61 protein-coding genes, 2 pseudogenes, 3 riboswitches and 2 other annotated features (2 of these 68 cut by a window edge) are annotated in these 57,671 nt (G+C 35.9%); of the genes and pseudogenes, 47 read left to right on the top strand and 16 right to left on the bottom strand.

From position 1 onward, the window contains the following. The 18 genes from ilvN to DN393_RS23245 all read left to right on the top strand — a co-directional run. Positions 1-486: the 3' portion of an acetolactate synthase small subunit gene (gene ilvN, locus DN393_RS23330; protein ID WP_000822948.1), read on the top strand. It extends 24 nt beyond the left edge of the window; 486 of the gene's 510 nt are visible here — the last part of the coding sequence; its start codon lies off the left edge, out of view; the stop codon is at positions 484-486. Positions 487-506: 20 nt separating this feature from the next. Next, on the top strand, positions 507-1,523 hold the full coding sequence (gene ilvC, locus DN393_RS23325; protein WP_098111194.1) for a ketol-acid reductoisomerase: 1,017 nt from the start codon (positions 507-509) through the stop codon (positions 1,521-1,523). A gap of 1 nt (position 1,524) precedes the next feature. Further along, positions 1,525-3,045, top strand: coding sequence for a 2-isopropylmalate synthase (leuA, locus tag DN393_RS23320; RefSeq protein ID WP_064476674.1), 1,521 nt, complete (start codon positions 1,525-1,527; stop codon positions 3,043-3,045). Positions 3,046-3,122: 77 nt separating this feature from the next. Further along, a complete protein-coding gene (gene leuB / locus DN393_RS23315) occupies positions 3,123-4,187 on the top strand; it encodes a 3-isopropylmalate dehydrogenase (protein ID WP_064476673.1) in 1,065 nt (354 codons plus the stop codon). Further along, positions 4,187-5,581: a 3-isopropylmalate dehydratase large subunit gene (gene leuC / locus DN393_RS23310; RefSeq protein WP_149173981.1), complete on the top strand. Its 1,395-nt coding sequence runs from the start codon at positions 4,187-4,189 to the stop codon at positions 5,579-5,581. Before leuB ends, leuC begins: the two co-directional genes overlap by 1 nt. Then, on the top strand, positions 5,559-6,140 hold the full coding sequence (gene leuD, locus DN393_RS23305; RefSeq protein ID WP_098111197.1) for a 3-isopropylmalate dehydratase small subunit: 582 nt from the start codon (positions 5,559-5,561) through the stop codon (positions 6,138-6,140). Before leuC ends, leuD begins: the two co-directional genes overlap by 23 nt. A gap of 308 nt (positions 6,141-6,448) precedes the next feature. Further along, positions 6,449-7,711: an ATP phosphoribosyltransferase regulatory subunit gene (gene hisZ / locus DN393_RS23300; RefSeq protein WP_149173980.1), complete on the top strand. Its 1,263-nt coding sequence runs from the start codon at positions 6,449-6,451 to the stop codon at positions 7,709-7,711. Continuing rightward, the gene (gene hisG / locus DN393_RS23295; RefSeq protein ID WP_098103354.1) at positions 7,687-8,322 is read left to right on the top strand and encodes an ATP phosphoribosyltransferase; all 636 of its coding nucleotides are present in this window, start codon (positions 7,687-7,689) and stop codon (positions 8,320-8,322) included. Before hisZ ends, hisG begins: the two co-directional genes overlap by 25 nt. An 11-nt stretch (positions 8,323-8,333) precedes the next feature. Beyond that, positions 8,334-9,623 (top strand): histidinol dehydrogenase, encoded by a 1,290-nt coding sequence (hisD, locus tag DN393_RS23290; protein ID WP_149173979.1) that lies wholly within the window; start codon positions 8,334-8,336, stop codon positions 9,621-9,623. Then, complete coding sequence (gene hisB, locus DN393_RS23285) at positions 9,623-10,207, top strand: imidazoleglycerol-phosphate dehydratase HisB (RefSeq protein ID WP_001206365.1); 585 nt, start codon at positions 9,623-9,625, stop codon at positions 10,205-10,207. The genes hisD and hisB overlap by 1 nt, the downstream gene beginning before the upstream one ends. Then, complete coding sequence (gene hisH, locus DN393_RS23280) at positions 10,208-10,837, top strand: imidazole glycerol phosphate synthase subunit HisH (protein WP_000560364.1); 630 nt, start codon at positions 10,208-10,210, stop codon at positions 10,835-10,837. It abuts the gene before it with no gap. Beyond that, positions 10,810-11,529 (top strand): 1-(5-phosphoribosyl)-5-[(5-phosphoribosylamino)methylideneamino]imidazole-4-carboxamide isomerase, encoded by a 720-nt coding sequence (hisA, locus tag DN393_RS23275; RefSeq protein WP_064476668.1) that lies wholly within the window; start codon positions 10,810-10,812, stop codon positions 11,527-11,529. Before hisH ends, hisA begins: the two co-directional genes overlap by 28 nt. Continuing rightward, entirely contained in the window at positions 11,523-12,281 is a 759-nt protein-coding gene (hisF, locus tag DN393_RS23270; RefSeq protein ID WP_064476667.1) for an imidazoleglycerol phosphate synthase cyclase subunit, read from the top strand. Before hisA ends, hisF begins: the two co-directional genes overlap by 7 nt. After that, entirely contained in the window at positions 12,278-12,583 is a 306-nt protein-coding gene (hisI, locus tag DN393_RS23265; RefSeq protein WP_016088718.1) for a phosphoribosyl-AMP cyclohydrolase, read from the top strand. The genes hisF and hisI (DN393_RS23265) overlap by 4 nt, the downstream gene beginning before the upstream one ends. A 10-nt stretch (positions 12,584-12,593) precedes the next feature. Next, on the top strand, positions 12,594-12,917 hold the full coding sequence (hisI, locus tag DN393_RS23260; RefSeq protein WP_064476666.1) for a phosphoribosyl-ATP pyrophosphatase: 324 nt from the start codon (positions 12,594-12,596) through the stop codon (positions 12,915-12,917). 13 nt (positions 12,918-12,930) lie between these two features. Continuing rightward, positions 12,931-13,950 (top strand): histidinol phosphate phosphatase domain-containing protein, encoded by a 1,020-nt coding sequence (locus DN393_RS23255; protein WP_149173978.1) that lies wholly within the window; start codon positions 12,931-12,933, stop codon positions 13,948-13,950. 67 nt (positions 13,951-14,017) lie between these two features. Continuing rightward, positions 14,018-14,194, top strand: a complete 177-nt coding sequence (locus DN393_RS23250) for a DUF4025 domain-containing protein (RefSeq protein ID WP_088048382.1) — start codon at positions 14,018-14,020, stop codon at positions 14,192-14,194. A 147-nt stretch (positions 14,195-14,341) separates the two neighbouring features. After that, on the top strand, positions 14,342-15,313 hold the full coding sequence (locus tag DN393_RS23245) for an NAD(P)-dependent oxidoreductase (RefSeq protein ID WP_255449830.1): 972 nt from the start codon (positions 14,342-14,344) through the stop codon (positions 15,311-15,313). A 29-nt stretch (positions 15,314-15,342) separates the two neighbouring features. On the opposite strand, the gene pssA is transcribed toward DN393_RS23245, so the two are convergent. Further along, positions 15,343-16,044: a CDP-diacylglycerol--serine O-phosphatidyltransferase gene (gene pssA, locus DN393_RS23240; RefSeq protein ID WP_000285422.1), complete on the bottom strand. Its 702-nt coding sequence runs from the start codon at positions 16,042-16,044 to the stop codon at positions 15,343-15,345. 182 nt (positions 16,045-16,226) lie between these two features. Further along, complete coding sequence (locus DN393_RS23235; RefSeq protein ID WP_064476663.1) at positions 16,227-18,113, bottom strand: LTA synthase family protein; 1,887 nt, start codon at positions 18,111-18,113, stop codon at positions 16,227-16,229. 253 nt (positions 18,114-18,366) lie between these two features. Here DN393_RS23235 and DN393_RS23230 point away from each other — a divergent pair, with 253 nt between their 5' ends. From DN393_RS23230 to DN393_RS23175, 12 genes are all read left to right on the top strand, one after another. Further along, positions 18,367-18,762 carry a DUF3888 domain-containing protein gene (locus tag DN393_RS23230; protein ID WP_001228833.1) on the top strand — a complete coding sequence of 132 codons (396 nt, stop codon included), beginning with the start codon at positions 18,367-18,369 and terminating at the stop codon, positions 18,760-18,762. A gap of 89 nt (positions 18,763-18,851) precedes the next feature. Beyond that, positions 18,852-19,033, top strand: a riboswitch (Lysine riboswitch). Positions 19,034-19,211: 178 nt separating this feature from the next. Beyond that, a complete protein-coding gene (gene lysA / locus DN393_RS23225) occupies positions 19,212-20,528 on the top strand; it encodes a diaminopimelate decarboxylase (RefSeq protein WP_064476662.1) in 1,317 nt (438 codons plus the stop codon). Positions 20,529-20,645: 117 nt separating this feature from the next. Further along, a riboswitch (SAM riboswitch) is annotated at positions 20,646-20,754 on the top strand. A gap of 72 nt (positions 20,755-20,826) precedes the next feature. After that, a complete protein-coding gene (locus DN393_RS23220) occupies positions 20,827-20,970 on the top strand; it encodes a YezD family protein (protein WP_000116163.1) in 144 nt (47 codons plus the stop codon). Positions 20,971-21,056: 86 nt separating this feature from the next. Next, positions 21,057-21,761, top strand: a complete 705-nt coding sequence (locus DN393_RS23215; protein ID WP_064476661.1) for a phosphoadenylyl-sulfate reductase — start codon at positions 21,057-21,059, stop codon at positions 21,759-21,761. Positions 21,762-21,799: 38 nt separating this feature from the next. After that, the gene (sat, locus tag DN393_RS23210; protein WP_064476660.1) at positions 21,800-22,936 is read left to right on the top strand and encodes a sulfate adenylyltransferase; all 1,137 of its coding nucleotides are present in this window, start codon (positions 21,800-21,802) and stop codon (positions 22,934-22,936) included. Positions 22,937-22,948: 12 nt separating this feature from the next. Continuing rightward, positions 22,949-23,542, top strand: a complete 594-nt coding sequence (gene cysC, locus DN393_RS23205; RefSeq protein ID WP_048561381.1) for an adenylyl-sulfate kinase — start codon at positions 22,949-22,951, stop codon at positions 23,540-23,542. A gap of 11 nt (positions 23,543-23,553) precedes the next feature. After that, positions 23,554-25,176, top strand: a complete 1,623-nt coding sequence (locus DN393_RS23200; RefSeq protein WP_088048384.1) for a nitrite/sulfite reductase — start codon at positions 23,554-23,556, stop codon at positions 25,174-25,176. 10 nt (positions 25,177-25,186) lie between these two features. Further along, positions 25,187-25,387, top strand: a complete 201-nt coding sequence (locus tag DN393_RS23195; protein WP_064476658.1) for a DUF3906 family protein — start codon at positions 25,187-25,189, stop codon at positions 25,385-25,387. An 85-nt stretch (positions 25,388-25,472) separates the two neighbouring features. Beyond that, positions 25,473-26,249, top strand: a complete 777-nt coding sequence (cobA, locus tag DN393_RS23190) for a uroporphyrinogen-III C-methyltransferase (RefSeq protein ID WP_000521275.1) — start codon at positions 25,473-25,475, stop codon at positions 26,247-26,249. 1 nt (position 26,250) lies between these two features. After that, the gene (locus tag DN393_RS23185; RefSeq protein WP_088048385.1) at positions 26,251-27,006 is read left to right on the top strand and encodes a sirohydrochlorin chelatase; all 756 of its coding nucleotides are present in this window, start codon (positions 26,251-26,253) and stop codon (positions 27,004-27,006) included. Then, positions 26,981-27,598, top strand: coding sequence for an NAD(P)-binding protein (locus tag DN393_RS23180; RefSeq protein WP_149173976.1), 618 nt, complete (start codon positions 26,981-26,983; stop codon positions 27,596-27,598). The genes DN393_RS23185 and DN393_RS23180 overlap by 26 nt, the downstream gene beginning before the upstream one ends. 61 nt (positions 27,599-27,659) lie before the next feature. Further along, positions 27,660-27,907: a binding site (T-box leader), on the top strand. Between the two features lie 111 nt (positions 27,908-28,018). After that, positions 28,019-29,374 (top strand): sodium-dependent transporter, encoded by a 1,356-nt coding sequence (locus DN393_RS23175; protein WP_064476656.1) that lies wholly within the window; start codon positions 28,019-28,021, stop codon positions 29,372-29,374. 30 nt (positions 29,375-29,404) lie between these two features. Here DN393_RS23175 and DN393_RS31695 read toward each other — a convergent pair whose 3' ends face one another. Together DN393_RS31695 and DN393_RS23170 are read right to left on the bottom strand one after the other, a co-directional pair. Further along, complete coding sequence (locus tag DN393_RS31695) at positions 29,405-29,566, bottom strand: hypothetical protein (RefSeq protein ID WP_001096003.1); 162 nt, start codon at positions 29,564-29,566, stop codon at positions 29,405-29,407. Between the two features lie 102 nt (positions 29,567-29,668). Next, positions 29,669-30,940, bottom strand: coding sequence for a murein hydrolase activator EnvC family protein (locus tag DN393_RS23170; RefSeq protein ID WP_064476655.1), 1,272 nt, complete (start codon positions 30,938-30,940; stop codon positions 29,669-29,671). A 493-nt stretch (positions 30,941-31,433) separates the two neighbouring features. Between DN393_RS23170 and gltP the strand changes: the two genes are divergently transcribed. From gltP to DN393_RS23125, 9 genes are all read left to right on the top strand, one after another. After that, positions 31,434-32,705, top strand: a complete 1,272-nt coding sequence (gene gltP / locus DN393_RS23165) for a glutamate/aspartate:proton symporter GltP (RefSeq protein ID WP_064476654.1) — start codon at positions 31,434-31,436, stop codon at positions 32,703-32,705. A gap of 66 nt (positions 32,706-32,771) precedes the next feature. Continuing rightward, entirely contained in the window at positions 32,772-33,290 is a 519-nt protein-coding gene (locus DN393_RS23160; protein ID WP_088048387.1) for a ribonuclease FAU-1 family protein, read from the top strand. A gap of 120 nt (positions 33,291-33,410) precedes the next feature. Continuing rightward, positions 33,411-33,516: riboswitch (SAM riboswitch) on the top strand. Between the two features lie 94 nt (positions 33,517-33,610). After that, the gene (locus DN393_RS23155; protein WP_064476694.1) at positions 33,611-34,927 is read left to right on the top strand and encodes a Na+/H+ antiporter NhaC family protein; all 1,317 of its coding nucleotides are present in this window, start codon (positions 33,611-33,613) and stop codon (positions 34,925-34,927) included. A gap of 229 nt (positions 34,928-35,156) precedes the next feature. Continuing rightward, positions 35,157-35,513 (top strand): lmo0954 family membrane protein, encoded by a 357-nt coding sequence (locus DN393_RS23150; protein WP_048370510.1) that lies wholly within the window; start codon positions 35,157-35,159, stop codon positions 35,511-35,513. A 56-nt stretch (positions 35,514-35,569) separates the two neighbouring features. Continuing rightward, positions 35,570-36,232, top strand: coding sequence for a PspA/IM30 family protein (locus DN393_RS23145; protein WP_075308722.1), 663 nt, complete (start codon positions 35,570-35,572; stop codon positions 36,230-36,232). A 106-nt stretch (positions 36,233-36,338) separates the two neighbouring features. Further along, positions 36,339-37,079 carry a cell wall-active antibiotics response protein LiaF gene (gene liaF / locus DN393_RS23140; RefSeq protein ID WP_064476650.1) on the top strand — a complete coding sequence of 247 codons (741 nt, stop codon included), beginning with the start codon at positions 36,339-36,341 and terminating at the stop codon, positions 37,077-37,079. Beyond that, a complete protein-coding gene (locus DN393_RS23135) occupies positions 37,079-38,134 on the top strand; it encodes a sensor histidine kinase (protein WP_064476649.1) in 1,056 nt (351 codons plus the stop codon). The genes liaF and DN393_RS23135 overlap by 1 nt, the downstream gene beginning before the upstream one ends. After that, positions 38,131-38,763 carry a response regulator gene (locus tag DN393_RS23130; RefSeq protein ID WP_000598709.1) on the top strand — a complete coding sequence of 211 codons (633 nt, stop codon included), beginning with the start codon at positions 38,131-38,133 and terminating at the stop codon, positions 38,761-38,763. Before DN393_RS23135 ends, DN393_RS23130 begins: the two co-directional genes overlap by 4 nt. Before the next feature lie 97 nt (positions 38,764-38,860). Further along, positions 38,861-39,157 carry a DUF3992 domain-containing protein gene (locus DN393_RS23125; RefSeq protein ID WP_142289442.1) on the top strand — a complete coding sequence of 99 codons (297 nt, stop codon included), beginning with the start codon at positions 38,861-38,863 and terminating at the stop codon, positions 39,155-39,157. Positions 39,158-39,180: 23 nt separating this feature from the next. Here DN393_RS23125 and brnQ3 read toward each other — a convergent pair whose 3' ends face one another. Beyond that, complete coding sequence (brnQ3, locus tag DN393_RS23120) at positions 39,181-40,536, bottom strand: branched-chain amino acid transport system II carrier protein BrnQ3 (protein WP_064476648.1); 1,356 nt, start codon at positions 40,534-40,536, stop codon at positions 39,181-39,183. Between the two features lie 56 nt (positions 40,537-40,592). Beyond that, positions 40,593-40,851, bottom strand: a binding site (T-box leader). A 271-nt stretch (positions 40,852-41,122) separates the two neighbouring features. On the opposite strand from brnQ3, the gene DN393_RS23115 reads away from it, so the two are divergent. After that, on the top strand, positions 41,123-41,332 hold the full coding sequence (locus DN393_RS23115; RefSeq protein ID WP_000880630.1) for a hypothetical protein: 210 nt from the start codon (positions 41,123-41,125) through the stop codon (positions 41,330-41,332). Between the two features lie 39 nt (positions 41,333-41,371). On the opposite strand, the gene DN393_RS23110 is transcribed toward DN393_RS23115, so the two are convergent. Beyond that, complete coding sequence (locus tag DN393_RS23110; protein ID WP_064476647.1) at positions 41,372-42,148, bottom strand: class I SAM-dependent methyltransferase; 777 nt, start codon at positions 42,146-42,148, stop codon at positions 41,372-41,374. A 108-nt stretch (positions 42,149-42,256) separates the two neighbouring features. Here DN393_RS23110 and DN393_RS23105 point away from each other — a divergent pair, with 108 nt between their 5' ends. Then, the gene (locus DN393_RS23105; RefSeq protein ID WP_149173975.1) at positions 42,257-43,108 is read left to right on the top strand and encodes a YhfM domain-containing protein; all 852 of its coding nucleotides are present in this window, start codon (positions 42,257-42,259) and stop codon (positions 43,106-43,108) included. 99 nt (positions 43,109-43,207) lie between these two features. Here the strand turns inward: DN393_RS23105 and DN393_RS23100 are convergent, their stop codons facing one another. Then, positions 43,208-43,405, bottom strand: a complete 198-nt coding sequence (locus DN393_RS23100) for a hypothetical protein (protein WP_001053356.1) — start codon at positions 43,403-43,405, stop codon at positions 43,208-43,210. 150 nt (positions 43,406-43,555) lie between these two features. Between DN393_RS23100 and DN393_RS23095 the strand changes: the two genes are divergently transcribed. From DN393_RS23095 to hmpA, 3 genes are all read left to right on the top strand, one after another. Next, the gene (locus DN393_RS23095; protein ID WP_088048389.1) at positions 43,556-44,653 is read left to right on the top strand and encodes a site-2 protease family protein; all 1,098 of its coding nucleotides are present in this window, start codon (positions 43,556-43,558) and stop codon (positions 44,651-44,653) included. Positions 44,654-44,767: 114 nt separating this feature from the next. After that, positions 44,768-45,286, top strand: coding sequence for a hypothetical protein (locus DN393_RS23090; RefSeq protein ID WP_064476644.1), 519 nt, complete (start codon positions 44,768-44,770; stop codon positions 45,284-45,286). 159 nt (positions 45,287-45,445) lie between these two features. Further along, entirely contained in the window at positions 45,446-46,654 is a 1,209-nt protein-coding gene (hmpA, locus tag DN393_RS23085; RefSeq protein ID WP_088048390.1) for an NO-inducible flavohemoprotein, read from the top strand. Between the two features lie 32 nt (positions 46,655-46,686). Here hmpA and DN393_RS23080 read toward each other — a convergent pair whose 3' ends face one another. Continuing rightward, positions 46,687-47,199 (bottom strand): Crp/Fnr family transcriptional regulator, encoded by a 513-nt coding sequence (locus DN393_RS23080; protein WP_000600574.1) that lies wholly within the window; start codon positions 47,197-47,199, stop codon positions 46,687-46,689. Between the two features lie 169 nt (positions 47,200-47,368). On the opposite strand from DN393_RS23080, the gene DN393_RS23075 reads away from it, so the two are divergent. Continuing rightward, complete coding sequence (locus DN393_RS23075; protein ID WP_000882907.1) at positions 47,369-47,596, top strand: hypothetical protein; 228 nt, start codon at positions 47,369-47,371, stop codon at positions 47,594-47,596. 293 nt (positions 47,597-47,889) lie between these two features. Here DN393_RS23075 and DN393_RS23070 read toward each other — a convergent pair whose 3' ends face one another. The 3 genes from DN393_RS23070 to DN393_RS23060 all read right to left on the bottom strand — a co-directional run bounded on the left by DN393_RS23070 (position 47,890) and on the right by DN393_RS23060 (position 50,438). Next, entirely contained in the window at positions 47,890-48,690 is an 801-nt protein-coding gene (locus DN393_RS23070) for a sulfite exporter TauE/SafE family protein (protein WP_000455764.1), read from the bottom strand. 117 nt (positions 48,691-48,807) lie between these two features. Continuing rightward, a complete protein-coding gene (locus DN393_RS23065) occupies positions 48,808-49,806 on the bottom strand; it encodes an inorganic phosphate transporter (RefSeq protein ID WP_000380274.1) in 999 nt (332 codons plus the stop codon). An 11-nt stretch (positions 49,807-49,817) separates the two neighbouring features. Next, complete coding sequence (locus tag DN393_RS23060) at positions 49,818-50,438, bottom strand: DUF47 domain-containing protein (protein WP_000231446.1); 621 nt, start codon at positions 50,436-50,438, stop codon at positions 49,818-49,820. 312 nt (positions 50,439-50,750) lie between these two features. On the opposite strand from DN393_RS23060, the gene DN393_RS23055 reads away from it, so the two are divergent. After that, positions 50,751-52,793: a transglycosylase domain-containing protein gene (locus DN393_RS23055; protein ID WP_088048391.1), complete on the top strand. Its 2,043-nt coding sequence runs from the start codon at positions 50,751-50,753 to the stop codon at positions 52,791-52,793. Positions 52,794-52,919: 126 nt separating this feature from the next. Here DN393_RS23055 and DN393_RS23050 read toward each other — a convergent pair whose 3' ends face one another. The 4 genes and pseudogenes from DN393_RS23050 to DN393_RS23040 form a co-directional block, all read right to left on the bottom strand. Beyond that, positions 52,920-53,348, bottom strand: coding sequence for a hypothetical protein (locus DN393_RS23050; protein ID WP_088048392.1), 429 nt, complete (start codon positions 53,346-53,348; stop codon positions 52,920-52,922). A 195-nt stretch (positions 53,349-53,543) separates the two neighbouring features. Further along, positions 53,544-53,957: pseudogene (locus DN393_RS32185) on the bottom strand (Gly-Xaa-Xaa repeat protein); the annotation flags it as partial. Positions 53,958-54,344: 387 nt separating this feature from the next. Next, positions 54,345-54,724, bottom strand: a pseudogene (locus DN393_RS32180) (collagen-like repeat preface domain-containing protein); the annotation flags it as partial. 243 nt (positions 54,725-54,967) lie between these two features. Continuing rightward, complete coding sequence (locus tag DN393_RS23040; RefSeq protein WP_064476640.1) at positions 54,968-56,239, bottom strand: ATP-binding protein; 1,272 nt, start codon at positions 56,237-56,239, stop codon at positions 54,968-54,970. Positions 56,240-56,399: 160 nt separating this feature from the next. On the opposite strand from DN393_RS23040, the gene DN393_RS23035 reads away from it, so the two are divergent. After that, positions 56,400-57,245 carry a DUF72 domain-containing protein gene (locus DN393_RS23035; RefSeq protein ID WP_064476639.1) on the top strand — a complete coding sequence of 282 codons (846 nt, stop codon included), beginning with the start codon at positions 56,400-56,402 and terminating at the stop codon, positions 57,243-57,245. Between the two features lie 290 nt (positions 57,246-57,535). On the opposite strand, the gene DN393_RS23030 is transcribed toward DN393_RS23035, so the two are convergent. Then, positions 57,536-57,671, bottom strand: the 3' portion of a protein-coding gene (locus DN393_RS23030; RefSeq protein ID WP_001094858.1) for a DUF3924 domain-containing protein. 59 nt of this gene lie beyond the right edge of the window; only the last 136 of its 195 coding nucleotides appear in the window; its start codon lies off the right edge, out of view; its stop codon occupies positions 57,536-57,538.

Below are 57,671 nucleotides of genomic sequence, written 5' to 3'. Positions count from 1 at the left end.
GTTCGAAATCAAAGTGGTGTGTTAAACCGAATTACGGGTGTTATGACACGAAGACATTTCAATATTGAAAGTATTTCAGTAGGTCATACGGAATCATCGGACATATCGCGGATGACGATTGTTGTACACGTCGAAAATGAACAGCAAGTGGAGCAGTTAATTAAACAACTTCATAAGCAAATTGATGTTCTGAAAGTATCAGATATTACAGAAGAAGCGATGATCGCAAGAGAACTTGCACTTATTAAAGTAGCAACATCAGTAGCAAGAGCAGAATTATATAGTTTAATTGAACCGTTTCGAGCCGCTGTAATAGATGTTGGGAAGGATTCCATAGTTGTGCAAGTAACTGGTACGCAGGAGAAAGTAGAAGCATTAATTGAATTACTTCGTCCGTATGGTTTGAAAGAAATTGCTAGAACAGGTGTAACAGCGTTTACGCGTAGTATGAAAAAACAAGATAAGCAAGTTATGTTAATTCAATAACCATTTAAATATAGGGGGAAATGAAAATGACAAAAGTTTATTATGAGAAAGATGTAACGGTAAATGTATTAAAAGAAAAGAGAGTAGCAATCATTGGATATGGCTCGCAAGGTCATGCACATGCACAAAACTTACGTGATAACGGATTTGATGTAGTAGTAGGTTTAAGAAAAGGGAACTCTTGGGATAAAGCGAAAGAAGATGGATTTTCTGTATATACAGTAGCAGAAGCAGCGGAAAAAGCTGATGTAGTAATGATTCTACTACCGGATGAACTGCAGCCAGAAGTATATGAAGCGGAAATTGCGCCAAATTTAAAGGCAGGAAATTCTCTCGTTTTTGCTCACGGATTTAATGTGCACTTTGATCAAGTGAAACCACCAACTAATGTAGATGTATTTCTAGTAGCACCAAAAGGTCCAGGGCATCTTGTGCGCCGTACATTTGCTGAAGGCGGAGCTGTTCCTGCATTATTTGCAGTATACCAAGATGCAACAGGAGTTGCGACTGAAAAGGCACTTTCTTATGCTGATGGAATTGGAGCGACGAGAGCCGGTGTATTAGAAACGACGTTTAAAGAAGAAACAGAAACAGATTTATTTGGAGAGCAAGCTGTGCTTTGCGGCGGAGTAACTGCACTAGTAAAAGCTGGATTTGAAACGTTAGTTGATGCCGGTTATCAACCGGAACTTGCATATTTTGAATGTTTACATGAACTAAAACTAATCGTTGACCTTATGTATGAAGGCGGACTTGAAAATATGAGATATTCAGTTTCAGATACAGCGCAGTGGGGCGACTTCGTATCAGGCCCACGCGTTGTTACGGAAGATACGAAGAAAGCGATGGGTGCAGTGCTAGCAGAAATTCAAGATGGTACATTTGCAAGAGGCTGGATTGCAGAGCATAAAGCAGGAAAACCAAATTTCCATGCGACAAATGAGAAAGAGAATGAACACGAAATCGAAGTAGTTGGACGTAAATTACGTGAAATGATGCCGTTTGTACAGCCGCGAGTAAAGGCAGGGGTTAAATAATATGAAGCAGATTTTGTTCATGGATACGACGCTACGTGATGGCGAACAATCACCAGGAGTGAATTTAAATGAACAAGAGAAATTGCAAATTGCAAGGCAATTAGAGAGACTAGGTATTAATGTCATGGAAGCTGGTTTTGCAGCAGCTTCCGAAGGGGATTTTCAATCGGTAAAACGCATCGCAAATACCATTCAAAATGCTACAGTTATGAGTTTAGCTAGAGCGAAAGAAAGTGATATTCGAAGAGCATATGAAGCCGTGAAAGGTGCTGTATCTCCTCGTCTACACGTATTTTTAGCTACAAGTGATATTCATATGAAATATAAACTTTGTATGTCAAAAGAAGATGTATTAGATAGTATTCACCGCTCGGTTACACTCGGGAAATCATTATTTCCGACAGTACAATTTTCAGCAGAAGATGCGACAAGAACAGCAAAAGCTTTTTTAGTTGAAGCAGTTGAAGTTGCAATTCGTGCAGGAGCGAATGTAATTAATATTCCAGATACAGTTGGATATACGAATCCAGAAGAATATTATTCTCTTTTTAAATACTTACAAGAATCCGTTCCTTCATATGAAAAAGCAATTTTCTCTTGTCATTGTCACGATGATCTTGGGATGGCAGTAGCGAATTCATTAGCTGCGGTTGAAGGCGGAGCGTTGCAAGTAGAAGGAACAATTAATGGAATTGGAGAAAGAGCAGGGAATGCGGCGTTAGAAGAAGTCGCAGTTGCTCTTCATATTAGAAAAGATCTCTATAAAGCGGAGTCTTCTATGACGCTAAAAGAGATTAAAGCGACGAGTACATTAGTAAGCAGATTAACAGGTATGGTTGTACCGAAAAATAAAGCGATTGTTGGAGCGAATGCATTTGCTCATGAATCAGGAATTCATCAAGATGGTGTATTAAAAGAAGTGACAACGTATGAGATTATTGAACCAGAGCTAGTAGGCGAATCTCAAAATCTATTCGTACTTGGAAAACATTCTGGACGTCACGCGTTTACAGAAAAAATGAAAGAGCTTGGTTATGAATTTACAAAGGAAGAACGAGATGCGGTGTTTGAAGCCTTTAAAAAATTAGCTGATCGTAAGAAGGAAATTACTGAGGAAGATTTACGTGCACTTATGCTTGGGGAATCAGCATTTGCGGCTCAGCAATATAACATTACGCAACTACAAGTACATTTTGTATCAAATAGTACACAATGCGCGACAGTTGTGCTAAAAGACGAAGAAGGAAATGTATACGAAGATGCAGCGACTGGTTCTGGTAGTATTGAGGCGATTTATAATGCAATCCAAAGAATTTTAGGATTAGAATGTGAATTGGCGGATTATCGCATACAATCTATTACACAAGGTCAAGATGCACTGGCTCATGTTCATGTTGAATTAAAAGAAGGAACGCATCAAGTATCAGGTTTTGGTGTTGCACAAGACGTATTGGAAGCTTCGGCGAGAGCATATGTCCATGCAGCAGGGAAATTGAAATCTTTTATCCAGCTTGTGAAATAAGTGTTTGATAGGTGAGAGAAGCCTTCCTCACCTATCAAATTAAAGTTCTGAAAATTCAGTTAAAAGGAGTGTTGAAATTGGAAAAACGTATCGTTTGTTTAGCTGGTGATGGTGTTGGCCCAGAAGTTATGGAAAGTGCGAAGGAAGTATTGCATATGGTAGAGAGGTTATATGGGCATCATTTTCATTTGCAAGATGAGTATTTTGGCGGGAGTGCTATCGATGTAAATGGGCAACCATTACCGCAACGAACGCTTGCCGCTTGTTTAGCAAGTGATGCGGTTTTACTTGGAGCGGTTGGTGGACCAAGGTGGGATAGCGCGAAGGAAAGACCGGAGAAAGGATTATTAGCTCTAAGAAAAGGGCTTGGAGTATTTGCAAATGTTCGCCCTGTAACGGTAGAAAGCGCAACGGCACATTTATCGCCATTAAAAAACGCTGATGAAATTGATTTCGTTGTCGTTCGTGAATTAACAGGTGGAATTTATTTTTCTTATCCGAAAGAACGAACGGACGAAGTAGCAACAGATACACTTACGTATCATCGACATGAAATTGAACGGATCGTTTCTTATGCCTTTCAATTAGCGAGTAAGCGGAAGAAAAAAGTAACATCTATTGATAAGGCGAATGTTTTAGAATCTAGTAAACTATGGAGAACTGTTACGGAAGAAGTAGCACTTCGTTATCCAGACGTTGAACTAGAACATATTTTAGTAGATGCAGCTGCGATGGAGTTAATTCGGAATCCAGGACGGTTTGATGTAATTGTAACGGAAAACTTATTTGGGGATATTTTGAGTGACGAAGCTTCAGTATTAGCGGGATCATTAGGAATGCTTCCATCAGCAAGTCATGCAGAAAAGGGACCTTCATTATACGAGCCTATTCACGGATCAGCGCCGGATATTGCCGGAAAAAATAAGGCGAATCCAATTGCAATGATGCGCTCTGTTGCAATGATGCTTGGGCAATCATTTGAATTAACGAGAGAAGGGAATGCAATTGAATCTGCGATATCTGCAGTTCTTAAATTAGGAAAATGTACAGTAGATATCGGAGGAGATGAGACGACAACTTCATTTACGAAGGCAGTTATACAAGAGATGGAAGAGCAAGCGTTAGTAGGGAGAGGGAGATAATGGGAAAAAGGCTGCTAGATAAACTTTGGGAAAGACACGTAGTTACGACAAACGAAAATGGATTAGATTTATTATATATCGATCTTCATCTTGTTCATGAAGTAACGTCACCGCAAGCCTTTGAAGGCTTGCGGCTTACAAATCGAACGGTTCGCAGATCTGATTTAACATTCGCAACGATGGATCATAATATTCCAACGAAAGATGTTTGGAATATTACCGATCGCATTGCGAAACAGCAACTAGATACACTCCGGGAAAATTGTAAACAATTTCAGGTGCCGTTAGCGGATATCGGGGATGAAGAGCAAGGGATTGTTCATGTTATCGGACCAGAACTTGGACTTACACAACCAGGAAAAACAATTGTTTGTGGTGATAGTCATACAGCAACGCATGGTGCGTTTGGCGCGCTAGCATTTGGCATTGGTACGAGTGAAGTGGAGCATGTATTGGCAACGCAAACGTTATGGCAACGAAAGCCGAAAGCGATGGGTATTGAGTTAAAAGGAAAATTACAGAAAGGTGTTTACGCAAAAGATATTATTTTGCATTTCCTTTCAAAGTACTGTGTAGCAGTTGGAACTGGATATGTAATGGAATTTTACGGAGAGACGATTGAGGCTATGGAGATGGAAGAGAGAATGACGCTTTGTAATATGGCAATTGAAGGAGGAGCAAAGGCTGGTATTATAGCACCAGATGAAAAAACATTTGCTTATGTAAAAGGACGTAAATATGCACCGAAAGACTTTGAAACATTCGAGAAGAAATGGTCTGAACTTTATACAGATTCAGATGCAATTTATGATTTATATATTACGATAGATGTGACGGATTTAGCACCGTACGTTACGTGGGGAACCAACCCGAGTATGGGTGTTCGTATTGATGAAAAATTGCCAGAAAAGCAGGATGCAAATGACGAAAGAGCATTTTCTTATATGGGATTAAGCCCTGGACAAAGCACGTATGACATTTCTGTTCAGCATGTTTTCATTGGATCTTGTACAAATTCCAGGCTTTCTGATTTAGAAATTGCTGCATCTGTTGTGAAAGGGAGAAAGGTAAAAGAAGGTGTGCGAGCGCTCGTTGTACCTGGATCGAAAAGAGTAAGGGAAGCTGCGATGCAAAAAGGGCTACATCACATATTTGAAGAAGCTGGATTTGAATGGAGAGAACCTGGATGCTCAATGTGTCTTGGAATGAATCCAGATCAAGTACCTGAAGGAGAACATTGTGCTTCGACTTCAAATCGTAATTTTGAAGGAAGACAAGGAAAAGGGGCACGAACACATTTAGTTAGCCCAGCAATGGCGGCAGCAGCTGCGTTATACGGTCATTTTGTTGATATTAGAAAGGAGAGTTATGATGGAGCCATTTCGTATTCATAAAGGTACTGCCGCAGTACTGATGAATGATAACATTGATACAGATCAAATTATACCGAAGCAATACTTAAAGAGAATTGAAAGGACGGGATTTGGAAAGTATTTATTCGATGAATGGCGCTATGATAATAACCGCCATGAAAACCCTAATTTTCCGCTTAATGCACAAGACAGAAAAGGAGCAAGTATATTAATTACAGGTGATAATTTTGGGTGTGGTTCTTCAAGAGAACATGCACCTTGGGCACTTGCTGATTATGGTTTCCACGTTATTATCGCCGGAGGGTTTGCAGATATTTTTTATATGAATTGTATGAAAAATGGTATGTTGCCAATTGTAATGGATAAAGAAATGCGAGAAAAACTTGCCAAAACTGATGCGAGAGAACAAATAGAAGTAGATTTAGAGAATGAAGTAATTACAACGAGTACGCACAGATTTCATTTTACGATCGAGAAAATGTGGAAAGAGAAATTATTAAATGGTCTAGACGAAATTAGTATTACGATGCAATATGAACAAGAAATTGTAGAGTATGAAAGGAAAATAGCTTTATATTAAGAAATAACGGAATGTTCAAAATGTATTTACATTCAGAATTAAGTATTATATACTATGTAAAAATCAGAGGAGAAGGGGAGTAAGTATTATGAATATCGTGCAATCTATTAAAATGCTTACACAACTACATCATCATACATAAAGCCCTTGAACCTAGCGTGAAAACGTGTAGGCACAAGGGTTATTCCCGTTGTACCTACACTCTACTAAAGAGCCTTGTAGGTATTTTGTCTACAAGGCTCTTTTTATTTTCGGTTTAGGTGAATGAAATGGGCATACATTAGAAAGGGAAAGGTGTGAGAATTTAGATGACAAAATGGAAACGGGCAAACCCAAATGGAACGAGAGACTATTTATTCGAAGAATGTACGTTAATTGAAGAAGTGGAGCAAAAATTAAGACGTACTTTTTTAGGGCGAGGTTATGAGGAAATAAGGACACCTACAATTGAATTTTATGATGTTTTTGCCTTTCAAAATAGACCGATAGATGAAGAAAAGATGTATAAATTTTTTGATGAAAAAGGACGGATTATCGTGTTACGTCCAGATATGACAATTCCTTTAGCGAGAGTGATGGGAACGCAGAGGTGGGATACGCCGCTTAAACTGACGTATGGCGGAAATGTATTTAGGGCGAATGAGTCCCTTACTGGAAAATATAATGAAATTGTACAAAGTGGTATTGAAATTATAGGGATTGATAACGTAAGAGCTGAAATTGAATGCGTCATAAGCGTCATTCAATCACTTCAAAAGGTGAAGGTGCAATCTTTTACAATAGAGATTGGGCAAGTGCAGTTATATAAATGTATTGTAAAAAAACTCTCCATTCATGAGGAAGAAGAGAGAGTACTTAGGACATACATTGAAAGTAAAAATTATGCGGCTCTATCAAATTTTATTAGAGAAAAGAAATTAGATCAATGTGATGAAACAGTAAGATTACTTGAGAAATTACCAAGGCTATTTGGGAATTTAGAAGTGATTGAGGAAGCAGAAAAACTCGCCTCAAGTAATGAAATGAAAATGGCGATTGCAAGAGTGAAAGAAATATATGAAGCAATTGAAAAACTAGGCTATGGATCTTACATATCAATTGATTTAGGTATGATCCAACATTTAGATTACTATACGGGAGTTATTTTCAAAGGGTATATATATGAAATTGGAGAAGAAATTGTTAGTGGCGGAAGATATGATGAGTTAATTGGAAATTTTGGAGAGATGCTGCCGGCTGTTGGACTCGCGGTGCAAGTCAATCAAATTGTGAAGGCGCTGCAAGAGCAACAAGAACCATATGAACGAAAAGGAATAGATATTATTATTCATTATGAGTTAAATAGATTAGCAGAAGCGGAAAGATTACGAAATTTACTTCAAAAGGACGGAAAAAAAGTAGAGCTATCCTTATTCTCTAATGTAAACGACACCTTTCAATTTGCAAGAAAAAATCAAATAGTAACGGTCGTTGAGGCAAAGAACGAATCATTAGTGGAATATGTATGGAAAGAGAAATGGGTAGTCCAGAAAGAAGGAGAAACTTCATGCGTAACATTCAAATTGCGTTAACGAAAGGAAGATTAGAAAAACATGTGATTCCGCTCTTTGAGCAGATTGGGATTGATTGTTCGGAGCTCAAAAATAAAGGACGAAAGCTTGTCTTTCAAAGTAAAAATACAGATATCTCATTTATTTTAGTGAAAGCAGTAGATGTTGCTACTTATGTAGAACATGGAGTAGCTGATATTGGGGTCGTTGGAAAAGATATTTTAATGGAAAATGAGAAAGATATTTACGAAATGTTGGATTTAGGAGTGGGTGTGTGTAAGTTTTGTGTTGCTTCTATTCCTACGTATAATCCGAAGAGCTACCGAAAGAAACGCATTGCGACGAAATATCCACATATTACTTCTAACTATTTTCATGATAAAGGAGAGGATGTAGAAATTATCAAAATAGAAGGTTCTGTAGAAATTGCTCCTATTCTTGGATTGGCAGATGCAATTGTTGATATTGTGGAAACAGGAAAAACATTACAAGAAAATGGGCTCATTGTATTTGAGGAAATGTGTTCTATATCTGCTCGAATGATTGTAAATAAGGCTACATTAAAAACTAAAAAAGACGAAATATTCAGTATTGTAAATATGATGGAGCAAGAAATTTTGTCAGGAAAATAGGGGGACTTGTAATGGAGATAGTTTGTGAAGATTTTCAAAAGGCGTTATCGAAAATAAAATTGCTACGAGAAAACGCTAATATAATAGAAGAAACTGTTCAAAGAAGTGTAAGTGAAATCGTTCGAAATGTAAGGAAGAGTACGGATGAGGCTCTATCTTTTTATACAAAAAAGTTTGATGGTGTGGAGACTAAAGCGTTTCGTGTAAGTGAAGAAGAAATAAAACAAGCGGGTATGTTTGTAGAACATTCATTTTTAGAAGCGTTACAAGAGGCGAAGAAAAACATTATTTCGTATCACGAAAAGCAAAAAAGGCAATCTATATTCGATTGCGCGAGTAAAGGTATCATTAGAGGACAAATCATTCGGCCTTTAGAAAATGTAGGGGTATATGTACCGGGCGGAACGGCTTCGTACCCTTCATCAGTATTAATGAATGTATTGCCAGCAAAACTCGCAGGTGTGAAAAAAATTGTAATGGTAACACCACCAAGGCAAGGGGGAATTGATCCACATATTTTAGTTGCTGCAAGCCTTGCAGGAGTAGATGAAATTTATACGATAGGTGGTGCGCAAGCAATTGCTGCTTTAGCATATGGGACGGAATCGATTCCAAAAGTGGATAAAATAGTTGGACCAGGAAATTTGTACGTCGCTCTGGCGAAACGAGAAGTATACGGAATAGTAAATATCGATATGATTGCTGGACCGTCAGAAATTGTAGTTATTGCTGATGAAGCCGGTAATGCAAAATATATCGCTGCTGATTTATTATCGCAAGCAGAACATGACGAGAGAGCAACAGCAATTTGTATTACAACGAATATAGAGTTAGCAAAAGAAGTAGAAAGAGAGATAAAAAGACAGTTAGAAACATTACCAAGAAGCGAAATTGCACGTGAATCGATAAATAGAAATGGAGCTATCTTTATCGTTCCTTCTTTAGATGAGGCGCTACAATTATCGAATGAAATCGCTCCAGAACATTTAGAGTTACATATAAAAGAACCGATGAATGCTCTAGCTTATGTGAAACATGCAGGATCTATCTTTCTTGGTTCATATGCACCGGAACCGCTCGGTGATTATTTAGCAGGACCGAATCACGTGTTACCGACAAGTGGAACGGCAAGGTTTTTCTCACCGTTATCAGTCGATGATTTCGTGAAAAAATCAAGCTTTCTGTCTTATACGGAGGAAGCGTTAAGAGATGTACAACATCATATTGTAGAACTTGCCAATAAAGAAGGGTTACATGCGCATGCGAGAGCAATTCAAATAAGATTTGAGGAGGAAGAATAATGCGTGAGTGCAGTCAAATACGTGAGACGACAGAAACAAAAATAAAATTAAGTTTACAGCTTGATGAAGGCAAGAACGTTTCTGTACAAACGGGAGTTGGATTTTTTGATCATATGCTAACTTTATTTGCAAGGCATGGAAGATTCGGTTTACAAGTGGAGGCGGAAGGCGATGTATTCGTTGATGCGCATCATACAGTTGAAGATGTTGGAATTGTACTCGGAAATTGTTTGAAAGAAGCATTGCAAAATAAAGAGGGGATTAACCGTTATGGCTCCGCATATGTACCGATGGATGAATCTTTAGGTTTTGTCGCAATTGATATTAGCGGGCGCTCATATATTGTGTTTCAAGGAGAATTAACGAATCCGAAGCTAGGGGATTTTGATACAGAACTAACAGAAGAATTTTTTAGAGCAGTTGCTCATGCTGCCAATATTACATTACACGCTCGCATTTTATACGGAAGCAATACACATCACAAAGTTGAAGCGTTATTTAAAGCGTTTGGTAGAGCGCTTAGAGAAGCAGTCGAAAGAAATGCCAGCATTACTGGTGTAAATTCCACGAAAGGGATGTTGTAATTGATTGCTATTATAGATTATGGAATGGGAAATATTCGCAGTGTGGAACAAGCATTACAATATATTGGAGCAGAGTACATCGTAACGGGTGATAAAGAAAAGATTTTTAGAAGTGATGGAGTAATCTTACCAGGAGTAGGTGCATTTCCGAAAGCGATGGATGTATTGGAAGAAAAAAATTTAGTGCGTGTATTAAAAGAAGTCGGGAGTTCAGGAAAACCGCTTCTGGGCATTTGCCTAGGGATGCAGCTTTTATTTGAAAAAAGTGAGGAACTACAAGACTGTAACGGATTAAGTTTATTGCCAGGTGTTATTCGAAAGTTAAAGGTTCCTTATAAAATTCCACATATGGGATGGAATGAGTTAAAGAAAGAGGGAGAAATAGCACTTTGGAATGGAGTAGAGGACGGTTCTTTCGTATATTATGTTCACTCTTATTATGCAGATTGTCCAAATGAAATTGTGTATGGGATAAGTGAATATGGAGTGAAAGTACCTGGTTTTGTAGCAAAAGGAAATATATACGGCGCACAGTTTCATCCTGAAAAAAGCGGTGACATTGGAATGCAAATGTTGAAAAATTTCAAAGGGGTGGTAGAGGCATGGAAATCTTCCCAGCTATCGATTTAAAAGAGGCGCGATGCGTTAGACTTTATCAAGGAGAGTTTAGTAAAGAAACAGTAATGAATGAAGATCCGGTTGCGCAAGCGATTATATTCGAAAAATTGGGAGCGAAAAAGTTGCACATTGTTGATTTAGATGGTGCAATTGCTGGCGAGTCAGTAAATTTGCTCGTTATTGAAAGAATTTGCAAGGCAATACGTATTCCTGTGCAAGTTGGAGGCGGAATTCGATCACTTGTAGCGGTAGAGAAGTTATTGTCAGTAGGTGTAGATAAAGTGATTTTAGGAACAGCTGCTCTTTATGATAAGGAATTTTTAGAAGAAGCAGTTCTTCTATATAAAGAGAAAATCATTGTTGGAATTGATGCGAAAAATGGTTTCGTAGCAACGAGAGGCTGGCTTGATGTGTCTGAAATTTCTTACATTTATTTAGCGAAGCAAATGGAGAATGTAGGTGTTCAAACGATTGTGTTTACAGACATTTCGAAAGACGGGACACTTGCAGGGCCGAATTTAGAGCAATTGGAGTTACTACAAAAAAGCGTGAGCATTCGTCTTATTGCTTCTGGAGGAGTGGCATCTATTCAAGATGTGAAAAAATTAAATGATATGAATATATACGGCGTCATAATTGGTAAGGCTCTTTATGAGAAAACGATTGATTTAGAAGAAGTGCTAGAGGTAACAAAGTTATGTTAGCGAAACGCATTATTCCATGTCTAGATGTGAAAGAGGGCCGAGTCGTAAAGGGTGTAAATTTTATAGGGTTACAAGACGTCGGTGATCCTGTTGAAATAGCCGCTTTATATAATGAGGCGGGAGCAGATGAAATTGTATTTTTAGATATTACGGCAACGCATGAAGGACGAAAAACAATTATAGATGTTGTAGAAAAAACAGCTTCGAAAGTATTTATTCCTCTTACAGTTGGCGGGGGGATTTCAAGTGTTAAAGATATGTACAATTTACTAAGAGCTGGAGCGGATAAAGTTTCAATCAACTCAGCGGCAGTGGGAAATCCAAAGCTAATCGAAGAAGGGGCAGAACACTTTGGCTCACAATGTATTGTCGTAGCAATTGATGCTAGAAAAGTAGCAGAAGAAAAGTGGAATGTTTATGTGAACGGCGGAAGAGTTGATACGGGTATGGATGCAATCGGATGGGCAAAACGCGTTGCCGAGCTAGGGGCAGGCGAAATTTTGTTAACGAGTATGGATGCAGATGGAACGAAAAACGGGTATGATCTTCGTTTAACAGAAGAAATTTCAAAAAGCGTTTCCGTACCAGTCATCGCGTCAGGTGGATGTGGTCATGTTGATCACATTATAGAAGTTTTTCAAAAGACAACAGTTGATGCAGCACTTGCGGCATCCATCTTTCATTATGGTGAGGCGACAGTGCAGGACGTAAAGAGAAAATTAAGAAATGCAAATGTTGAGGTGCGGTTATGAAACCTAACTTTTCAAAAGGATTATTACCAGCAGTTGTAATTGAAGAAGGGACAAAAGAAGTTTTAATGCTAGCTTATATGAATGAAGAAGCATATGAAAAAACGCTAGAAACGAAAAGAACATGGTTTTATTCTCGTTCAAGACAATCGTTATGGAATAAAGGAGAAACATCAGGAAATGTCCAATATGTGCAATCTCTTTATTTAGATTGTGATCAAGATTCAATTGTTGTTGTCGTAAAGCAAGTGGGACCTGCTTGTCATACAGGAGAGAAAACATGTTTTCACTACAAAATTATATAGGGGGATACATATGGAAAATGCCTTTAAATTACTATTTGAAACAATTGAAGAACGAAAGGGAAATCCACTTCCTGAATCGTATACAAATTATTTATTTTCAAAAGGAGAAGATAAAATTTTAAAGAAAATTGGTGAAGAATGCACGGAAGTAATTATCGCATCTAAAAATAATGACAAAAAAGAATTAGTGAAAGAAATGGTTGATGTATTGTATCACTGCTTTGTTTTATTAGCTGAAAAAAATATATCATTAGAAGATGTTATGGAGGAAGTGACAGAAAGAAATGGGAAGCTTTCGCGAGTAGGGGACAGAAGTGAAATAGATACATTATAAGGGGGAAATGTAGATGAAGGTGGATTATCACATTCATTTAGAAGAAGGGCCATATTCAATAGGATGGCTAGCTAAAATAAATGAAGCATTGCAACATTATGAACCGCTTAAAGAAGAAAAACATTCTATGGAATGGCTTGTGAAAACACAAGAACACCTGCAAAGACGTGTGAAAGAAGGGCCATTTACAACGAAATGGATTGATTTATATTTAGAAGAAGCTTTGCGAAAAGGTATAAAAGAAGTTGGTATTGTCGATCATTTATACCGTTTTTATGAAGCGAAAGAATACTATGAAAGATATGTCGATATAAGTGATTCAGGGCTTGGTCGTTTACAGAAGGAATGGTTAGGTCAAGTAAGGGTAGCGTCACTGCATGATTTTACAAAGACAATTGAAGAGGCGAAAGAACGATGGAGTAAACGAGGCGTGATGCTAAAACTTGGAATTGAAGCGGATTATTTTATTGGTGGTGAACAAGAATTACAATCTTTACTCGCATTAGGAGATTTTGATTATGTAATTGGCTCTGTTCATTTTTTAAATGGCTGGGGATTTGATAATCCAGATACGAAAGAATATTTTAAAGAACATGACTTATATGCTTTATATGATACGTTTTTCAAAACAGTTGAGTGTGCAGTTCGCTCTAATTTATTTGATATTATAGCTCATCTTGATAACATAAAAGTATTTAATTATCGGTTAGATGAAAATGAACAACTTTCATATTATAAGGAAATTGCGCGTGCGTTAGTAGAAACAAATACGGCAACGGAAATAAATGCAGGATTGTACTATCGCTATCCTGTACGCGAAATGTGTCCGAGTCCGCTATATTTACAAGTATTAGCTAAGTATGGCGTTCCAGTTACTCTCTCCTCAGATGCTCATTATCCGAATGATTTAGGAAAATATGTGGCAGAGAATATAAAGACGTTACGTAATCATGATATTTCTCACATAGCTACATTTACGAAACGAGTAAGAACGATGAGATTACTGGAAAAAGAAGTAACAATTTCAAAATGATCACGATTTTTTGATGAAAACCACCTTTTTTGTTCAAAATAAGAAAGAATAAAAAGGAGGGTAAGAAATGGCGAAACAACAAAATAAACAAAATGTACAAGATGTACAAGGTGCACAGCAACAAGCTTATACTTCTGAAACGAATGCTACATCTCAATCAGTTATTGAGGAACAAATTAGCGATACAGTTGCAGAGGGAACGATCGATGCAAAGCTTGGACAAGAATCGCAAGAGAAAGCGTAAGAAAAGGGGAGAGATGGATCTCCTCTTTTCTTATGGGGAAAAAATGTCGATTTTCAAAACTATGATCAAATTCCTTGGTTTTTATAGGTGGATTTCTTACAATGAAAGATAAGAGATATCTTATTTTTTATAGAAGAGGTGTTAGTAGTGGCAAAAATATTAGTAGCAGGGAAAATTCCAGCAATCGGATTAGAACTATTAAAGGATCATGATGTAGAAATGTATGATAAAGATGCGTTAATTTCTTTAGATGAATTAACAGATCGTGTAAAAGATAAAGATGCATTGTTAAGCCTACTTTCTACAAAGGTGACAAAAGAAGTTATTGATGCGGCACCTAATTTGAAGATTGTTGCAAACTACGGTGCTGGTTACGATAATATTGATTACTCGTATGCCGGAGAAAAAGGGATTGCGGTAACGAATACACCGAAAGTATCAACTGAAGCGACAGCAGAATTAACATTTGCACTTCTTTTAGCAGCTGCACGTAGAATTCCTGAAGGCGATACATTATGTCGTACAACTGGATTTAATGGATGGGCACCATTATTTTTCTTAGGCCGTGAAGTACACGGTAAAACAATTGGAATTATTGGCCTTGGAGAAATCGGAAAGGCAGTTGCAAAGCGTGCGAAAGCGTTTGGAATGAATGTTTTATATACAGGACCAAATCGAAAGCCTGAAGCTGAAAGTGAACTGGAAGCAACATATGTAACATTGGAAGAATTAGTACAAACAGCAGACTTTATTACAATTAATTGTGCTTATAATCCGAAATTGCATCATATGATTGATGATGAACAGTTTAAAATGATGAAGAAAACAGCGTATATTGTAAATGCTTCACGTGGACCAATTATGAATGAAGCGGCACTTGCTCATGCATTAAAAACGAATGAAATTGAAGGAGCAGCTCTTGACGTGTTTGAATTTGAACCGAAAATTACAGAAGAGCTAAAAGGATTAAAGAATGTAGTACTTGCTCCTCACGTAGGAAATGCAACGTTCGAAACGCGTGATGCGATGGCTGAAATGGCAGTAAGAAATATTTTAGCCGTATTAAAAGGGGAAGAGCCTGTAACACCTGTAAATCAAAAAGTAGTAGTTACAAAATAAAAAGAAACCTTCCGGAATCGGAAGGTTTCTTATTTTTCTTTATTTGCTCTTTTAGACGGTCTTTGTCTGAGAAATTGAGATAGCATATACAAAATATATAGTGGAATAGCAATGAATAAGAAAACAGAAAAATTACCGAACCCTGTTTGGTACATTGTTATAATGATTCCAACTAGAAATAGTGTAATAATGATGCTATATCGTGGAATTGGTACATCTTTTAAACTTGGGATACGAATGCGGCTCACCATTAAAAATGCGAACGTTACAAATACTGTAATAAGAACGATTTTTGGAATGGTATGTGAAAATAATGTTAAGAAAGCAACAAGCCCTCCCGCTGCTGTAATCGGTACGCCAGTGAAATATTTCATTGAAGTAGAAGATGGTGTTACATTAAATCGTGCTAAACGGTATGCTCCGAAAAGAGGGAATAGTCCCGCTATGTATAGTCCGATGATTCCGTAATTGGAGAAAGATGTGTAATACATGAGAACAGCAGGTGCTGCACCAAATGTTACGACATCCGCCAGCGAGTCAAGCTCTTTTCCCATTTGTGAATCAACACGTAATAAACGAGCAACACGTCCATCAAGACTATCTAACATCATCCCGATAAGTACTAAAATAGCAGCTGATTTATAATATCCTAAAGATGCATAGCCGATTGATAAGAATCCACTATATAAATTTCCGAGCGTAAATAAGTTTGGAATAGCTGCTCTATACAAAATCTGATCCCTTGCTTTCTGTAATAAATTCTTAATTAGTTTATGAAATTTTACTTATTTTATCATACCATAAATTTCTTCCTCATACGAAAAAAATTCCCAATTTGTGAAAGATTTCATAGCGGAATGATTTGAAAAATAAGTAAAAAAAGAAGCAACTTTTATAAAAGTTGCTTCTGGTGCTATTCAAATTTCGTGGTCATTGTTCCGGTTTTATAACGATTGTTAGGGTCGAAACGTAATAAGTCTCCATAAATGAGTTTGTCGGAGAGTTTCAATTCAGTTTTTGCTTTTTCAATATTTGGTTGACATAATGAAATGTCCGCTTCTTCACCTGTATTTCGTTTATAGCACATGTTTTTTGTATAAACATAGTTTTCCGAAACGAAGCTACCATCACGCATTACCATAAGTGGATCTTCTTCTTTAACAAATAGGTCAGTTCCAAATTCAACTGATTGATTTGTTTTAACACCAAGTAAATGAAGTAGCGTTGGTTTAATATCAATTTGACCAGATACTTTAGAAATGACTTTTCCTTCTTGACCAGGTACATGAATAATGAGAGGGACGCGTTGTAATTGCATAGAATCAAACGGTGTAATAGCGTCTTTCCCAAGGAACTGAGCCATAGCTGCATTATGGTTTTCAGAAATACCGTAATGATCTCCATAAATGACAATAACGGAATTATCATACAGTCCTTCCTCTTTTAATTGTTTAATAAATAATTTCAGAGCTTCATCCGTGTAACGAACGGTTGGGAAGTAGCGGTTTACAACACCACTTTCCGAATTAAACTCATCAACATATTGATCTTCTGGATTTAGAAGAAATGGAAAATGGTTTGTTAAAGTAATAAATTTTGTATAGAACGGTTGTGGTAAAGATTTTAGCTTTGGAATCGATTGTTCAAAGAACTCTTTATCTTTTAATCCCCAACCGACAGACATTTGTTCTGTGCCTACGTAATCATTTAAATTAAAGTAACGATCATATCCAAGTGCAGGATACATTACATCACGATTCCAAAACGTTTTATCGTTGGAATGGAAGACAGCAGAAGAATATCCGTATTTTTTTAATTGTTCTGGTGTAGCTGTATATTCATTTGTTGCGTGAGTAAAGAATACAGAACCGCGGTCTAGCGGATAAAGTGAATTTTCAACGATAAATTCAGCATCAGAAGTTTTACCTTGTCCTGTTTGATGATAGAAGTTATCGAAATAAAAACTATCTTTAATAAATTCATTTAAAAATGGAGTAATTTCTTTTCCATTTATTTTTTTATTAATAACAAAACTTTGTGTAGATTCCATTGAAATCAAAATGACATTTTTACCTTTTGCAGCTCCAAATAAGTTTTTATCAACTTGCTTATCTTTTGAGTCTGTATAGTTTTTAATTTCAGAGAACCCGTCACCACTTGCAAATACACGTTCAGCCGAAGATTTAGATTGAAGTGTAATATCAAATAGATGATATGTGTATAAGCCTAAATTTTTCACGACAGTTTGACGATCAAATGAGCGTGAGAACATTTGCGGCTTATAAATAACTGAAACGGCAATTTGTAGTGCTAATAGAGCTGTTACACCGCTAAAGAAAGTTCGCTTCTCAGAGCGAGAAAGTGGCGTCTTGTCGCAAAATGCTGGGAATTTACGTGAAAGAAACATTAAAATAATTGCATCTGCAAATAAAAGTAATGTTTTGTACGTAAAGAGTTCTTTTATACTTGTCCCTAAATCAGCCATATTATTTGTTTGAAATAAAACTGGGAACGTAACGAAATCGTTATAAAACCCATAAAACATTGCATTTCCAAATAAAATAAAGGACAGTATAAAACTGATTCCAACTATAATGCGGTTTCGGTGCTTAGATGCAAGTAAAGCAAAACCGAAAAATAAAAGTAACGCAGCTAGTGGATTAATAAAAAGCATAAATTCTTCAAAGAAGTTATCAATTTTAATATCAAATGCTAGCTTGTACACAATATATGTTTTTATCCATAATAAAACGACTGCAACGAGTGCAAATCGCAGTTTTGGAAACAGACGTTGTAGCATAATATACTCCTCTCCTAAAAAGCAGGACAGTTCTTGTGAGCCGGTTTGATTAGCGCCTCATTTTATATATACGAACAGTCCTTTGTTATTATGTTTATTATACTATGAGTATCATTATACGAAAATAAAAGAGAGTTGTGGACTTTTTTATAATAATTGAGTAGAAAAAGGGCAGTGGGAGACAATAAAACGGAGTTTCTATGTATGATAATTATCGTGCGCAGAAGAATCGTGTAATAATACGGAGGTTATAATGCGAAAATTATTATATTTTATAGTATGCAGTAGTGTTATACTTTTTGCTTCACCGAGTGTGTCGGTAGCCCAATATGATGCACCTCTTATGGAAGATGCCCTTTATTCTGTTTTATTTCCGAAAATAAATAAAGCAATTGAAAAACAATATGGGAGCTTGAAGCCTTATCAATGTCCTAAAATTATTAGTTTAAAAAAAGTGTATAGCGGTACATATTTATTTCAAGCAAGTATTGAAGTAACGAAGTATGAACGAGTTGCTGGGAAAATTGCTCCACCATTTGAGAAGGTAACGATTACATTTAATAATGAAGAAGGCGAATGGGAAGTGTCAAAGATTTCAGTAAAGCGCTTACCAAATGATACGAAATTAAACTGTAAAAAAACAATATAAAAAATTGTTTGACAAATAAAATGGTCCTTTGGTATTGTTAATAGCAACAATTAGATGTTTGAAAATTAAATAGACTTACCTCATCTACTCTCAAAGGTAGAGGCCGCGATAGGAAAGAGTAAGCTATGGGAGATTTAATGGAATCTGTGATCATAGGTTGAAAGGGACTATTGCCGAAATATATGAATAACCACCTTATTCATATATTGGGACTGCATTGAATAAATGTAGTACTGTCATAATATTTATTTTATGGAGAGCTATTTGGAGATGTTGATGCGGTTTCTTATTTTGAGGAGATAACAACTCGTTTATTTTTTCTATATATTTTTCCTAATAAGAAACGCGTGTGAACATTGTTCCGCGCGTTTTTTGTCTATCTAAAAGCGTGCTGCAATGAATAGAAGATTGGGGTTATGAGTTTTAGAGGAAATAAGGGAGGAATTCAAATGTATTTACACGGCACAAGCCGAATCAATGGGCAAGGACACTTAGAAATTGGAGGGTGCGATACGACGCAGCTAGCAAAACAATACGGAACACCACTTTATGTATACGATGAAGAGTCAATTCGAGGAAAGTGCCGTGCGTTTCATCGTGCGTTTAAAGAAAGTGGTTTCTCTTATCAAGTAGCATATGCAAGCAAGGCGTTCTTGTGCATGGAGATGTGCCGAGTAGCTCGTGAAGAGAATATGTCATTAGATGTTGTTTCTGGAGGAGAATTATATACTGCGCTTCAAGCAGGATTTCCAGCATCGCGCATTCATTTTCACGGCAATAATAAAACAGAAGAAGAAATCGTGATGGCTCTGCAGGCGAATATTGGTTGTTTTGTCGTAGATAATTTCTTAGAATTAGAAATTTTGCATGATTTAGCAGTGCAACATGGGAAATTTGTGAACATATTAATCCGTGTAACGCCTGGAGTAGAGGCGCACACACATGAATATATTACAACAGGTCAAGATGATTCGAAATTTGGATTTGGCGTGTCAAATGGTCAAGCGATGCAAGCAATTGAGTTTGCTTTACAAAAATCAAATTATAATGTGTTAGGAATTCATTCACATATCGGATCACAAATATTTGAAACGGCTGGATTTGTTCGAGCGATTGAAGTTCTTCATCAATTTTTAGAACAAGTGAGAGAGCGCGCGAACTATGTAGTAAAAGTATTAAATGTAGGCGGAGGATTCGGAATACGCTACACAGAGTCAGATACACCATTAACTCTTGAGACATATGTGCGAGCTGTAACAAGTGCGGTGAGGGAACAATTTACGGTATGTAATTATCCGCTTCCAGAAATATGGGTTGAACCAGGCCGTAGTATTGTAGGGGATGCTGGAACGACAATTTATACAGTCGGATCTGTGAAAGACATTCCTGGTATTCGGAAATATGTATCAGTGGATGGTGGGATGACTGATAATTTAAGACCTGCTTTATATAACGCTCGTTATGAAGCGATGTTAGCGAATCGAGGGAATGATGAGAATGAGGAACTTGTTTCGATTGCTGGGAAGTGCTGTGAGAGTGGAGATATGTTAATTTGGGATATTACTCTACCGAAAGTTGCTGCTGCCGATTTACTAGCAATTTCTTGTACAGGGGCATATGGGTACTCGATGGCGAATAATTATAATCGGATTCGTAGACCAGCTGTCGTCTTCGCGAAAGGCGGCACATCACAAATTGTTGTAGAGCGCGAAACATATGAAAATATTATTGGGAACGATCGCATACGTATTAAAGAACTTGTTTAAATGAGGAAAAAGGAGTTGTTCGGATGGGCAATTCCTTTTTTATAAAATAAAATAATTAAAATATATCGGAAAACTAGGATTGAAAAAAATCAGAATTGTGATAAAATACAAATACAAAGCTTATCAAGAGAAGCGGAGGGAACTGGCCCGACGAAGCTCGGCAACCTGCTTATAGAAAGCAAGGTGCTAAATCCAGCAAAATGGAATCCATTTTGAAAGATAAGGTAAAATATATTACCGAACAGTCTTTTCGAAATGGGAAAGATTTTTTTTATGAATAAAAAGGGGGGCTGTTCGCGTGAGTGTACGGGAACATTTTGAGGAAGTATCTGAGAAAATTCAAGCGATGCTTGCTGATATGAAATATGGTTCAATTACAATTGTTGTGCAAGATGGGAAAGTCATTCAATTAGAGAAAAGTGAAAAGGTACGTTTAAAGTAAAAAGCGCTGACTAGAAAAACTAGAGGCGGTTTTAACCTATTATATTAGGTTAAAACCGTCTTTTTGCTTTTACAGGGGGAAAGAACATGTTGACGTATGAAACGTGGGAAGAAAATAATGTTTCATTTTCAGAAGAAGATGAAACGAAAGGCGCGCTATCAGTATTAAGTTGGGCTTATAAAGAATATAAAAGTGAAATTGTATACGCATGTAGCTTCGGAGTGGAAGGGATGGTATTACTGCATCTTATAAACCAAGTAAATCCATCTGCTAAAGTTGTATTTTTAGATACAAATGTTCATTTTCGAGAAACGTATGAATTAATTCAAAAAGTGCGGGAACGATTTCCTTCATTAAATATTATAGAAAAACAGCCGGAACTTACGCTTGATGAACAAGCGAAGTTACATGGTGAGAAATTATGGGAAAGTAATCCGAACCTTTGTTGTAAAATTAGAAAAATTTTACCGTTAGAAAAATCATTAGCAGCGGAAAAAGCGTGGATTTCGGGCTTAAGGAGGGAACAATCAGAAACACGTAAGCATACAAAGTTTATAAATCAAGATCATCGCTTTCAATCTATTAAAGTTTGTCCACTCATTCATTGGACGTGGAAAGAAGTGTGGCGATATGTATACAAACATAGCTTGCCGTATAACCCGCTGCATGATGTTGGATATCCAAGTATTGGGTGTGAGAAATGTACGTTACCTGTAGGAGAGGGTGGCAATTCGAGAGATGGTAGATGGGCCGGGAAAGTGAAAACAGAATGTGGTCTTCATTACCAATAAGATGAATTTGAAAATAAAGCTAAGAGAGGGTACTGAAAATGAGTACAAGAAACGAATTAATAAATCGAATAGACGAGACATATGACGTATCACAAATTAAAAAAGAAATTCAACTAGACAACATTGCATTAAGTGATTTAGAGCTATTAGCGACAGGGGGATATAGCCCACTTACAGGTTTTTTAGGAAAGAAAGATTACGATTCGGTCGTAGAAACGATTCGTTTAGCTAATGGGAGCGTTTGGAGTATCCCCATTACATTACCGGTAACAGAAGAAGTAGCAGAGAGTCTAAAAATTGGAGAGGAAGTAAAGCTTGTCAGTGATGGAAATATATATGGTGTCATTCAAATAGAAGATATTTTTGTACCAGATAAAGAAAAAGAAGCGTTACTTGTATATAAAACGACGGATGAGGCTCATCCAGGAGTGAAGAAGTTATATGAGCGACCGAACGTTTATGTCGGTGGAGCTATTATTCTTACAAAACGCTTTGAAAATAATCCGTTTCCTTCTTATCATTTAGATCCAATTGAAACGAGAGAAGAATTTAAAAAACGTGGTTGGAAAACAGTAGTCGGATTTCAAACGAGAAACCCGGTACATCGTGCTCATGAGTATATTCAAAAATCTGCTCTTGAAATTGTAGATGGTCTCTTTTTAAACCCTTTAGTTGGGGAAACGAAGTCGGACGATATTCCTGCTGATGTAAGGATGGAAAGCTATGAAGTATTACTTCAAAACTATTATCCGAAAGAGCGTGTCTTTTTAGGGGTATTTCCTGCAGCAATGCGTTACGCAGGACCGAGGGAAGCAATATTCCATGCATTAGTTAGAAAGAATTTTGGATGTACTCACTTTATTGTAGGACGCGATCATGCAGGGGTAGGAGATTATTACGGTACGTATGAAGCACAAGAAATTTTTACAAACTTTACAGTGGAAGAGTTAGGAATTACACCGTTATTTTTTGAACATAGTTTTTACTGCACGAAATGTGAAGCGATGGCTTCGACGAAAACATGCCCGCACGGCAAAGAAGATCATGTTATTTTATCGGGTACGAAAGTAAGAGAACTATTACGAAACGGTGAGGTTCCGCCAAGTACATTTAGTCGTAAAGAAGTAGTGGAAGTGCTAATTAAAGGTTTGAAAAAAGAAGTAGTAACAGAATAGGGAGAGAATGACATGGACACGAATATTACTTGGCATACAGCATCTGTTTCAAAAGATGAGAGAAGAGTAAGAAATGGGCATCATAGTTTTGTAGTTTGGTTTACTGGTCTATCAGCTTCAGGTAAATCTACGGTGGCGAACGCGGTTGCTCGTAAACTATTTGAAAAGAATATTGGAAACTATGTACTAGATGGGGATAATGTACGCCACGGTTTAAATAAAGACTTAGGTTTTTCTGAAAGTGATCGTATGGAAAATATAAGAAGGATTGGCGAAGTGGCGAAGCTATTCGTAGATCAAGGCACTGTTGTTCTTACAGCGTTTATTTCACCGTTTCGAGTAGACCGAAAACAAGTAAGAGATTTATTAGCAGCAGATGAGTTTATAGAAGTGTTTGTAAAATGTCCAATTGAAGAGTGTGAAAAGCGTGATCCGAAAGGGCTTTATAAAAAAGCAAGACAAGGTGATATTAAAGAATTTACTGGTGTTGATTCACCGTATGAGGAACCAGAGAAAGCGGAATTAATTGTAGAAACGCACAAGTATTCTATTGAAGAATGTGCAGAACAAATCGTGAAGTACTTACAAGAGCGTAGTTTTATATAGGGGGATAAAAAATGAGTTATGAAAAAGTATGGGCTAGCAATGAAAAATTAAATCAGACTGAGAAAAATAAATTAAAAAAAGATGGATTGGAAATCTTTAATGATATTCCTTACTATGCAGAGAATGGCTTCGAATCTATTCCGAAAGAAGAGTGGGACGCATTCAAATGGGCAGGGTTATATTTACAAAGACCGAAAGAAGCTGGTTATTTTATGATGCGTGTAAATATTCCTTCAGGGATTATTACGAATGCACAGGCAGAAGTGCTTGCTTCTATCGCTGAGGATTATGGACGTGACGTAATAGATATTACGACAAGACAGGCGATTCAGTTTCACTGGTTAGAAATTCATCAAATTCCAGATATTTTTAAAAGATTGGCAAGAGTTGGGTTATCTTCAGCAGGGGCGTGTGGTGATATAACGCGTAATATTACAGGGAATCCACTTGCTGGCATTGATGCAAATGAACTGTTTGATACAACTGGTATTGTGAAAGAGGTATATGACTATTTCCAACATAATGAGGAGTTTTCTAACTTACCACGTAAATTTAAAATGTCTATTAGTTCTAACATTTATAATTCAGCAAACGCAGAGATTAACTGTGTTGCATTTACACCTGCTACGAAAGAAATAGATGGTGAGAAAAAAGTTGGTTTTCATATAAAAGTAGGTGGTGGATTATCAGCTCGTCCATATTTAGCTGATGAATTAGATGTATTCGTTTTACCAGAAGAAGTGAAGACGGTAGCGATTGCGATTGCGACGATATTCCGTGATTTTGGATACCGTGAAAAACGTCATTTAGCCCGTTTGAAATTTCTAGTTGCAGACTGGGGAGCAGAGAAATTTAAAGAGAAACTAATAGAGTATACAGGACCATTGCAAAGTAAAGGAGAAAGTGCTCTCAAAGGTTGGAATGCTGGATACTTTTATGGTGTTCAAGATCAAAAACAAGATGGACTTAAATATGTAGGTTTTAATGTGCCGGTAGGACGTTTACATGCAAAAGAAATGTTTGAGATTGCAAAAATTGCTAAGCGGTATGGAAATGGACAGATTCGTACATGCAACTCTCAAAATTTCATTATTCCGAATGTTCCGCCAGAAAATGTAACGGGTTTACTGAATGAGCCGTTGTTTGAAGCAATATCAGCAAGCCCGAAATCATTTATTGGTCATGCGGTTTCCTGCACTGGTATTGAATATTGCAATCTTGCTTTAGTAGAAACGAAAGAAAGATTGCGAAAAATTGCCGAATACTTAGATACACAAATTGCACTCGATGTTCCAGTTCGTATTCATATGGTAGGATGCCCGAATTCATGTGGTCAACGTCAAATTGCTGACATTGGATTACAAGGGGTGAAAATGAAAACGAAGGAAAAAGGAATTGTTGAAGCATTTGAAATATATGTAGGTGGAACGTTGTTAGATGGAGGGGCTTACAATCAAAAGCTAAAAGGAAAAATAGATGGTGAGGACCTACCTGAAGTACTTGCATCATTTATAAGTTATTTCAAAGAGAATAAATTACCAGCCGAAACGTTTTATGATTTTGTCGGTCGTGTTGGTATAGAGACACTACAAAGAGTGTTAAATACCGTGTTAGAAGAAGTAATAGCGTCTTAGGAGGGACAATATGGATTTATATCGATTTGAAGCTATGTTAGTAAATAGTATTGTTCCGATTGTTGTTGTTGCTCAAAGTGAAGAACAGGCGTTTAAGCTCGCGGAGATGGAGCTTGAAAAGCATTTTTTACCGCTGCCAGAAGTAAAGGAGATTTCTCTATTTGAAAAAAAGAAGATTCGAAAAGGTGCGGCATTTGTTATTCATGAGTAGGGAACAGGTAATAGGAAATAATGAAAACTTCCATTCGTATATAAGGATGGAAGTTTCACTTTAATAGTAGAAATGAGGAGAGATGATGGGGAAGGTTTATATCGTTGGTGCAGGTCCTGGTGATCCAGATTTAATTACTGTGAAAGGGTTGAAATGTATTGAGAAGGCAGACGTTATTTTATACGACCGTCTCGTGAATAAAGAGTTACTTTCATACGCAAAGCCTGAAGCAGATTTAATTTATTGCGGAAAACTACCAAATTATCACACGATGAAGCAAGAGACGATTAACACGTTTCTTATTAAATATGCGAAAAAGGGAAAAGTTGTAACGAGGCTTAAGGGCGGCGATCCATTTGTATTTGGTAGAGGAGGCGAAGAAGCTGAAGCGTTAGCAAAGCAAGGTGTACCATTTGAAATCGTTCCTGGTATTTCAGCTGGAATAGCTGCTCCTGCTTATGCTGGCATTCCAGTGACACATCGTGATGCAAGTGCAAGTTTTGCTATTGTGACAGGGCATAGGAAAGAAGGTGTTGAAGAAGAAGTGAAGTGGGAACATTTAGCGAAAGGTGTAGAGACTTTAGCTGTATATATGGGGGTTAGCAATTTACCCTACATATGTGAACAACTGATGAAGCATGGAAAAGACAAAAGTACATCTGCGGCTATTATTGAGCGGGGAACGACATCAATGCAGCGCACAGTTGTTGGGACGTTAGGAACAATTGTAGATGTTGCGAAAAAAGAACAAATTCAAAATCCGAGCATGATTGTAATTGGAGAAGTGGTCCGTTTTAGAGAAAAAATCCATTGGTTTGAGAAACAGACAGAAAGTACGTATCAAGTAAGCGGAGTGTTATAAAATGAAAGCCATCTTATATATATGTCATGGAAGTCGTTTGAAAGCAGCTAAAGAAGAAGCGGTTGCATTTATTACGTCATGCATGAACCGTGTAGAGGCAAGTATTCAAGAAGTTTGTTTTTTAGAGTTAGCGAGTCCAACGATTGATGAAGGGTTCCGTACATGTGTGAAGCGTGGTGCTACAGAGATTATTGTTATTCCAGTTTTTTTATTAGCGGCAGGTCATGTGAAAAAAGATATACCGTTTGAATTGGAAAAGTTAAATAATCAATTTTTGAATGTTAAAGTGACCTACGGTAACCCGTTTGGTGTATCAGAAACACTTGTTAAATCGGTGTATAGCGGAAGTGGCATTGAACAGGAAGATAAGGATGAAGTAACGCTACTTCTCGTTGCAAGAGGGAGTAGTGATCCTGACGTATTAAGAGATATAAACTGGATCGCTTCTTTATTTCAACATGAAGAGAAAATTAAAAAAGTAGAGGTTTGTTATTTAGCGGCTGCCGAGCCAAAATTTGAGGAGAAGTTAAAGGAAGTTGTTGAACGAAAAGAAAAGAATATCGTTGTATTGCCTTACTTATTATTTACAGGTTTACTTATGAAACATATTGAAAAAGAAGTGCGCCAATATGAGTCGGATGAGATAAAAATAAGTCCGTATTTAGGAAAAAATGAAGCGTTTCAATATATGTTAATTCAGAAAACGAAGAAATTATTGAAGGGAGATCAATATGTATCCACTTACAGTGCGAGTTGAGAAGAAACGTGTTGTTGTCATTGGTGGAGGAAAAGTCGCGGGATTTAAAATTATTCCTTTACTAAAACAAGGTGCGGATATAATTGTGATAAGTCCTGAATTGGATGCGAATTTAGTGAAACTAGTGGAAGAAAAGCAAATTCGTTGGTATCAAAGGGAGTATGAAAAAAGTGATATTCAAGGTGCTTTTTTAGTTGTTGCAGCGAGTAGTGATGCCGTATTAAATGAACAAATTGCTGAAGATAGCACAGAAAATCAATTAGTAAATGTTATTACGAACCCGGAAAGTGGCAATGTTCATTTTCCGGCGGCGATTCATCGTGGATTACTGAATGTGGCTGTTTCTACTGGAGGAGCAAGTCCGAAATTGGCAAAAAAAATCCGTGATGATATCGCAAATAAATATGATGAGGCGTATGAATCGTATCTTGATTTTTTATACGAAGTTAGAATAAAAGTGAAAGAATTACAAATAGAGAAAAGAGAGAGAAATACATTGTTGCAAGAAGTATTAAATTCGATATATGTTCAAAATGAACAAAAAAGAAAATTGTTTTTACAAGAATTAGAGAGAAGAGTTCATATAGGATAATGAATAAATTGTACTTTACAACTATAAAAATATAATTTATAATCACAAGTAACTTCAATAAATGAAATCGATGAGCAAGAAGAGTATGTATATTTGATACGTTCAGAGAGCTGGGGTAAGGTGGGAGCCCGGTACGATAAAATATACAGAATGGGCTTGCGAGAGGTATGTTGAACATTGTAGTAGGCAACCCGGGTTCCGCCGTTAAAAGGATAGAGTATCGGAGTTTTCCTGTACTTGAACAAGTGGGATTTATCAATCCAATTGAGGTGGTACCACGGTATTTACATTACATATATCGTCCTCTACATGCATATTTGCGTGTAGGGGACTTTTTTATTTTCTAAAGGAGGTGTGCGAGTATGAAATGAAAGTGTATAATTAATAAAAGTTTAAATATTCAGAAAAGGAGAATTTATGATGAAAGAAACACAGCAATGGACGTCGAAAATAGGCTTTGTACTCGCAGCAGCCGGAGCCGCAGTAGGTCTTGGTGCCATATGGAAATTTCCATATGTTGCAGGTAATGGTGGGGGAGGCGCATTCTTCCTTGTATTTTTACTATTAACTTTATTTATAGGTATGCCTTTACTATTAGCGGAGTTTGTTATTGGACGTAGCACTCAAAAAGAGGCGGTTACAGCTTATAAAGTACTAGTACCAAATAGTAAAGTATATCCTTGGATTGGTCGTATGGGAGTTGTAACTTGTTTTAGTGTACTCTCTTTCTATAGTGTTGTAGGTGGATGGATTTTACTGTATTTATACTATAGTGTTACAGGAAGCTTCTGGAATGGTGTTGTTGATTATGGAAAATTATTTGGTGAAACGATTTCAAATCCAGTAAGTGCGATTGGAGCGCAATTTATCTTTATGCTTTGTACTATTTTTGTAGTAAGTAAAGGTGTAGAGAAGGGAATAGAAAAGGCAAGTAAGTATATGATGCCGCTATTATTTATTTTGTTTATTGCAATCATAGTTCGTGCTTTAACACTTGATGGTGCTTTTGCTGGGGTAGAGTTCTTCTTGAAACCAGATTTTTCAAAGCTGACAGCAGATACGATTTTATACGCGATGGGACAATCGTTCTTCTCACTAACAGTAGGTGCCTCAGTAATGGTCACGTATAGTTCGTACTTGAAGAAAGAAGAACATTTAGCTAAATCAGCAACATCTATTGTAAGTTTAACGGTTTTTGTTACAGTACTTGCAGGATTAGCAATTTTCCCGGCGATTTTCGCATTAGGCGTTAAGCCGACTGAAGGACCAGGACTACTGTTTATCGTCCTTCCGGCAGTATTTGCGAAAATACCATTTGGACAATTTTTCTTCATTATGTTTTTAGTTTTATTCTTCTTTGCAACGTTAACATCTGCTATTTCCATGCTTGAAATTGTAGTAGCATCTGTTGCGAAAGATAATGAGAAAAAGCGTCCGTCAGCATCATTATTAATTGGTATTCTTATTTTTGCAGTTGGAATCCCGTCAGCATTATCGTTTGGAATTATGAGTGATGTGAAAATATTTGGTAAGACATTCTTTGATTTCGTCGATTTTTCGGTAAGTAATGTATTGCTGCCACTCGGAGTACTAGCCATTTCGCTATTCGTACCAAATAAAATGAGTAAAGAGATGTTAATGAAAGAATTAGAAGTTACGGAAACGAAAGGTAAAACATTATTTAATATTTGGTTCTTCTTGCTTCGTTATGTTATTCCAGTAACTGTAATTATTGTATTTTTAAATGCGATAGGCGTATTTAAAATGTTTGCATAATAAAAAGACGGAGATTTCTCCGTCTTTTTATTATGTTGTAGGTGTATTTAATAAACGATTATATGCTTTATAGGCTGTGACGACTGCGATAAATGATCCGATTAAAAATAATGCTGAGCCGCCAAATGTAAATAGCCGGCCGATGTAAGTTTCTCTAGCCTCTTCTATTTTTTGTTGTAATTGTGTATTCATATGATTCACCCCGTAAAATATAGGCGTTTAGTTGTAGTCTATGTGGAATGCCTATATTGTGTGAAGGGTATAGAAAAAACTCGGTGTGCACCGAGTTTTTTTCTATAATCCGATATAAGGAGATGGATCAACTGCATTTGTCTTGCCGACATTCCATTCTCCAAGGTGAAGTTCGAAGTGTAAATGTTGTCCGTATGATTGGCCAGTGTTCCCCATAAATCCAAGTTGAGTGCCTTGTTTTACGGTTTGTCCATTTGATACAGAACGGCTACTCATATGAGCATATACTGTCGTATATGTTTTTCCGTTTATACGGTGAGATAAATACACAACGTTTCCGTAACTAGATGATAATTCCGAGCGGATAACAACGCCGTCAGCGGCGGCAATAATTGGAACGGTTCCTGAAGCTGCGATATCGATTCCTTTATGGTTATCTATAGAGCGCACACCAAAGCCAGAAGTTTTTGATCCAGCTGCTGGCTTAATAAATCCGCCAATATTTGTATCGTGTGGTGTTGGAGCTGCTTGAGCTGTTTGAGCAGATGTAGTAGCTTGTTTACGAGCTTCTTCTGCCTTGCGAGCTTCCTCAGCTTTACGAGCCTCTTCGGCACGCTTTTCTTCTTCAATTGCTTTTTGAACAGCTTGACGCTGATTTTCTAGAATACCTTTGGATTCTTCTAACCCTTCAATCTCTGAATCTACTTTTGCTACTTTCGTATGTAGATCGCTAATAAATGTTTGCTGTTGTTGTTGATTCGTTTGCAACTCTTGTTGTTTTTGAACTAATTTCTGTTCAGCGTCTTTTAGTTGTTGCTCTTTTTTCTCAACAGCCTCTTTTTCTTTCGTCACAGCATTTTGATCAGTTGTTTGTTTTTTCACAATATCAGTATCGTTGTTTAAAATTAAACTTACAGAGTACATATTATCAACAAGATCAGCAATGTTTGTAGAAGTTGTTATTACCTCTGTAATGATATTTGTACGAGGTTTTTCTTGCATAGATTGTAAACGTTGCTTAATAACTTCCTGACGCGTATCTATGTTTGTTTGTAATTGCTCTATATGTTTCTTTTTTTCAGTAATTACTTGTTGTGTTTTGTTAATTTCTTTTTTTGTATCGTTTAATTCAGCTTCGTTTTTATTAATAGAAGTAGTTAAGTCGTCAATTTTCTTTTGTAATTCTTGAATTTCTTTTTCTATTTGTTCTTTCTCAGCTGATTTATTTTGTAAGTCATTTTGTTTTCCTTCTAATTCAGATTGAATATTAGATAATTTATCTTGATTCGTTTCAGCGTATACGGGTGAAAGTAGTGGAGAAACAAAAATCGTTCCTACTGCTAAAACACTAAACGCCGCAAATTTCTTTTTCATAGTTGTCTGGCTCCTTTCCCTATGAATGTTATATATCATAAGAAGAAGAGTGTCTATCGTTGTAACCATAATGTAAAGAAAATTTTATAAAATTGCTAAGTTTTGTCGGAAATTATCATTTTTTAATGATAATTGTCATGTTGGATGCGCTTTTTTATTCGTTCAACAAGGATGTATTTTTTGGATTTTGTTGTAAAATAAAGGAAAAATATATTTGTTTTATATAGTGAAATAGTAGACAGGAATCCAATGAAACACTGATAAGGAATCGTTCTCATGTGAGGTTTTCTGACATGGGTTTTGTTTTTGTCAAGAAAATTATTTGCATTCGGGCAAAGTTATTTTGTTGTCAGATTTTAAATTTTGATTTATGATTTTTAACAGGGACAAAATGTAGTGAATTGTCGAATAATATGTAATACTCTTAATTTCGAGTTTTATAGAGATAGAATGAGAGATAGAGTGACACATCGAAGAGGGGGTTACAACAAATATGAAAAGAATAGGACTTGCATGGCAAATATTAATAGGACTTGCGCTTGGTATTGCAGTTGGGGCGATTTTCTTTGGCAATCCGGCAGTGGTGAGTTACTTACAACCAATTGGTGATATTTTCATCCGATTAATTAAAATGATCGTTGTACCGATTGTTGTAGCAAGTATTGTTGTTGGGGTTGCTGGTGTTGGCGATGTTAAAAAATTAGGTCGACTAGGCGGAAAAACAATTCTTTATTTTGAAATTATTACAACAATTGCAATTATTGTCGGTCTATTGATTGCGAATATTTTCCAACCTGGAAAAGGCGTAAATATGGAGCAGTTAACAAAGACAGATATTTCGAAATATACACATACGACAGAGCAAGTGCAAAGTCATTCCTTTGCAGATACATTTGTAAATATTGTTCCAACGAACATTATGAAGTCATTAGCTGACGGAGATATGCTTGCTATTATCTTCTTCTCTGTACTATTTGGTTTAGGTGTAGCAGCAATTGGTGAAAGAGGAAGACCGGTTCTTCAATTTTTCCAAGGTGTAGCTGATGCAATGTTTTACGTAACGAACCAGGTTATGAAATTTGCACCATTTGGTGTGTTTGCGCTAATTGGAGTTACAGTTTCTACATTTGGTCTCGCTTCATTAATTCCATTAGGGAAATTATTAATTGTAGTATACGGAGCAATGATTTTCTTCGTTGTAGTCGTATTAGGACTTACAGCGAAAATATTTGGAATTAACATTTTCCAATTCTTTAAGATTTTAAAAGACGAGCTGATTTTAGCATATTCTACAGCTAGTTCAGAAACAGTTTTACCGAAAATCATGGAGAAAATGGAGAAGTTCGGTTGTCCGAAAGCAATTACATCTTTCGTTATTCCGACAGGTTATTCATTTAACTTAGATGGATCAACTTTATATCAAGCAATTGCGGCTATTTTCTTAGCGCAAATGTACGGTATTGATTTATCTATTACACAACAAATTACATTATTACTTGTATTGATGGTAACATCAAAAGGTATCGCAGGCGTACCGGGCGTATCATTCGTTGTATTATTAGCGACACTTGGTACAGTAGGTATTCCACCTGAAGGTTTAGCATTCATCGCTGGTATTGACCGTATTTTAGATATGGCTCGTACAGCAGTTAACGTTGTAGGTAACTCTTTAGCAGCTGTAGTTATGTCTAAGTGGGAAGGTCAGTATGACGCTGAAAAAGGACAAGCCTACTTGAAAGAAATTTCTAATAAGCAAGCAGCTTAATTATAATTTGAACAAGCTCTCACATAATATGTGGGGGCTTTTCTATATAGAAGGGGAGCGGACGTAATGAAACGTAAATATGGTGACGGTTCTTCGTGGAAGCGACTAATAGAGAAGAATTATACGGTTAAGCAAGTAGAAGAAGGAATGCTAGGAATATTAGAAATAAAAAAGGTAAGAGAACCTAGTTGTAAAGAATATGATGGTAAAGAACTTTGTATCGCAGGGAATCAATATACGTGGATTCAATATTTCATAGACGGGAAAAACTTTGCGATTACAGCTATGTTAGATGATCAGAAAAAATTAGTGCAATATTATATCGATGTGGCGAAAGAATATAAAATTGACGACCGTGGTTTACCGTATTTTGATGATTTATATTTAGATGTAGTGTTATTACCGAACGGTAAAATGTATATATTGGATGAAGATGAGCTAGAGGATGCTTATAAAAGTAGCGATGTTACAAAAGAAGAGTATGAGTTAGCTTGGTACACTACGAAATGGATAATAGATGCAATAAAAAATAATGAATATTATTGGATTTCAATATTGGAAGAAGAAATCAAAAAGTTAAAATGATTGTTGTATTCAAATTTTTGCATAATTACCAAAAAAATCTATACAAAAAATAATTGACTTTTGTTTTGTAAGCGAGTAAAGTTAGGGAAGAAATTATTATTAAAAAATAAATATGAAACCTTCTTATAAAGAGAGGCGGAGGGACTGGCCCTACGATGCCTCGGCAGCGGACTCGATTTCAGAGTGCTGTGCCAAATCCAGCAAGCATGTGCTTGAAAGATGAGAAGAGTGTTTCTTATAGATGTATAAGACCTCTTCTCATTGGAAGAGGTCTTTTGTTATTCATTAGAAAAAGGTTGAAACTAGGGAGAGATGGTACTTTGAAAGAAACGAGAGGAAATGGTTTGGCTTTATTACCGCTTGGGATATTTTTGGCGCTATTTATTGGTTCTGGAATTATTACAGGTGATTTCTATAAATTGCCGATACTTGTAGCAATTTCAATTGCTGTAGGGGTCGCTTTAGCAATGAATCGTAAAGAAAGCTTTAATGTAAAAGTAGAACGATTTGCTAAAGGTGCAGGGAACCCAGATATTATGATTATGGTTCTAATTTTTGTGCTTGCAGGAGCATTTTCTGAAACGGCAAAAGGGATGGGCGGCGTTGATTCTACAGTTAACCTAGCGTTATCAATTTTACCGCAAGGGTTTATCGTAGCTGGAATTTTTGTTATAGGGGCATTTATTTCATTAGCGATGGGAACTTCAATGGGAACGATTGCTGCATTAGCACCGATTGCTGTAGGTATTAGTGGGCAAACTGATATCTCAATTGCACTTACGATGGCTACCGTTGTTGGCGGAGCGATGTTTGGTGATAATTTATCATTTATTTCAGATACAACAATCGCAGCTGTACGTTCGCAAGGAACAGAAATGAAAGATAAGTTTAAAACGAACTTTTTAATTGTATTACCAGCGGCTATTATTACAATTGTACTATTAGTAATCATTACTTTAGGAAGCGATACGCAGATTAAAGCGCATAGCTTTGACTGGATAAAGATTTTACCGTATGCAGGAGTACTTATTACAGCATTGCTTGGTTGGAATGTACTTATTGTGTTAACTGGTGGAACTGTACTATCTGGCGTTATCGGTCTTTTAGATGGAAGTTACACGTTAGAGAGTTTCTTTAAAAGTGTAACGTCTGGAATGGGCGGTATGATGGAGTTAGTATTACTTGCTATTTTAATTGGTGGTATGGTCGAACTGATTCAATATAACGGTGGCATTCAATATTTAATGAATCTTTTAACGCGTAACATTCGTTCGAAAAAAGGAGCAGAGTTCGGTATTGCTGGCTTAGTGAGTCTGACGAATATGTGTACAGCGAATAATACGATTTCTATTATCTTTACAGGTCCACTTGCGAAAAACATTGCAGATCAATATGAAATTGACCCTCGTAAATCAGCGAGTGTATTAGATCTTTTCTCATGCTGTGTGCAAGGATTAATTCCGTATGGTGCGCAAATGTTAACGGCAGCAGGATTTGCGGCGTTATCTCCGATTGAATTGTTACCATATGCGTTTTATCCAATCTTAGTTGGAGTATGTGGAATCATTTCTATATTAATTGGTTTCCCGAGGTTTTCTAAAGTAGCGGGAAAGAAAGAGTATCACAAAACAGCATAATTTAAAATGAAGTTTATGAATCGTAACGAAAGCCGTACAGAGAATGTTCTCTGTACGGCTTTTTATGTGCGATAAAAGAGTGAATCATCCTATCCTACCGCATATTTTTACAAAAGGCTGAATGCAACTCAGTCTTAAGTCTGAGTCGAAAACGGTTCTTAAGCTCGTTATGGAAAAGTGAAAAAATAGTTAAGATAAGAGTATCAAATCGAAGGGAGGCAAGCACAAGATGAAACAATTTCTAGCGTTTATCGCGGCCGGTATTTTGGCTTTAATTGCTCTTGGTAGTCTTGCTGGTATTGTAGGATTCGCAATCGGAGCAGGAGTTGTGTACTGGAGCTATAAATCATTTGTGCGAGCACAATCATTTTTTGGAAAGTTAGCTTGGGGTATTGTAGGTTTGATCGGCTTGTCCATCGCACTTTCGCACTCCCCAGCATTAATCGGTATCGCAGCATTAGTAGTTTTATACTACGGATACCGTGAGTGGAAAAAAGAAAAAAATGTAGTTGTTGATTCTGCACCAGAAAGTTCTAAACCATATAGCAACTTTGAAGATGAGTGGAACAAGTTAATGAAAAACTAATAAAAAATTAATAAAAACCAAATCAAATTGATAAAGTAGAAGAGAGGAAGATTATAATGAAACAATCTTTATTCGGACGTGTACGCGATGCAATTTTAGCAGATTTTCATAATGTGTTAGATGAGAAAGAAAGAAAGAATCCAATCGCGATGTTAAACCAATATTTACGCGATAGTGAGCGTGAAATAACAAAAATTGAGAAGTTAATTGAGCGCCACAAAACATTAAAATCTAATTTCGCTCGTGAGCTTGAGCAAGCACGTTATTTCGTTAATAAAAGATCAAAGCAAGCGATCGTCGCTCAAGAAGCAGGCGAATTACAACTACATGAGCGTGCGTTAGAAGAAGTAGCGTATTATGAAGGGCAAGTAACTCGATTAGAAGAAATGTATGCAGGTGTTGTAGATCAAATTGATGAGTTAGAGCGTCGTCTTGCTGAGATGAAAAATAAATTAAAAGAAATGCATGCAAAACGTATGGAATTAATGGCACGTGAAAATATGGCACATGCAAATCGTCGTATGAATACAGCGATGCATAAAATGGATGAAAATAATCCGTTCTTACGCTTTGAAGAAATTGAAGATCATATTCGCGACTTAGAATCTCGTATAAATGAGGAGCATGAACGTGACACATTTGATATGAAGATTGCAAAGCTTGAGCGTGAAATGAAAGAGAAGAATGATGTATCGTTAACGAAAGAGTTAACAAAATAATAGTAGTATATTATAAAACAGGCTTATGATATAGTGATAGGAGAAAAGGTGTTGGAAAGCAATGCCTTTTCTTCTATGTATATGTGACAAGAAGGGGGGAGCTGAAATGAAGAAGCATTTTTCAAAAACACAATTAATGGGGATGCTCCTCATCATATTTGGATTCGGTCTTTTTCTTGATATGATACTTGGACATTTTGAACCAGGTGGTCTCATTTTTGCATTTATTATGCTTATGTTTGGAAGGCATTATCGTAAGAAGAATCGTTACGTACGGGGAAATGTATTTTTATTTGTTGGTGGTATCGTATTTCTATTCTTCTTATTTTCATCAGCAGCATTTGTTCTTGTCGTATTTGCTTGTTTAGCTTTAGTTGGTTATCAACTGATTCAACAAGGACATCAGCAAAAAGCAATGAAGGTTGAAATTAAAGAAAAAGGGATTATAGACGAAGAGAAGCAAATATATCGCACAGAACCATATTTAAAAAATATGTTTGTAGGGAATATACGAATGATGGATCATATTTATGAACTTGAGGATATTAATGTTCAATATGGTGCTTGTGATGTGGAAATAGATTTAACAACTGCTATGATCCCAGAAGGGGAGACGGTAATTGTTATTCGAGGTGTCGTTGGTAATATTCGTTTATATGTGCCATATGATATTGAACTGTCTTTAAATCATTCTGTTATTGTTGGACGTGTGATCCTGCCAGGTCATGAAGAGACAGGGTTTAACCGCAATGTTACATTTAGAACAGAGCAGTATAAAGAAGCTCCTCGTCGTATTAAAATAATTTCTTCGCTTGTCGTAGGCGATACGGAAGTGAGGAAAGTATAATGAAGAAACAAAAAAATATTTCGTGGATGTATATTCGTTATTCTATGTTGTCTTCTGTTAGTATCGCACTCATTTGTACAATTGTATACGTATGGAAAAGCGAGCAACAAGTGTATGATTTATTATGGAAGGAATCCATCGCTTCTGTTCCAATTGGCTTGTTTATTATGACTACAAGTTTACTTATCGGGGGAATTGTAGGATATGCAATCGGTTACTATATAGAGCAGCGTATACAAGGGTTAAATACTTTTCTATTTGAAGTGGAGCGAGGGAATTTTCCGAGCGATGTTTCGTTTACTGCAGATGATGAATTTCATGAAGTAGAACGAAAAGTAATCGGTCTTGCTCGTCGATTAGAGGAGCAAGCTGGACTCTTTCAAAAAGTAACGAATGAACGAGCTCATTGGAATGAAGAGATGAGACAAGAAGCGATATCCCAAGAAAGGCATCGATTGGCGAGGGAGCTGCATGATTCTGTAAGTCAGCAGCTTTTTGCAATGTCGATGATGATGTCGGCTATTAATGAACAAGTAGCTGAAATTCCAGAAACGACAAAAAAGCAGTTGCAGCTCGTTGAAAATATGGTTGTAAATGCACAATCAGAAATGAGAGCATTGCTTCTTCATTTACGGCCTGTACAATTAGAAGGTAAGAAACTGACACAAGGTATAGAGGAATTATTAACGGAATTATCGCGAAAGCAACATATGAAAATTGAATGGCTAATCGAGCCAATAGAATTGAAAAAAGGTGTAGAAGATCATTTATTTCGTATTGTGCAAGAAGCTTTATCCAATACTTTACGACATGCGAAAGCGAAGAAAACGGAAGTACGTCTTCGGAAAATTGATCAATATGCAATTCTAAAAATTATTGATGATGGCGTTGGATTTGAAGTCGGAGTGAATAAGGCTGGTTCATATGGTTTAAGATCAATGCAAGAGCGTGTTCATGAGATTGGTGGGACATTAAAAGTACTTAGTTTCCCGGCTAAAGGGACACAAATAGAAGTAAAAGTACCGATTATGATTGAGAGAGGGGGAGAATCATGATAAAAGTGTTACTTGTCGATGATCATGAAATGGTTCGAATGGGTGTATCAGCATATTTATCAACGCAGCCAGATATAGAAGTAGTTGGAGAAGCTGAAAATGGAAGAAAAGGTTCAGAGTTAGCACTGCAATTAAGACCAGATATTATTTTGATGGATCTTGTCATGGACGAGATGGATGGGGTTGAAGCAACACGTGCTATTATTCAGGAATGGCCAGAAGCGAAAATTGTAGTTGTAACGAGCTTTTTAGATGATGAGAAATTGTACCCTGTTATTGAGGCTGGAGCGACAAGTTATTTATTAAAAACATCAAGAGCAAGTGATATAGCAGACGCTGTACGAGCTACTTATGATGGAGAAACGGTATTAGAGCCAAAAGTTACTGGTAAAATGATGTCTCGTATGCGTCAGAAGAAAGAACAGCCTTTGCATGAGGAGTTAACAGAAAGAGAGTCTGAAATTTTGTTATTAATTGCAGAGGGGAAAAGTAATCAAGAGATTGCAGATGAATTGTTTATTGCCCTCAAAACAGTAAAGACACATGTGAGTAATATTTTAAATAAGCTAAATGTAAGTGACCGGACACAGGCGGTTATTTATGCGTTTAGACATCAATTGACGAAATGATAAAGTGAAACTTTAATCAGTGGGGGCTATCCCACTGATTATTAGTTAACGCCAAATCTTTTTATTGACGTTAATAAATGTGAGCGTTATCATTGATTTGTTAACAGTACATACAAAGGGGAGAGAGTGTATGTTAGTTCAAACGATATTTGGCATGGATAAGTCTAAAAAATTAGGGGATTATGTGAACGCATTACAAGCGCTTTGTGCACAATATAATGTTGAAACAGATAAAATTGCAATTGTTGAGGCGACAGAAGAGTACTATTTATTTTTAGTAAAGCAAGAAGATTGCTACGATGTTGTCAAAGTAGAAACAGTGGATACAAATATCGAATATTATACGAAAGCGTATAAAATAAGCAGTTTTAATCATACTGCTTATCAAAAGTAAAAAAACTCCCTTTCGGGAGTTTTTTAGGATGCTTTTACTTCGCGGGAATCGGTTATTAAGGGAACTTTTTTCGCACCGCTTAACTTAGCGATTGTAAGGCCGATAATAGCCCCGGCTAATGCTGGTATTAACCAGCCTATTCCTTCCTTATATAAAGGGATAAATTCAAAGTATGGTGTGATAAATGAAACTGAAATACCACCTTGCTTTAATCCATCAAATACGCTTACGATTGCTGCTCCAATTAAAGCACCTACATAAACAGAGCGATATCCACCGAAATATTTATGAAGTAATGATAGGAGAACGAGTACAATTGCAATTGGATATACAACAAGTAGAATTGGAACAGAGATGGCAATAATTTTCGTTAAACCTAAGTTGGCAACTAATAATCCTAACGCACAAATGATAATCGCGAACATTTTGTATGAAAATGTAGTCAATAATGTTGAGAAATATTGACTACACGCAGATACAAGTCCAACACAAGTCGTTAGACAAGCGAGTGTAACGATTAGAGATAATAGAAGTAAACCGTATGGACCGAATAATTGCTGTACGATAACAGTAAGTAATTGTCCGCCATTTTGTGCATATCCGAGCGAGACGCTAGTTGCACCGAGCCAGCCAAGTGCACCATATACAAGTACGAGACCAGTAGCGGCAATAAGTCCTGCTTTCGCTGTTGCGATAGCAATGGATTTACGATCTTTCACACCTTTAGAGCGAATGGCATTTACAACGATAATTCCAAATGCAAGCGCAGAAATGGTATCCATCGTTAAGTATCCTTCCATAAAGCCTTTGAAGATTGGAGAAGTTTGATACTCTTGCATTGCTGGTCCTGATTGCCCGAGTGGTGTAAATACACTTTTAACAAATAGTAAGAAAATAGAGAGTAATAAAATAGGTGTTAAAATATTTCCGATGCGATCGACAAGTTTAGATGGATTTAAACTAAGCCAAAATACGATAGCGAAGAAGATGACCGTGTATAAAAATAAAGCTAGGTTACTAGAGCGAATTGTTTCCGGTAAGAAAGAACTAACACCCATTTCATAAGCGACATTTGCAACGCGTGGAATTCCCATAGAAGGACCGATTGCGATGTATACAACTACAGTAAAGAAAATTCCGAATAATGGGTGAACATGACTTGCAAGTTGTTGCATACCGTTTCCTGATAAAGAAATTGCAATAACAGTTAATAATGGTAAACCGACTCCTGTTAGTAAAAATCCAATCATTGCCGGCCAAAAGTTTTCACCTGCATTTTGTCCAAGCATGGGAGGGAAAATTAAATTACCTGCCCCAAAAAATAAAGAAAATAGCATAAGACCCGTGAAAAAAATATGTTTTTTTGATACAGTGTTCATTGTTTTTCCTCCTTTTTTAAATTCATTTGTAAGAACACAAAAAACTCGTCCCTAAAGAAAGGGACGAGTTATATTTACCCGCGATACCACCCTAATTTATACATGTAGAAATTAGTCTATATGTATACGGCTTTACAACGTACAACATGATACGTGTTCCTTGTAACGGGGGACAGCCGGTAAGAACTTACTGTGACATTCGGTTCTACTTCTCGGAGATGATTTTCGGCTACGCACTGAACGTTGGCTTTCAGCAAATCGCCAACTCTCTGGGGGACAGTCCTATAACGTACTCGTTCTCGTCAATGAATTTTTATTCAAGTATTCTGAAAGTATTGTCACATGTTTTTTTTTGAAAGTCAATATTTTTTTGAAAGATATATGTATATACGGAAATATTGAATGTGATATTCGTTGATGTAAAGGGAATGGTGGATTGTAAAACGGGAGTGAAAATTTGTAGAGAATTGTAAAATTTGTAGAGAAAGTTGATATTTATAGGAGTAAAGAAGGTATTGTTTGAATTTACAGAGAATAATACAACAATCCACTTGCTGGAAAGAACAAACCAAAAGAGGTGACTGAAATGCTTGCGATGGGAGTATTATTTGGCATTATTGCTATAATTGGTTTTATGTGGTTATATTATTCGCGTTCGTTTAAACAAGCAGAAGTTTTACTCTTTCAAAAAGGTAGTTTGTTGACAAATCAGTCTAGATATTTAGTATGTCCGAAGTGTGGAAGTGCACAGGCCAGAAGTGGAGGCTATCAAGAGTGTTGCAAAATTAGATTATGAAAGAAGGAAGCCTCACATTATGTTGTGAGGCTTCCTTCCTTACAATTTCATGGCGCTCCAAATTGTCCACCGATCTCTTTCGATAATAGGAGAGATGCTTTGTAGTGCGGTCTGGACTTGTTGTAGAAGTTGAGAAAGTTCATGATCTGTTAATTCATATAGAATGGATCGACCTGTTCGAGGTGATAAATCTTGTAGCAATGCTTCTACAGAATCATGTATTTTTCGTACTTCCCATTGTGTTTGAGAGGGGAACACGTGAAGAAAATGTTTTTGTAATTCTTGCTGTATCGTGGTGGTTTTTGGCCGCCTTTTTGATTCTATTTCAATGAGTTTTGGAAAGATAGAGAAAAAATATCCACGAATGTGTTCGGGGCTTCCAGGAATTGTACAATCTTCAATGGTTCGGTCTTGTACAATAAGTACACCGTTTTTCTTTAATATACGAGAAGCTTCACGTAGAAATGTAGGAATGTCTTGTAAATGATGAATCACTGCGCGCGAAATAACAATGTCGAATGTATCATTAGAATATGGGACGCTATGTGCATCACCGTGAATGAATGAAATATTTGGAAAGCCGCTACAATTTTCTTTTGCAGCTTGTAATATTTCTTTTGAAAAATCAAGTCCAATGACATTTTTTGCCCCCATAAGAGCAAGTTCTTTCGTATAAATCCCGCCACCACAGCCAATATCAATTATTTGTTTGTTTTGTATATTTGTAATACTTTTTATCATTTCTCCCCAAGAAATATGGGCGTTTCGCTGTGCGTATGTGTATTTATTATTTGCATCGTGAAAATTAATGGACATGAAAAAGACCTCCTTTCAATACTTAGTATAGCGTATTTTATAGTGTGTCACGTTTTTGTTTTTTATATGAAGAGTATAAGAATTTCTTATTGTAAGAGGAGGATTAAGTTGAAAAGGAAATATGTATTGTTGTTATTTGCTATGTTACTAGCATCTTGTGGTCAAGTAGAGCAAAAAAAAGAAACAAAAAAAGTGGAAGAGACGGTGAATGAAGTGAAAGAAACAATAGGGGCAACCGTTATACAAAAAAAACATAAAGAGAAAAAGTTACAGGAATCAGAAGCTAAGTTAGTAATAGACATTATAGATAAAGCGGAAAAACAAGAAGTAACAGGTAGTTTTGGTGAACCGGAATATGAAATACAAATTAATAGGGATGGAAAAAAAGAAACATATTATGCATGGCTAAGAGGAGAAGACAGACGAGGATGGGTACAATATAAGAAAGCTATGTATATGCTGAATAAAAAAGATACGGAAAAGCTTTTGGCTATATTTCCAAATGTTTCAGAACAAAAAGAAGATGAGATGCAGGTAGGTCCTTTAACGGAAGTAACAAAAAAAGATTTGCAGATTACTGCGTTTCATATTAAAGCAGGCGATCAAAAAGTGAATTATACGGTGCATTATACGATTTCACAATCACTATACAACAAGTTAGAGAAGGAACAAGAATATTATTTACAAGTCGTTTTCCCAGAAAAAGTTCAAAAATTAATTGGAGCAAAAGAGAGTGAAAAAATTTCAGGTGAAAAGGTAAAGGAAGGGTATAAACAATATGAATTGCATGCTACTGTGCAGGTAAAAGATGCTTCAGAATCACAATTAAAGTCATTAGAAACATATTATGAAAATTATGATTTGATAATATTAAATAGTAAAAAAGAAAAAATAGGTGTTTTTCAAAATATCATTCAAATTGTTAAAGAGTATGGTGAAAAAATGGATTTACAAAGATAAAATGAAACTTTAATTAGCCCTTACGGATCGGGATGAATGTAAAGTCTATATGACCTTTCCTAGGAAATGATAATAGAGAGGGGAAAACACCCCTCTCTATTATTTTGCTTTTGCAGATGGCTCATTCATTGATTTTCGTGTAATAAGAAAAGAAATCATAAGAGCGGAAAGGATGACAAGGGCAATAAATACGTGATTGGGCAACAAATCTAATAATAATACGTAACTAACAGTATAAAAAATAAGAGTTGAAGCTAAAAACGATAGAGCGCCTATTATGAGAGATTGTAAATTCATTTGCAAACACCTCCTTATATTTATATTTTTGGCTAAAAATGGATTAAATAAACATTATTTCTAACGATAGAAAAAAATATGTCATAATAGAGAAAAGAATAGTTTTGATGAATGAATATGATTCATTAATGAGAGATAAAGGAGAGAAATATGAAAAATAATAAAAAAGGATTATGGGGAATTATAGTTGCAATAGGGCTATTTTTACTCTCTAAGTTAAAGTGGGTATTTGCAATTTTTAAATTAGCAAAGTTTTCAACGGTATTTAGTATGTTTATATCACTTGGTGCATACGCAGTTATATATGGTTGGAAATTTGGGGTAGCGCTCATTTATTTATTGTTTATTCATGAAATGGGCCATTTATGGGCTGCGAAAAGAAAGGGGATACCAACATCGCCAGCAATATTTATTCCGTTTATGGGTGCTCTTATTGGGATGAAAGAGATGCCAAAAAATGCAAAAGATGAAGCTTATATCGCCTATATGGGACCTCTTTTCGGATTGTTGTCATTTTTACCTGCGATTCCACTTTATATAATAACGAAAGAGCCATTTTGGGCATTAATTATTTTACTTGGAAGTATGATTAACTTCTTTAACTTGATTCCGGTTTCTCCATTAGATGGTGGACGAATTATCTCAGTTGTAAGTACAAAGATTTGGGGAGCGGGTCTTATTGTATTGCTCGGTTATTCCATTTACTTTAAAAGTATTTTGGGAGGATTTATTTTTATTATCGGCTGTATGGAATTATATAGAGTAATAAAGAGAGATGAGCCAATTAAGGAATTAGGATATAGAATTGATGGAATGAAAGAATATGTTGCAAGGCTTGAAGAAGAGTTAAAAGAAACAGGTGCGGTGCATCGAAATATATATATGATGCAACATGAAATAAATATATTAAGGCAAAAAGAAAGAGAGAAAGAATTAAAAGTAGGAGAACTTCAAAAGATTGAAGTGTTAGAGCATCTTTTACCAAAGTTTGAGCCGCTTGATTACGTTCCATATGAAGATGAAAAAGAAACGCATACAATTCATATAAGAGAAGCATTTGAAATGTCAGAAAGAAAATTACAGGAATGGGAGACAGAAAAGAGACAACAGGAAAACTATTATAAAGTTGATATGAAAACAAAATGGACAGTCTTTGCTTGTTATATCGGATTAATGGCTATACTCGGTTACACAGCTTATGAAGGGTACATTGTTTTACAAGAACATTTACCAACGAGAAATGTATAGAAAAATATTGTCGAAATGATAGGAAGAATTTATACAGGAATTATATTTCTACGAGAGAATGTTACAAGTATAGTTATACATTGTAATATCTTTAGTAGAGAAGGAGTTCTGTATATGAAGAAATTGTTAATTGTATTCGGGAGTATTATCGTAATGATCATTGCGAGCTATAGTCTTATGAAATTGCTATTACATTATGCGAATAAGCCTGCTGAGGTAAGTACAATAGCTCAAATAGAAGATGTGCAAGAAGAGACAAAAGTGCTAGATTTTATTCGTATGACGCATGAAAGTTATAATAATTTCTTAAATTACGGTAAAGCAGAGAATTATACAGAAGGGGACTGGAACCAATTTAAACAATGGTTTCAACAACAAGAATCGTCTTTAAAAAATATACATACAGAAATAAAGAATGAAAAAATAAAACGTGATGTAAATAGAAGCTATGAAATTGTAAAAAAAGGTGTGGAACTTCAAAATATTGAGTATGTAGTTTATGCACATCGTGTATACCATGACTTAGATATTATTGTAAATAAATATAGAGGTGAAACGAACATCTGGGGGTATACAGAGTTTGGAGAGGGGAAAGATATAAGGGTAATTGAACAAGCTATACAGTCCAAATAATAAGCTAGCTAGAATTCTAGTTGGCTTATTTTCTTTTGTAAGTGCAATGTTCATATATTATTCACAAAAACACCGTGTTAATAGTGATTAAAATCACAATATGTACTATACAATTCAGTTAAACTAAAAACAGTTAAGGAAATAGAGGAGTGGGATACAATGTTAAGTGCAAAAACAATTGAAATCGTAAAGTCAACAGTACCATTATTACAAGAAAAAGGCGTTGAAATTACAACGAGATTTTATCAAATTTTATTTTCGGAACATCCGGAGTTATTGAATATTTTCAACCATACAAATCAGAAAAAGGGAAGACAACAACAAGCGCTAGCGAATGCTGTTTATGCAGCTGCAACGTATATTGATAATTTAGAAGCTATTATTCCAGTTGTAAAACAAATTGGTCATAAGCATAGAAGTTTAGGTATTAAAGCAGAGCATTACCCGATTGTAGGTACATGTTTACTACGTGCAATTAAAGAGGTCGCAGGTGCACCTGATGAAGTTTTAAATGCATGGGGAGAAGCTTATGGTGTCATTGCTGATGCATTCATTAGCATTGAAGCAGAGATGTATGAAGAAGCGGCACATAAAGAAGGTGGATGGAAAGATTTCCGTAACTTTGTGGTTGTTAAAAAAGTGAAGGAAAGCGACGTTATTACATCATTTTATTTAAAACCTGAAGATGGAGGGCAAGTTTCTTCATTCATCCCAGGACAATATGTAACGATTCAAATAAACATAGAAGGTGAAACGTATACACATAATCGTCAATATAGTTTATCAGATGCTCCTGGAAAAGAATATTATCGTATTAGTGTAAAGAAAGAAAAAGGTGTAGATACACCGGACGGTAAAGTATCTAACTACTTACACGATCATGTAGAAGAAGGGGATATGTTACCAGTAAGTGCACCAGCAGGAGATTTCGTATTAAATATGGATTCAACATTACCAGTTGTGCTAATTAGTGGTGGAGTAGGTATTACACCAATGATGAGTATGCTAAATACGTTAATTGAACAAAACTCAAAACGTAATGTATGTTTTGTTCAAGCAGCGATAAATAGTAATACACATGCAATGAAAGAACACGTTGAGGCAGTAGATAATGAATACGAACAAGTTAAAGCATACACTTGCTATTCTGCACCAACTGAAAAAGATTTGGAAATGAAGAACTTTGATAAAGAAGGTTTCATTGAAGCTGAATGGTTACAAACTATTATTCCGACAACTGAAGCAGAATTTTATTTTTGTGGTCCCGTACCATTTATGAAGCATATAAATGCTGCACTAACTAATTTAGGTGTGGAACAAGAGCATATTCATTATGAATTTTTCGGTCCAGCAGCAAGCTTACAATAGATGAAGTTTGAAATAAGTAAAAAAACGAGGTATTATTTTACCTCGTTTTTTATTTGTTCTCGTAACAGCCGATTTACCGTTTCACGGCGTATACCTATGAGTTGACCGATTTCAGTTTGTGTTAATATTTCATATATAGGAATGTCACCTAAATATAGTGTGAACCATTCTTGTAAACGATGTAGACGTTCTTTCGGAGAGACGGTTGTCAATTGATCGATACGCTGTTGCATCATTCTTAATTTTGATTGTAGTTGCATAGCAATATTTGCATATGATGCAGGATTTGCCTGAAGCTGATCGTACCATTCATTACTAATTATAGGTTCAACTTCTGTTTTCATTAAAGCGATTGCTGTACCGTGATATTCCTTCGGTGAAATTAAAGAATGGTGAGGTATCGTTTCACCTGGAACGATAATGTTGAATAGAAATGGTGTTCCATCTTCTTCTATCCGTACTACTTTTAATAAACCTGTTTTTATAAAATATAAAGGACCGTCCTCGCCTTGACGGAATAGTACATCTCCTTTGTGTAGAATCAATGTTAGCCCCCCATTTAAACATTTCTATTTCTTCTATTTTAGCGTATATGTATAAAGACAATATGCTTTTAAATAGCAATTTCATTGACGAAATATATGCTATTACAGTAGTATACTATTTAGTGTGTAATAGTACTAGCAATGAATACGCTGTAGGGGGTTTAGTATATTGTTAGATGCGATAAAAATGACGGATATGAGAATTCCGGCGAATGCTATCATTCATGTAGAAGAGATGAAAGGTGGAGTCGTGTTATCCGTTGAAGTAGACGGCCAAATTATTTATACGATGGCTTATGATGAAGAAACAGATAGTTATGCTGAATTATATGATCGAAACGATAAGAGGGCGTGCCAAGTACATGAGGATTTTATGGGATGGTCACTTCTTCACTAAAAAAGATGTCAATATGACATCTTTTTTTATTAAAACGATAGAATATACAAAGAAATGAAATATAAGGATAAAATTTGTAATAAATGATTTTGCATTGTTAGCACTTTGTAACTGCAAGTGAATTATTTTTTCGCTATCATAAAGATAACAGTCGCAGTTATAGGAGTGGTCAACTTGAAGAAAGTACATATTTCCAATTATATGTTATTATGTGTTTGTTTAATTTTATTTGTTCTCTTAGGAGGATTTTTATATTCATGTGTATAAGAAAAACGCATCCTAAAAAGAACGCGTTATAAAAAAGAAGTGATGATTAATCTAGTTCCGAGAATAATTAATGTGATACGTAATAAATTAATTACGGCATTACCACTTAATTTTGTATTAATATAAGCCCCGATTTTTCCGCCAATCCATGCACCAGGAATAAGAATTAATGCGTAAACCCAGCTGACATTTCCAAGGGAGATGTGAGTTGCAGAACTTACAATTGCTGATAAAAATACGATAAACATCGAAGTTGCTACAGCAATATGTGCTGGGAATGCAAAAAGTAGCATCATTGCTGGAACAAGTAAGGCACCGCCGCCAATTCCAAATAATCCAGATATAAAACCAACTATAAAGGCGATAAAGATAGCGAGAAGCGGTGGGAATTGATAGTGTACAGTGTTTCCTTCGTTATCTGTAAAAGAACGCTTAATTACCGTCATATTGGATAAAGAAAGGGGGTTTAATTTGTCTCGTAACATAAGAAGAATGGAGACAAAAATAAGGAAAATCCCAAAATATAAAGAAAATGTATCTTGGTTTAAAAATTTGTTTGCCCACGAGCCGATGATACCACCAGGGCCACTCCCGATAAATAAAATAAGTCCACTTTTGTAATCTACTCGTTTATGCTTCATATAAGTAAGGGTGGAAGATAGTCCTGTAAAAACGACTGTTACCATTGAAGTTCCTACTGCAAGTTGTGGTGATAGACTGTGTAATCCAATTAATAACGGAACAATAATAATTCCGCCACCAAGCCCGACTAGACTCCCGACTGTCCCGGCGATTAACCCGATGAAAAGTAACATGATGTATTCCAAAATTTCCAACTCCTCTATATAACTTATCCACCAATTATTATACACGCTTTTTAATAAGAAAAAGGTTTGTTCACAAAAAAGTCGTCTTCCTAGAAAAATAAGGAAGACGACTTTTAATTAAAAGATTAAGTGTAATAAAGCGTAAAATAATGCAGCTAACGAAGCTGAAATAGGAAGTGTAATAACCCATGTAATTAACATACGTTTTGCAGTTCCCCATTTTACACCTTTCACACGATGTGAAGCACCAACCCCTAAAATAGAAGAAGAGATAACGTGCGTTGTACTAACCGGTAAGTGAATGAATGTTGCGCCGAAAATAACAAGTGATGATGATAAATCAGCAGCTACACCATTTACAGGACGAATTTTCATAATTTGTCCACCGACAGTTTTAATAATTTTCCATCCGCCGACAGAAGTACCAAGACCCATTGCGATTGCACAACATAATTGTACCCAGAACGGGATGTCGTCAGAAGTATGATAGTTATTGGCCATAAGAGCCATCGTAATGATTCCCATTGCTTTTTGTGCATCATTCGTACCATGTGTATAAGCTTGTAATGCTGCAGTGAAGATCTGGAATATACGGAAGTTTTTGTTCGTTTTCGTTAAATTAAAGTTTTTAAAGACTACTTTAAAAATACTGTATACGATATAACCAATAACAAAAGCGATAATCGGTGAAATGATTAAAGCTTCAAGAATTTTTATGAACCCTTTAAGATTTAATGAGCTAATACCGGCAGCAGCGATAGCTGCACCTGCGATTGAGCCGATAATTGCATGCGAAGAACTACTTGGAATACCGTAGTACCAAGTAATTAAATTCCAAGCTATTGCCGCAAGTAAAGCAGCTAAAATTACAAGAGAACCATTTTGCAAGGCAAATGGATCAACGATATCTTTTGTAATCGTTTTTGCTACACCTGTAAATGTCATCGCACCTAAAAAGTTCATAATAGCTGCCATAATAATTGCATGTCTAGGCTTTAGAGCTTTCGTTGAAACAGCCGTTGCAATAGCGTTTGCTGTATCGTGAAATCCATTGATAAAGTCAAAAGCTAAAGCGCAAATGACTACTAAAACGGTCAGTATCAAGAGTGTATCCATGATCAAACTCCTTACGCGTTCTTCATAATAATTGTTTCTAATACGTTTGCAACGCTTTGGCAGCTATCCGCTACTTCTTCAAGCTCTTCGTAAATCTCTTTGTATTGAATAATCTTAATCGGATCTTTCTCACGAGAGAATAAGTGCTTAATCGCATGACGGCGAATATCATCACATTGTGATTCGTAATCCTTAATCTTAATCGCGTTCGTACGAATGTCGACTAACTTCTTTTTAGACAGTAGTTCAACAGAATTTGCAATCTCAATCGCACATTGATTAATTGCTTCAACGAATTTAATCATGTATTCATCAGCTTCTGTAATAGAATACATTTCGAATAGACCAGCACTATGATCTAATCCGTCTAATACATCATCCATACTCATTGCAAGTTGTAGGATGTCCTCACGTTCAATTGGAGTAATAAACGCTTTGTTTAGCTCCATAATGATTTCGTGAATAAATGAGTCACCTTTTGACTCATACTCTTTCATGCGCATAGAAAACTCTTTTAAATCGCTAGCATTTTTAATTTTATACTCCACGAAAAACTGCGCGCCTTCTTTTAAATTTTCGGAAACATTCATTAACATTTCAGAAAATTTATCTTTTTTTGATTTAAATACCATTATTAGTTACCCCCACAAAAGTAATATATGTAAAATATATTGGCTAGTCAATTCTAACAAAAAACTGTCGTTTTTTAAAACATTTTATCGAAAAGTTTACAAAAACTTAACATAACTCTCATTGTTGTATTAATAATATTAATAATCAATAGTGAATATCTTACTTGTAGAATGTCCTTTTCTTGCAAAAAGTATGAATGTGAAAGAAAAGCTTTACACTACAGGAAAGACTACGTTATTATAATAAATTTAAAAGGAGGTATATTCTTCCTTTTGAAAAGAAGAGTGTAAACAAACGAAGGAAGTGAACGAATGAAATTGAAGAACACTCACTTAAAAAAAATGCGGGAGTGGTTCAACAAGAGGAAGAAACTTCGTAATTCATTAATTGTATTAGGAAGTTTACTTGCTACTCTATTTATTGCTATAAATATAATAATTTCTATTCAAGACATATCTGAATTGAAACAAGCTGTTCCGCAACCGACCTTAATTTATGATGCAAATAATGAAGTTGCGACGAAATTAGCTTCTTCTAAAACAGAAGGTGTTAAAAGGAAAGATATTCCTGACATTATGGTTCAGGCAATTGTTGCAGTAGAAGATAAGGAATTTTTTAACCATCACGGTATTTACTATAGTGGAATTATAAGTGCAGTTTTTAAAAATATTACAGCAGGAGAAGTCGTGGCGGGGGGAAGTACAATTACACAACAACTTGCGAAAAATGTATTTCTAACACAAGACCGCACATACTCTCGAAAAATAAAGGAATATTTTTTAACAAAAAAAATAGAGCGTACGTATACGAAAGATGAAATTATTGAAATGTATATGAACCAAATTTATTTTGGTGAAGGTGCTTGGGGCATAAAAAGGGCAGCTAAATCTTATTTTGATAAAGATGTAAAAGATTTAACAGTTTCAGAAGCTGCAACGATTGCTGGCTTGATTAAAGCACCGTCTGCATATTCGCCTTATAAAAACTTTAATAAATCAATCGAACGACGTAATGTTGTATTAAGTTTAATGAAAGAGCAAGGATATATCTCTGACGAACAGTATAATAAAGAAAAAGAGAGCGGTCTTGTGTTAAAACGTGGTGTGGATGATAAATACAAGGGGAAATACTCTCAATATGTAGATTATATTGTTAGAGAAGCAATGGACAAGTACGAATTAACACAAAATGAAATTTTAGCGGGTGGTTATCGTATTTATACAGAGCTTGATCCGAAAAAACAACAGGCTGTGGAAGACGTTGTGAATAATGAGAGTTATTTCAAAGATAATGGCTCAGACCAGCTTATGCAAACGGGTGTAGTTCTTATGAATCCAAAAACAGGTGGCGTACCAGCTTTAGTTGGAGGAAGAGGGCCGTATCAGTTTTTACAGTTTAACCATGCAACTCAATTAAAAAGACAACCTGGCTCAACCTTAAAGCCCTTGGCTGTATATGTACCAGCGTTAGAGCAAGGGTATGAAGTATACGATATATTGAAAGATGAACCATTTAATATTAAAGAATATAAACCACAAAATAGCGATCACACTTTTCACGGTGATGTGACAATGTATGAAGCTGTGGCAAAGTCGTACAATGTTTCGGCTGTTTGGCTATTAGAACAAATTGGATTGGATAAGGGATTGAAATCTTTAGAGCGATTTGGTATTCCATTAGTGCCAGAAGATCGTACGTATCCGATCGCTTTAGGCGGTATGCATGTGGGGACATCTCCATTTGTAATGGCTCAAGCGTATAGTGCATTTGCAAATGACGGTGTCCAAGTGGAAGCTCATGCGATTAGAGAGATACAAAATGCTGAAGGTGAAATAATTGGAAAGTGGTATAAGAAAGAGACACGAGTGACGAGCGAGAAAATTGCTCAAAAGATGACATATTTATTAAAAGGTGTTGTCGAAAAGGGAACGGGCGAAAAGGCGAAAGTTAATAATGTTGATACGGCTGGTAAGACAGGAACGACTCAAATTGTAAATGGACCAAGCACCGGTGCAAAGGATTCATGGTTTGTTGGATACACACCAGATTTAGTAGGTGCGATTTGGGTAGGATATGATAAAACAGATAGTGATCATTATGTTCCGGGGGGAAGTCAAATTACGACGACAATGTTCCGGGATATTATGAAAAAAGCGAATGCCAATCCAGCTCAAAAAGCATTCCAGTTATCGCTCATATCTGAGGCTGATTATAAAAAACAATTGAATACAATAGAAGAGGAAAAACGAAGAAAAGAAGAAGAGAAGAGAAGAAAAGAAGAGGAACAACAAAGAAAAAAAGAGCAACAAGAGTGGATTGATAAAGTGAAAGAATGGATTCCTTCATTTTGGTAAAAGAAAGAGGCGAATAACGAAATTCGCCTCTTTTTCGTATGAGAAATTAAGTGAACTTTTAATCGGTGGGAGGAGCTGTATCTATCTCTACGAGTTGTTAGCCCATATCAATTGGGATAAATAGTATTACTCGTTAAGTGTAACATTTGTACTGCCAAAGGATTGAGAATCGTATGTGATGATTATTTTTCCTTTACTAATAGGCTCGTAAAGTAATTCTTCTTCGTAATTACCATTATTTTCATTGTGGATAGAAAGTGTGATTTCATCGATTTTTTTATTTGTATACTGATCTTTAATCGTTTCAGCAATTTGAAGTAACGCTTCGGAACTAGAAGCTTTCGTAATAAGCATTCCTTTTATAACCTTTTTTTCATTCTTTGTGGTATTGGAATAAGGGATGTTGCTTTGTTTTGTATACAAAAGTTTGTATGGAACAGTTTTTCTCTCTGCTTTTGATATAGTGGAATATTTTAGAGTTAAAAAAAATCCTACACATAAAATAATGCATACCATAAGAGCAAACCAAATGCGTATTAGTGACATAACTCTCATCTTCATCCCTCTTTCATATCTTTGACTTCACTATTTATCATACAAAATGAGGATTAAGACAGAGTAAATTTGAGGTAAAGAAACGTAAAGAAGGAGCACTTATCCTCCCAAATAAGTGCTCCTTTCTATATAAAGAGAGATTTAATGCACGGTTAAACGATACATATTAGTATAAATCTATTTATTGATTGAAAATTAGTAAATTCGGAATACGGATAGTGTTGCAGTTGTATCACCTGTGTTAGGAATAGAAATAGTGTTTGCTGTAGGCTGTATAGAAATCGTTGTACCAGCTTGTAAAGTAACGATTGTAGAGAAAGAAACAGCACTACCGATAACGTTAGTTGAGAAATTACGAGTAGGTGGTTGACCATTGAATGAAATACCGAATCCAAATGGTGAAGATCCTGGGAAAGTTGTAGACGCTGAGAAACTAATATCATATACGCCTGTTTCTAAAACTGTTAGAGTATCTGTAGTGTCATTAAAATTAATATTATTTATTTCAAAAACTTGATTGAATTGGATATTAATTCCAGGTGATATAATTTGAGCATTGGAGTTTCCAATTGCAGCGATAGTTACAGGAATTGGAGTACCCGCTGGTCCTGTTGCGCCAGTAGCGCCTTGAGCACCAGTAGCACCTTGAGCACCAGTAGCGCCTTGAGCACCAGTAGCACCTTGAGCGCCGGCTGGACCTTGAGCACCGGCTGGACCTTGAGCACCAGTAGCACCTTGAGCGCCGGCTGGACCTTGAGCACCGGCTGGGCCTTGAGCACCAGTAGCGCCGGCTGGACCTTGAATACCTTGAGCTCCCTGAGGTCCAGTAGTGCCTTGAGCACCCGCTGGTCCCTGAGCACCTTGAGGACCTTGAGCACCAGTAGCACCTTGAGGTCCAGTAGCTCCTGTTGCTCCTCCTCCAAGGCAACCTGATCCGTATTGAACTAGGATAGTTTGAATCTCTGTTATGAGTTTAACTAATTTGTCGATCGTACAACAATCTACTTTGAATAACTTAGCGATATACAATAAATAATTAAGCAGGCTTTGTAGTTCAACGTACAATGCTCCGCATGAGAAAGGGTTGTTCTTAAAATAGTTAATAGATTAGCAATAATAGAATTTCCAATTTGTTTTTGTGCTGGAGATAAATCTAAGCAATTGAGGAATTTTTGTAAGTTATTTAGGGCAGCGATTAAGTTATCGATATTATTTTGAGAAGGGTTTTGAAAGACAGCTTGAATAGCTTGGCCAAGAGCTTGAAGAAGTCTAACGAATTCTGTAAGTTCGGACTTAGAAATGTTAATATGACTACAAGCTCTGACTTCGCAACAATCATTCCCATAAAATACTTTTCCTTTATTTTTATTGTTCATCTTTTCATTCCTTTCTTTCATAGAATCAATAGTCATTACTATATATTAAAATGAAGTTCATACTAAATTCGTGATGGACAAACTACCATTTCTAAAAAAATAAGAAATTGGCCCATCTAGCAAAAATAAGTAAGATATAGAGAAGGGTTTATATAATGTAAAGAAGAAACGTGCAACATAAAAAACTGCATGCCAATTGTTGGGAGTGTTTAACAATTGGCATGCAGTTTGTGGCTTGGTCCTTTATTTGCATTGATTTAATTTTTCAAGGGCTGTTTTAGGTAAGATTGGAATTGAAATAGTGAAAGTTGTACCATCTTCAGTACTAGTCATTTTTAATGTACCGTTATGATTTTGAATGATTTTCTTCGTTACGGACAAGCCAAGCCCTGTACCTGAATCTTTTGTTGAGAAGAATGGATCAAAGATGTATTCTTGAATGGCTGGAGGAATACCAATCCCATTATCAGTGAAAGTAATACGAACAAAATTATCTAGGCGATAACTAGTAATTTGGATAGAAAGTTTTTTTTCACCTTGGGCATCGAAAGCGTTCTGAAATAGGTTTAAAAAAACTTGCACAAGTTCGTGACGATCAATATGGACCAATACATCATCTAATTCGGTAGAAAAATTATAATCAATTGAAATGTTATGTAAAAATACTTCACTAGCTAGTAACTGTTGAATATACTCACGTAAAAATGTATTAATAGGAAACGGTTCTCTTGTAAATTCGCGTGTTTTTGAAATAGATAAAAATTTTGTAATAATACTATTTGCACGATCTAATTCAGGAATAAGTAAGTTTTTAAATAGTTCTTTATTAGATGGAGAAACAGTTTCTTGTAAAAATTGTAAATAACCTCGTACGGTTGTAAGAGGATTACGTACTTCATGTGCAATACCGGCTGCGATTCGTCCTGCTAACGAAAATTTTTCTGCATCACGTTCTGTGTTTAAATAATGAAAGACACTAATAACTCTAAAAATCTCTCCGTTATAATCACGAATAATTCGGTTATTTAAAATGCCATAGTTTTTGTCTAAAACTTCTTCATTATATATTTCTGTTCCCGTTCTTAATGTTTCAAGAGCTTTAATTTTTTCTTCTGGTAATTGTAGTAATTGTTGAATTGGCTTTCCGATTATATCATTTCGTACTACACCAAAATCATCTGCTGCAATTTGATTACATAATGTTATATTTCCTTTATTATCAACAAAGGTTACATGATGTGAAAAAGCATCAAAAATATGAACAAAGTATGTTTCAAGTTGTTTAAATAAAAATAATGAATCGCAAGTAAGTTGAAAATCAGCCTCTCTATTCTCTTTTTGTATGTTTTGAATGGAATGAGTCGTTCTCGTTTTCTTTATTTGTAAACCAATATGTGGATTTTTGTATGTGAAATGATGTGGTAATTGATTCACAAGTTCTTCATAAAAACGTACTTTATTTTCTAATTCTTCTATTCGTTTTTCATGAGATACAATATCATCGTTTGGAAGCATAAATAAATAACCCCTCAATTTAAAAATTCTTCCATCTAGTATATCATATTTTTATACGGATACTCTTAAAGAAGGGGCTACTTAATAAAATTGATTAGCTGAATTGTTCGGGAAGTGAGTAGAATGAATAGAAGGTGAAGTGAAAAAGGGAGGGATATATTTGCTTTTCATTGGAGTGACAGGGTGGGGAGATCATGATTCTTTATATATAGATCCCTATGAAAATAGAAATAAATTACGAACATATAGTGAGCATTTTCCTATTGTGGAAGTAGATAGTTCATTTTATGCGATGCAACCTGCACGAAACTATACAAAATGGGCAATGGAGACACCGAAAGGTTTTTCTTTTGTCGTAAAAGCATATCAAGGGATGACCGGACATATGAAAGGTGAAATCCCTTTTTCTACGTTCGACGAGATGTTTGATGTGTACAAACAATCTATTCTGCCTTTAATAGAAGCTGATAAATTAAAAATGATTTTATTTCAATATCCACCATGGTTTGATTGTAAAAAGAAAAATGTGGATTTTCTTCGATATACGAAAGAAAAAATGGAAGGTTTACCGTGTGCTATAGAATTTCGGAACCAAACATGGTTTTATCCGGAAATGAGAGATAAGACGCTACAGTTTTTGGAACAAGAGAAATGGATTCATACCATTTGTGATGAGCCACAGGCCGGGACAGGTTCGGTACCGCTCGTATTAGAAGTAACGAATGCAGAGATGGTGTTAATACGTTTTCATGGTCGAAATGTTCATGGCTGGCTTGATAAAGGAGAAAATTGGAGAGCGGTTCGTTGCTTATATCGCTACAACAATAAAGAATTAGAAGAATGGGTAGAAAGACTAGAGCAATTAAAAAAGAAGACAAAGGACATATATGTACTATTTAACAATAATTCGGGCGGAGATGCAGCGGATAATGCGAAACAACTTATGAAAATGATGGACATTACATATGGTGAGCCGAAGCCCGAGCAATTAAATTTGTTTGAATGATAATAAACAAGAAAGGCACTGTACAAACAGGGGGAATGTACAGTGCCTTTCTATATGAAAAAGAGGGGTAACAATGTTACTGAGCGTTTGGTTGATTCATCAATTGTTGGCTTCGTAATAAATGATAATGGTTATCATTATCAATGTCAATAGTTTTCCGAAAAATAAATAAAAAACTTTTTATGAGACATTAAAAGTAGATAGATTTCTAAAAAAGTGTGGCTGATGCAAAGAAGTTTTTCGGGGTATCCAGTAAACCATTGATAAAGTATCAAAAAAAAGAACAGCAATTAATGCTGTTCTTTTCCAGTGATGAATTGTTGTAAATCAAAAGGAGTTATCGCTTGGATAAACTCTTTTGAGATAAGTGTTTGAACAAGAGTACTCTCAGAAATGGAAGCACCTGTTTTCTTTTCATAAGCTTGT

The organism is Bacillus sp. BPN334 (assembly GCF_008368885.1).
GTDB lineage: Bacteria > Bacillota > Bacilli > Bacillales > Bacillaceae_G > Bacillus_A > Bacillus_A wiedmannii.
The sequence above is the reverse complement of the archived record's forward strand: the minus strand, read 5'-3'. Positions and strand labels throughout refer to the sequence as shown.

Excerpts from the sequence above, each read along its gene's own strand:
- DN393_RS23175 (WP_064476656.1), top strand. The coding sequence starts at position 28,019 with ATGAAAGAAACACAGCAATGGACGTCGAAAATAGGCTTTGTACTCGCA.
- hisI (WP_064476666.1), top strand. The coding sequence starts at position 12,594 with ATGGAAAATGCCTTTAAATTACTATTTGAAACAATTGAAGAACGAAAG.
- DN393_RS23250 (WP_088048382.1), top strand. The coding sequence starts at position 14,018 with ATGGCGAAACAACAAAATAAACAAAATGTACAAGATGTACAAGGTGCA.
- cysC (WP_048561381.1), top strand. The coding sequence starts at position 22,949 with ATGGACACGAATATTACTTGGCATACAGCATCTGTTTCAAAAGATGAG.
- DN393_RS23255 (WP_149173978.1), top strand. The coding sequence starts at position 12,931 with ATGAAGGTGGATTATCACATTCATTTAGAAGAAGGGCCATATTCAATA.
- brnQ3 (WP_064476648.1), bottom strand. The coding sequence starts at position 40,536 with ATGAACACTGTATCAAAAAAACATATTTTTTTCACGGGTCTTATGCTA.
- DN393_RS23090 (WP_064476644.1), top strand. The coding sequence starts at position 44,768 with ATGAAGAAATTGTTAATTGTATTCGGGAGTATTATCGTAATGATCATT.
- DN393_RS23100 (WP_001053356.1), bottom strand. The coding sequence starts at position 43,405 with ATGAATTTACAATCTCTCATAATAGGCGCTCTATCGTTTTTAGCTTCA.
- lysA (WP_064476662.1), top strand. The coding sequence starts at position 19,212 with ATGTATTTACACGGCACAAGCCGAATCAATGGGCAAGGACACTTAGAA.
- DN393_RS23215 (WP_064476661.1), top strand. The coding sequence starts at position 21,057 with ATGTTGACGTATGAAACGTGGGAAGAAAATAATGTTTCATTTTCAGAA.
- DN393_RS23170 (WP_064476655.1), bottom strand. The coding sequence starts at position 30,940 with ATGAAAAAGAAATTTGCGGCGTTTAGTGTTTTAGCAGTAGGAACGATT.
- leuA (WP_064476674.1), top strand. The coding sequence starts at position 1,525 with ATGAAGCAGATTTTGTTCATGGATACGACGCTACGTGATGGCGAACAA.
- DN393_RS23160 (WP_088048387.1), top strand. The coding sequence starts at position 32,772 with ATGAAACGTAAATATGGTGACGGTTCTTCGTGGAAGCGACTAATAGAG.
- DN393_RS23095 (WP_088048389.1), top strand. The coding sequence starts at position 43,556 with ATGAAAAATAATAAAAAAGGATTATGGGGAATTATAGTTGCAATAGGG.
- DN393_RS23040 (WP_064476640.1), bottom strand. The coding sequence starts at position 56,239 with ATGCTTCCAAACGATGATATTGTATCTCATGAAAAACGAATAGAAGAA.
- DN393_RS23055 (WP_088048391.1), top strand. The coding sequence starts at position 50,751 with ATGAAATTGAAGAACACTCACTTAAAAAAAATGCGGGAGTGGTTCAAC.
- hisB (WP_001206365.1), top strand. The coding sequence starts at position 9,623 with ATGCGTGAGTGCAGTCAAATACGTGAGACGACAGAAACAAAAATAAAA.
- DN393_RS23130 (WP_000598709.1), top strand. The coding sequence starts at position 38,131 with ATGATAAAAGTGTTACTTGTCGATGATCATGAAATGGTTCGAATGGGT.
- liaF (WP_064476650.1), top strand. The coding sequence starts at position 36,339 with ATGAAGAAGCATTTTTCAAAAACACAATTAATGGGGATGCTCCTCATC.
- hisF (WP_064476667.1), top strand. The coding sequence starts at position 11,523 with ATGTTAGCGAAACGCATTATTCCATGTCTAGATGTGAAAGAGGGCCGA.
- hisZ (WP_149173980.1), top strand. The coding sequence starts at position 6,449 with ATGACAAAATGGAAACGGGCAAACCCAAATGGAACGAGAGACTATTTA.
- leuD (WP_098111197.1), top strand. The coding sequence starts at position 5,559 with ATGGAGCCATTTCGTATTCATAAAGGTACTGCCGCAGTACTGATGAAT.
- hisG (WP_098103354.1), top strand. The coding sequence starts at position 7,687 with ATGCGTAACATTCAAATTGCGTTAACGAAAGGAAGATTAGAAAAACAT.
- DN393_RS23150 (WP_048370510.1), top strand. The coding sequence starts at position 35,157 with ATGAAACAATTTCTAGCGTTTATCGCGGCCGGTATTTTGGCTTTAATT.
- DN393_RS23050 (WP_088048392.1), bottom strand. The coding sequence starts at position 53,348 with ATGAGAGTTATGTCACTAATACGCATTTGGTTTGCTCTTATGGTATGC.
- DN393_RS23180 (WP_149173976.1), top strand. The coding sequence starts at position 26,981 with ATGTATCCACTTACAGTGCGAGTTGAGAAGAAACGTGTTGTTGTCATT.
- DN393_RS23145 (WP_075308722.1), top strand. The coding sequence starts at position 35,570 with ATGAAACAATCTTTATTCGGACGTGTACGCGATGCAATTTTAGCAGAT.
- DN393_RS23195 (WP_064476658.1), top strand. The coding sequence starts at position 25,187 with ATGGATTTATATCGATTTGAAGCTATGTTAGTAAATAGTATTGTTCCG.
- cobA (WP_000521275.1), top strand. The coding sequence starts at position 25,473 with ATGGGGAAGGTTTATATCGTTGGTGCAGGTCCTGGTGATCCAGATTTA.
- DN393_RS23230 (WP_001228833.1), top strand. The coding sequence starts at position 18,367 with ATGCGAAAATTATTATATTTTATAGTATGCAGTAGTGTTATACTTTTT.
- DN393_RS23060 (WP_000231446.1), bottom strand. The coding sequence starts at position 50,438 with ATGGTATTTAAATCAAAAAAAGATAAATTTTCTGAAATGTTAATGAAT.
- DN393_RS23200 (WP_088048384.1), top strand. The coding sequence starts at position 23,554 with ATGAGTTATGAAAAAGTATGGGCTAGCAATGAAAAATTAAATCAGACT.
- hisA (WP_064476668.1), top strand. The coding sequence starts at position 10,810 with ATGGAAATCTTCCCAGCTATCGATTTAAAAGAGGCGCGATGCGTTAGA.
- DN393_RS23115 (WP_000880630.1), top strand. The coding sequence starts at position 41,123 with ATGCTTGCGATGGGAGTATTATTTGGCATTATTGCTATAATTGGTTTT.
- DN393_RS23135 (WP_064476649.1), top strand. The coding sequence starts at position 37,079 with ATGAAGAAACAAAAAAATATTTCGTGGATGTATATTCGTTATTCTATG.
- hmpA (WP_088048390.1), top strand. The coding sequence starts at position 45,446 with ATGTTAAGTGCAAAAACAATTGAAATCGTAAAGTCAACAGTACCATTA.
- sat (WP_064476660.1), top strand. The coding sequence starts at position 21,800 with ATGAGTACAAGAAACGAATTAATAAATCGAATAGACGAGACATATGAC.
- hisI (WP_016088718.1), top strand. The coding sequence starts at position 12,278 with ATGAAACCTAACTTTTCAAAAGGATTATTACCAGCAGTTGTAATTGAA.
- gltP (WP_064476654.1), top strand. The coding sequence starts at position 31,434 with ATGAAAAGAATAGGACTTGCATGGCAAATATTAATAGGACTTGCGCTT.
- ilvC (WP_098111194.1), top strand. The coding sequence starts at position 507 with ATGAAAATGACAAAAGTTTATTATGAGAAAGATGTAACGGTAAATGTA.
- leuC (WP_149173981.1), top strand. The coding sequence starts at position 4,187 with ATGGGAAAAAGGCTGCTAGATAAACTTTGGGAAAGACACGTAGTTACG.
- DN393_RS31695 (WP_001096003.1), bottom strand. The coding sequence starts at position 29,566 with ATGAATACACAATTACAACAAAAAATAGAAGAGGCTAGAGAAACTTAC.
- DN393_RS23110 (WP_064476647.1), bottom strand. The coding sequence starts at position 42,148 with ATGTCCATTAATTTTCACGATGCAAATAATAAATACACATACGCACAG.
- DN393_RS23235 (WP_064476663.1), bottom strand. The coding sequence starts at position 18,113 with ATGCTACAACGTCTGTTTCCAAAACTGCGATTTGCACTCGTTGCAGTC.
- hisD (WP_149173979.1), top strand. The coding sequence starts at position 8,334 with ATGGAGATAGTTTGTGAAGATTTTCAAAAGGCGTTATCGAAAATAAAA.
- DN393_RS23185 (WP_088048385.1), top strand. The coding sequence starts at position 26,251 with ATGAAAGCCATCTTATATATATGTCATGGAAGTCGTTTGAAAGCAGCT.
- DN393_RS23065 (WP_000380274.1), bottom strand. The coding sequence starts at position 49,806 with ATGGATACACTCTTGATACTGACCGTTTTAGTAGTCATTTGCGCTTTA.